Source organism: Klebsiella oxytoca NBRC 105695, from assembly GCF_001598695.1.
In the GTDB taxonomy this organism is placed as follows: domain Bacteria; phylum Pseudomonadota; class Gammaproteobacteria; order Enterobacterales; family Enterobacteriaceae; genus Klebsiella; species Klebsiella oxytoca.
The window spans coordinates 115,344-173,014 of record NZ_BCZK01000012.1 but is presented as its reverse complement, the minus strand read 5'-3'; the positions used below and the strand labels follow the sequence as shown (position 1 = coordinate 173,014).

Sequence of the window (57,671 nt, the reverse complement as noted above, 5' to 3'; positions counted from 1 at the left end):
GCTGCTGGGATGAGAGGATAAATCCCGACCTTGCGCTCGTTTCACGCCGGGCGGTACCCGGCATACAAACGGTGATTGCGCTCGCTGTACGCCGCCGGGCGATGATTCACGCCCTGGTTACGCCTGCTGCGGAAACTGAGCCAGCAGCTGATAATCATCCCCGGCCACGCGAAACAGAGCTTCCGTCTGGCCGGGGAGAATCCACCTCTGCTCTTCGCCCGGCTCACAGCTCAGATAGATGCAAAGCCCGCAGCCGCCGCGCAGCTGGCGCGGAATGTCCTTCACCCGGAAGGTCATGCCCGCCGCCTGCAGGGCTTTGCGCATTCGCACCACCCCCACCGTTGAGTGAAATAAAAACAGATATTCCGTCACCGGCGGCTCCTCTGACGTAAACCGATCAGCGCCGCGCCGATCGCCCCGGCAAACTGTGCGTCGGGATGCGTCTGTACCTCCATACCCACGTGCCCCTCCAGCCTCCGCGCGAAGGACGCGCAGTGGCTGACGCCGCCGGTAAACAGCAGCGGGCCCTGTGCCGACAGACGGCCGATAAAATTGGCGCTGCGTCGGGCCATGGCGTTGATCACCCCGGCGAGGATCGCCTCCGGCGGCACCCCGGCCGAACGCAGGCTAATGACCTCCGATTCGGCAAATACCGTACACATGCTGGTAATCGCATGGGGCTCAATACCATCGGTGATGCTGTCGAGCTGCTCGACGCTGGCCCCCAGCGTACGCGAAATCACCTCCAGGAAGCGCCCGGTGCCCGCCGCGCATTTATCATTCATCAGGAAATCAGTCAGATTACCCGCCTCGTCCAGCTGGATAACCTTACTGTCCTGGCCGCCGATATCGATGACCGTGCGAGTCTGCGGGGCCAGCAGGCGTGCGCCGAGTCCGTGGCACGAGATCTCGGTGACCTGCTTATCGGCGAAATCCACCAGCTGGCGTCCGTAGCCGGTTAAGGTTAAAAAGGGGGGCTCGCTTAGCCCAGCGCGGAGCGTTTCCCACGCCTCAACGATGGCGTCGGCGGGGCGAAACGGCGTCGGGCAGAGAAAGCGGCGCTGAATCACGCCGTCGTCGAGCAGGATGCCTTTGGTGGCGGTCGATCCGGAATCAATCCCTACGGTAACTGTCACGCGCGCTCCTAAAGCATCTCAATGAAGGCCGCCACGCGGGTGCTGAGCTGACCGATATCCGCCGTCGAATAGTCGGTCTCAATGGCGATGTAGGGGATGTTGTGCTGCTGGCGCACGTGGCGTTTTATCGCCAGCGATTCCACCGCATAGGTATGGCAGGCCTGCAAAATAACATCCACCACGCCGTCTGCCTGATACTCGTCCACCATCTGGCTGAGCAGATCCAGGCGCTGGTCGTTCGGCGAGATGCAGGAGCAGCCGATAGCGAGATACTTATCGGTCAGGGCGTCGTAAACGTCGCCAGTCTCCTCCACGCAGCGCTCGGTGGCTTTCGCGCCGGTGCAGTTTTCAAAACCGACCACCCAGCCGCCGTTGTCTTCAATGGCCTTCACCACTTTTTCCGCCGCCCCGCCGATTGGGCAGCCGGTGATCAGAATACGCGGCCGCGCCTCCAGCCGTTTCCCCTCTTGCCACTGCAGACGCACCCGATCGGCCATGCCGTTGAGTTCATCGATTAGCGCCGCTTTATCGAAGCGAAAGGTCGCACCGTAGACCACTTTTAAAATATCGCTACCGCTGAGCGCGGGCGGATTGAGCTGGCCGACGCGATAAAAGTTCGCCAGCGCCCGCCTTTCGCGGTTCTTGAGGATAATCGCGTCGCGCAGGGCGGCTTCGGTGATCGGCGTACCAAAGCGATCTTCCACCGCCTTTTGCAGGCGCAGGATTTCCGCTTTCCACAGCGCTCGCGAGGCATCATCGCTGGCGCTGTTCGGCAGCTGCATCACATGTACGGCTTTGAATTCAGCCATGTATTCATACATTTTCTTTTTGCCATCGCAGGTGGTTTCGCCCACCACGAGGTCGGAAAAGTAGAAGTAGGGGCATTTGTCGGTCTTGCCAAAACCGTAGCTGCTTTTTATCAGCGGACAGAGGTTGCGCGGCAGATCCTTTTCGGCCTCTTCAATCGTCTCGTCGGAGGTGGAACACAGCGACACCACCACCGCGCCCGCGGCCAACGGGATCTCCTGCGGCATAAAGGTGCAGTAGGTGCCAACCAGCGGAATATTTTGCTCTTTAAGCTCCATGACCGTGAGGAAACCCTGCTGGCGGGCTGAAGAGAAGTGGTCAAAAATGGCGGGTAGATCGGTGATAAGCGACATGATTTTCCTTCCCCGTACACGGGAGATGATGAAAGAGGTCGCATTATAGCCACATTTTGTATGGGTATTTATTGATCTTCCGCTAATAGACTTTTTTCAGATCCATCTCTTCCTGAATTCGATCGCTCCATGCAAGGTGGGTGGCGATGGCCGCATCAATCCCGGCGTTATAAAACATTGGACCCAGCTCTTTCGCGATAAAGTCGACAAAAAATTCCGCGTCAAATTGCTCCAGTTCCAGTTCAAAATTCTCCTGGCAGTATTTATACAGCTTTTCGCGTAGCAGATCGCGTTGCGGCGGGCTGAGATCTATATCGCTCATAGCGTTCCTTAATCAATATTGTTACGGTTAAACAGGGCTGCTGATTATATCCGATCGCGGGGAGTCAGTTGTGATATGGCGTGATGTTTTTGGCCATAACGAAGGAGGTTGATTAAATCGCTCAGGAGCTAATTGTGACTGAGATCACAGTATTCTCGTTAAAATGAAGACAATAAGAGCGATTCTCATAACTTCATGAATTTAAATGAGATAACATGTTTTTCATGGTGTGAATAACATTTAGTTGCGCTCGCCTTTTTTCAGCATGCGGTATCTGGATGAATAATCTATAGACCTGTTTTCAGGTTATCTGGCTTACGGATTTTTTCTATAAGTACATTCTGACGGCGATTCATTTATCAGGGGTGAAGGATGAAACGCGTAAAACTGGATATGAATGTTTTTGACGCTGCTCTGATGCGCCTGGATTGGGTATTTGATACCTTCGAGCAGGTCTGTTTATCTTTTTCCGGCGGTAAAGATTCGACGGTATTATTTCATCTGGCGGCAGCCGTTGCGCGTAAAAAAGGGAAAAAATTTGCGGTGCTGTTCGTGGACTGGGAGGCGCAGTATTTATTAACCATCCAGCACGTGCAAAATATGAAAGAGCGCTATCAGGATGTGGTGAGCCGCTTCTATTGGGTGGCGCTGCCGATGACGACGGTGAGCGGCGTATCGCAGCATGAGCCGGAATGGGTCGCCTGGCGGGCCGGGGTTGAATGGGTGAGGCAGCCGCCCGAGGATGCCATCACCGATGCCGGTTTTTTTCCTTTTTATCAGCCGGAAATGACCTTTGAAGCGTTTATTCCGGCCTTTTCCCACTGGCTGGCCGCGGGTAGAAGTCTTGCTTCGCTTATCGGCATCCGCACCGACGAGTCGCTGCATCGCTACATGGCGCTTACCTCGCAGACCAAACTGCGCTTTGAGGAAGATAAGCCGTGGACGACCGCCTCGCCGGAGGGATTTAGCTATACCTGCTATCCCCTTTATGACTGGCGGACCCGCGACATCTGGATCTTTAATCATAAGTCACGACTCCCCTACAACCCGCTTTATGACCTGATGTATCGCGCCGGGGTGCCGCTAAAAAATATGCGCGTCTGCGAACCCTTCGGCCCCGAGCAGCGGCGCGGGCTGTGGCTGTATCACATTCTTGAGCCGGAGACCTGGGAGCGGATGTGCCGACGCGTATGCGGCGCGCACAGCGGTGCGATTTATGCCAACGCCAGCGGCGACTACTTTGCGCTGAAGACCAAAATCCGCAAACCGGCGCATTTTAGCTGGCGCGAGTACGCGCTCTTTCTGCTCGACAGCATGCCGGAAAAAACCGCCGAGCATTACCGTAATAAAATCGCTATTTATCTGCACTGGTACCAGACCCGCGGGTTTCCCGACGATATCCCCGATGAGCAGGAAAAAGATCTCGGCTATCGCGATATCCCTTCATGGCGCCGCATCTGTAAGACGCTGCTGAAAAACGATTTCTGGTGCCGGATGCTGTCGTTCAGCCCGACGCAGCCTAAGCACTATGAGCGCTACTGTCGACTGATGAGTAACAAACGTAAAGAGTGGAGGACGCTCTGATGTCACCGGATGTGGCTAAGACAGTGATTGAATATCTCGAGTCGTTTGACGATGTTGACCTGAAAATCAAAGCGATTAACGAGCTGAAGAGCCTGATCCACCAGCACAGCCCGTTCTGCCGCGAGCCGGTGGACTGCGTGCTGTGGGTTGAAGCCAAAACGGTTGAGGCGAATGACTACAATCCGAACGTGATGGCGACGGTGGAAAAAAAGCTTCTGGAACGATCTATCGAACTGGATGGTTTTACCCAACCGGTAGTGGTGGCTCGCCAGCAGCGACGGCACCTGGTGGTGGATGGTTTTCATCGCCACCTGATTGGGAAGAGCCGCCCGGAGCTGAGCCGGCGTCTGCATGGTTATCTCCCGGTGACGCTTATCAATGCCGAGCGCGAGGGGCAGAAAGAGCGTATCGCCGCCACTATTCGCCATAATCGCGCCAGGGGTAAACACCAGATCGCGGCGATGTCCGATATCGTCCGCGATTTACATCGTCAGGGCTGGGACGATCGGCGCATCGGCGAAGAGCTCGGTATGGATGCTGATGAGGTGCTGCGTCTGAAACAGATCAGCGGCCTGACGGAGCTGTTCGCCGACGAGAGCTTCAGCGAAGCCTGGACCGTGGAGTAGCGCCTTTCGCTACTCCTGCTGTGCCAGCATGGCTTCGGGACGCTGGCGTATCCGGCTTAACAGCCCCGCCAGACAGCACGCGGCCGCGATCCCTGCCGTTACCCCCAGCAGATGGAACGGCAGCCTGCCGCCGTTAAACCACAGCCAGCGCGCCGCTTCGATAGAAAGTGCGCTGACGCTGAGGATCACGATATTCAGCGACGCGGAAACGGTGCCCTTTGGCAGATCGTTGGAAAACAGGGTAAAGCGGAACAGCGTCGGGAAGATCAGGCCAATGCCGAAAGCGTAAAAGCAGGTGCCGATCACCGACCACAGCCAGACGTGCGGCCACAGCAGGTTGCCGAGGATCAGGATCGCCAGCCCGGTCATCTGGATGGGCACCGCGCGCCAGATAAAGCGCGGGCGGGTAGGGTCTTTGACCCAGCGCGCTACCGACAGGTTGGCAATAATCACTGCGCTGAAGACCGGTACCTGGGTCCAGGCAAACTCGGCGGTGGTCAGTCCGCCGTCGTCAATCAGGATAACCGGCGAGACCGCAACCCAGCTCATTAGCGGTATATAGCTGAGCGAGAGCGTGGCGGCGCCGAACAGGAAAATGCGGTTGCGGAAGACATTGCGAAAATCGCGCAGTACGCCGCTGGCGCTGAAGGGAACGTCGCCGCGCCGGACGGTTTCCGGCATGTTCAGCAGCAGACCCAGCCAGGCAATAAACCCCATCGCCGCAATGATCCCGAACAGCACCTTCCAGTGCACGAAATGCATCAACGCGGCGCCGGAAAGCGGACCAATGATCGGCGCGATCAGCACGATCGAGGTAATAATCGCCATCAGCTTAATGGCTTTTGTCTGGCCGAATGCCTCCTGCACGGTGACGTAGCCGACCGTGGCGATAAAGCAGATGCTGGTGCCCTGAACAAAGCGCGCCGCGAGGAACTGCTCCATTGAGGTGGTGAACAGGGTCGCTACGCAGGCCAGGGTAAAGATCAGCGCGCCGGTGAGCAGCACCGGACGGCGGCCGATACGATCGGAGAGCGGCCCGAGCAGCCACTGTAGCGCCATGCCACCGGCCATATACAGACTGACCGAGGCGGGAGCCAGCGCCACGTCGGCGTCAAAATCGCGCACAACGTGGATAATCCCCGGTTGAATAAGGTCGGTGGTCAGATAGGCGGCAAAGTCATACAGGATCAGCGCCGCCGGGAAGAACAGCGTGGCGGAATGGCGGGCGAAAAAACGGGTCATCCATTGCAACATCGGTGGGCTCCTTGTTGAGTCTCTACGCAACGACGATCGGAAAGGGGCGAATCTATCCTGAGCTTGCGTGTTAAAACAGCGGTACGCGCTTAGCCGGTGCCCGCTGTTTCAGCACTTCACACTGCAATAAATTTAGGGTCAACTTAAAAATCCCTGTTTTTTTAGTGGTTAATATGTATTTATGGAAGAAATACTTTTAAAACAGAAAGTTGAATTAAATATGTAAATGCAGCAGCGACGGAATTTGTGAAAACAGCCACAGCAGCAGACCGATGGTGCCGCCAACCAGCGTGCCGTTAATACGGATAAACTGCAGATCCTTCCCGATATTCAGTTCGATTTGCCGCGACATATCGCGGGAATCCCAGCTTTTGACCGTATCGCTGATATGGCGTGTCAGGAAGGTGGCAAACTCCGGTGCCACCCGGTGCGCCGCCTGCTCGAGATGTTCGTTCAGCGATTCGCGCAGCGCCTCATCGTGGAGCAGCGTTTCGCCAAACCACTGCCCGGCTTCGGCAATGCGCTGTTTAATGCGTGAATCCTCGCTATTGACGTCGTTTTTGACCCAACCGCGCAGGTCGGCCCACACTTCGCCCAGATAGCGGTTAAACGTCTCATCATTTTTCAGATACGCTTTGATACTGTCCGCTTTTTCCGCCATCTGCGGATCGGACTTCAGGTTATCGATCAGCTTAAGCGCCGCGCGATCGAAGGCCTGACGGATCTGATGAGCGCGATCCTGACTGACTTCGTCGAGCAGCGTGTTAACCGCATCGGTAACCATTTCAGCGCTGTGCTCGCCCAGCCATTCGGTAGGCAGTAGCCTGGCTTTAAGCGGATGCTCGGTCTCCAGCCAGTGCACGATACCGCGGGCAATAAACGCCCGCGAGCTGTCGCGCTGGAGCAGGGCGATCAGCTGGCTAATCAGCGAATCCAGCAGCTTCTGATGGCGGTTATCGCGCGTCAATCCTTCCAGCATCATGGCGCTGGTTTGGGTTAAATCGACCTTATCAATCGCTTTATGCACCGCCCGACGCAGCAGGCGCTGAATGCGCGCGTCGTCGGTAAGCTCCAGAAAGCCGCTCATCACCTGCAGCAGATGCTGGCCGACCCGACGCGCGTTTTCCGGCTGGCTGAACCAGTTGCCGAGCATCAGCGCCGGTTCGTAGCGGCGGATCAGCGCGACCAGCGAGGGCGTATCGAGAAATTTTTCCTGCACGAAATAGCCGAGATTGTCGGCAATTCGGTCTTTATTACGCGGGATAATTGCCGTATGTCGCGACACGAACGGCAGGGGAATGCGGCGAAACAGCGCGACCACCGCGAACCAGTCCGCCAGCGCGCCCACCATCGCCGCTTCGGAAATAGCCTTTAGCGCACCGACCCATGGCGTCGGCGGCAGCACAAGGGTAGTGATAAAAATGGCGACTGCAATCAGCAGCAGCGAGAGCGCCAGCAGCTTGGCGCGTTTCAGTTCAGCGAGTTTTTCCATAGGTCTAAGCATATAGCCTGACGGCGAACTCGTGCAAAAACTGATTGAGCGGGAGGGGAGGGACTTTATTTGCCTGAGACTTATTTCCCGTGGCGCTTAGCTAGCTAAGAGTGGGCATCGTGAGCACCATTGATGATATGAAATGACGGTATAGCAATTTAACCGTCTGGATTTCACCAGAAATTAGTGATTCAATAGGAAATTAAATACGTTTTATATTTCAATGTGTATCAAAATCATTCCTGAAATTTCCTGGTGCTATATTTGATGAAAACGGATAAACATTCTGTTGATTTTAATAAAATTCTGTCTTTCGATTTAGAGCTTACGCGTGATGAAAAGTTAAGGCATATGGGGGCCGTGCTGGCGGAACGCACGTTGAGTTTGAAGATAAATCAGGATGAAGCGATTCATCAATTGGATGAAATGGCAGGCGATGCAGATTTAATCCTCGGTCATAACATACTGGATCATGATTTACCCTGGATTGCCAAACAACGCGTACGTGCTCAAATATTATTAGATAAACCAATCATTGATACCCTTTATTTATCACCGCTAGCTTTTCCCGCAAATCCATACCATCGGCTGATTAAAGACTATAAACTGGTAAGAGATAGCATTAACGATCCAGTGAATGACGCTAAATTATCGCTTCAGGTATTCACCGAGCAAATATGTGCGCTGCAAGAAAAGCCGCTGGCTCAGTTGCAGCTATATCAGTATCTTTTTGAGCACGGCGTTGCCAGCCATTTCAGTACACGTGGGATGGCCAGCATTTTTTCCGCACTGACGGGTCAGGCGTCCATATCCGCCGTAGTTTTACCTACGCTAGTTAAATCGGTTGCTCAGAATAAAGCATGCCCTAACCAGCTTAATCGGGTTATTGGCGATGCTCTTAAACAGCCTTTGCGCTTACTACCATTGGCTTTTGCCTGTGCCTGGCTCCCCGTATCGGGAGGGAATTCTGTTTTACCGCCCTGGATATGGCGCCGTTTTCCCGTCACCGCTGATATCATCCGCGAATTGCGTGAGCAAAAATGCCAGTCTGAAACTTGCCGCTACTGCTGTGAAAACCATGATGCTCGTCGGCATTTACAGAAAATTTTCGAGCTGAACGATTTTCGTAAACTTCCTGATGGCTCGCCGTTACAGCGCAATATCGTTGAGTACGGATTAGCTAGTCGTTCACTGCTTGGGATATTACCGACTAGCGGAGGGAAGTCTTTATGTTATCAACTTCCTGCGATTGTCAGGAATTTGCGAAATGGTTCTTTAACCATTGTTATTTCGCCTTTACAAGCGCTGATGAAAGATCAAGTGGATAATTTACGTCATAAGGCAGGTATTAAAGGCGTTGAGGCCATTTCAGGGATGCTAACTTTACCTGAGCGCGGCGCTATTCTTGAGCAGGTCCGTAAGGGGGATATTGCGATTCTTTACCTCTCTCCTGAGCAATTACGTAACCGCGCGGTAAAACAAGCTATCAAGCAACGTCAGATTAGTGGATGGGTTTTTGATGAGGCTCACTGTTTATCAAAGTGGGGCCATGATTTTCGTCCTGACTATCTGTATTGTGGCAAGGTTATTGAATCTTTGGCGCAGGAGCAGTCTGTGCAGATTCCTCCGGTATTTTGCTATACCGCAACGGCGAAGTTGGATGTGATTAATGATATTTGTCGGTATTTTGACAAAAAATTATCGCACCCATTAGCTCGTTTTTCAGGGGGAGTAGAAAGAATTAATCTTCACTATGAAATCATTGCAAGTAATGGCTTGAGCAAAATTAGTCAGATTTTGAATTTGCTCGATAAATTTTTTTCTAATGATGATGAAGGTGCATGCATTATCTATTGCGCGACCCGCCGTTCGGTAGATGAAATCAGCGATGTGTTGACCCAACAGCAACCTTTACCGGTTGCTCGTTTTTATGCCCGGCTTGAAAATAGTGAAAAGAAAGAAATCCTTGAAGGGTTTATTGCTAACCGTTATCGAGTTATTTGTGCTACTAATGCCTTTGGCATGGGAATAGACAAAGAAAATGTACGTTTAGTAATACATGCGGAGATCCCCGGTTCTCTGGAAAATTATCTCCAGGAGGCAGGGCGTGCTGGGCGGGATACGCTGGACGCGCATTGTGTGCTATTATTTGATGAGCAGGACATTGAAAAACAGTTTCGCCTTCAGGCTATTAGTGAAGTAAGCTTTAAAGATATTTATGCAATATTTAAGGGAATCAAAAAGAAAGTTAATGAAAATAATGAAGTCGTTGCCACAAGTATTGAGCTAATTAATCATCCTATGGTTAAAACCAGTTTCTCTATCGATGATAACAATGCGGATACTAAAGTTAAAACGGGGATAGCGTGGCTGGAACGTGTTGGTTATGTGGAGCGACTTGATAATATAACTCAGGTTTTTCAGGGAAAAGTGGCCTTTTCTTCTCTGGAAGAAGCGCAAAGTAAGATGGCAGCGCTGCACTTGAATCCTGCGGCGATGGTTCTCTGGAATGCTGTTTTACAGGCGCTATTAAATGCTAATGACGATGACGGACTTAGTGCCGACAGCATTGCTGATGAGGTTGCCCAATTTCTTCCGCATAAAGAAAATAATACGTCAGGAATTGAAGCAAAAGATGTTATGCGCGTATTGACACAGATGGCTGATGTTGGCCTGGTCACCAGGGGAATGCTGCTGACCGTACGTATGCGCCCCAAAGGGAAAGATAATGCGAGGATCACAACTGAGTTAATTCACAATATTGAAATCGCCATGTTAGGGCTGCTGCGCGAAGCTCATCCTGATATTGAACTGGGGATGCCATGGCCTCTCCAGATTGCGGTTATGAATCAAGAGATTATTCAGCAAGGCTATGATAGAAGTAATACCACGTTACTACAAAATATATTATTTAGCTGGTCTCAGGATGCTCGAGCAAACGGTCATAAAGGGCTTATTGATTTTCGTTATGGTACAAGGAACAGCTACCAGATTATTATGTATCGTGACTGGGCATATATCGAAAGAGCCATTTTACAACGTCATCGTGTGACAAGCTCCGTACTGAATTTTATTTATCAATTGGCATTGGATAGTGATGAAAGCAGTATCAAAAAAGTGATGCTTTCTTTCTCACTGGAACAGGTTATCGATTATTTAAGAAAAGATGTTGATATTATTCCAATGATCCAACAGAGACAGGGGGGGATGAGCAGCAGTGGCTGATGGCTGGTGCAGAACGTGCTCTACTTTATCTTCATGAACAACATGCCATTGTGCTGCAAAATGGGCTGGCTGTTTTCCGGACAGCGATGAGCTTGAAATTGCAGGCTGAAAAATCGCAACGGTATGTCAAAGCTGATTATGAACCACTGGCTCTCCATTATCAGCAAAAGACGCTTCAGATCCATGTGATGAATGAATACGCCAGGCTTGGTCTTGAAAAACCTAACTATGCCCAACGGCTCGTACAGGATTACTTTGCTATGGATGCCGAGTCATTTGTTCCACTTTATTTTAAAGGGCGGCGAAAAATTCTCGATCTGGCAACCAGCGAAAGCTCATGGAAACGCATTGTTGAAAATTTGCATAATCCCGATCAGGAGCAAATTGTGCAGGCGAGCCTTGAACAAAATACGTTAGTTCTTGCCGGACCAGGCTCAGGGAAAAGTAAAGTTATTATCCATCGATGCGCCTATCTTTTACGCGTGAAGCAGGTCGACCCGCGTAAAATCCTGTTGCTCTGCTATAACCGTAACGCAGCGATTTCCTTAAGACGCAGATTGAAGTCGTTGCTTGGTAAAGATGGCGCCAGCATAATGGTACAAACCTTCCACGGATTAGCATTGAGCCTTACGGGATACCAGATTGAGCGGAAAGATAATGACGAAATCGATTTTGATAACCTGCTCTGGAAAGCAATAGCTTTACTCAAAGGCGATGAAACGCAGCTCGGGTTAGAAGTTGAAGAACAACGTGAATACCTCCTCGGCGGGCTTGAGTATTTACTAGTGGATGAATATCAGGATATTGATGAGCCACAGTATCAGCTGATTGCCGCGCTGGCAGGTAAAAATGAAAGTGAAGATGATGCTCGTCTTAATCTCATGGCGGTGGGTGATGACGATCAATCTATTTATGGTTTCCGTGATGCCAGCGTGCGATTTATTCGTTTGTTTGAAAGCGATTACTCCGCCCGTACTCATTTTTTAACGTGGAATTACCGCTCTACGGCCAATATTATTGCATGTTCAAATTATCTTATCAGTCATAATCAGGGGAGAATGAAATGCGAGCATCCGATCGTAATCGATCGCGCTCGCCAGATGCTTCCGCCAGGCGGAGAGTGGAGCGCACTTGAACCTTCGGAAGGCAAAGTTGTTATCCAGCATTGTACCGGCGCGGCTCAGCAGGCGGCAGAAGTCGTGCGCCAAATTCAGTATATTCAACGGCTGCAGCCGGAATGCCCTCTTGAGAAAATTGCGGTTATTGCACGCAATGGGCTCGACAAAAAGGAGCTTATTTGGGTCCGTTCAGCCCTTGCGGATGCAGGTATTCCTTGCCGCTTTGCGCTGGAGAAAGATTATGGTTTCCCCATTCGCCACTGTCGGGAGATCGCCAATTATCTGCTATGGCTACGAGAAAGAGCGCTCGAGTCGCTGACGCCAGCAGAGCTGTGTCAGCAACTACCGGGGCGAGACCAGGCGAACCGTTGGCACGATATTATTTATGAATTAATTGAGCAATGGGAGCTAAGCCAGGGAGGCGAGCCATTACCTGCCGCTTATTTTGAACATTTCATACTGGAATATTTACATGCCCAGCACAGCCAGGTTCGCTTTGGCCTGGGGGTTTTGCTGAGCACCGTACATGGCGTAAAAGGTGAAGAGTTTGAGCATGTCATTATATTAGATGGAGGTTGGCGTAGTTCGCACTCTCTGCAACCTGAAAATAACGAAGAAGAACGAAGGCTCTTTTATGTTGGCATGACGCGAGCGATATCCCGACTTGTTATTATGCATGATGATCGTGCGCCAAATCCCTATATCGAACAGTTAGATCCAGCGGTCATCAGCCATACTGCTGCACAAGCCGTTGCGCCTGGGATCTTACGTCGTTTCTCGATCATCGGATTGCGCCAGCTCTATATCAGTTTTGCAGGTGGACATCCGGCTGGTCATCCCATTCATTCGTTACTTACCGATATGCAGGTTGGGGATAGCGTCCAACTGGTCTCTGTCGGGAATACCATCAAGGTGAATGCTAATCAATCGGCAATTGCGCAGCTTTCAAGTGCCGGAAAGAGCCAGTGGCAATTTTCTCTTTCCGGGATCCGCAAAATTGAAGTGCTTGCCATGCTACAGCGCAGCAAAACACTAACAGCAGAGGATTATCAAGTTGCGGTGAAAGTGGACAATTGGTATGTACCGATATTATTGGTTGAAACCCGTGAAGAAGCCGCTTATGACAATATTACTTGAAGCAGAATACTTACACGGCCTCGTGCAAAAATTGCCAGACAATCCAGCCGCCAAAAGCCATCAGTATGGCGCCGGCCGTGCGCTCGACTCGCCAGACGACGGCGGAAAGGCGGCGCTGCACCGACGGTAGCGCAATCAGCGTAACCAGCAACAGATCCCATATCAACACCACGCTGGTCATCCATGCCCCGCTGACGGCCTGCTGCACCAGCGTGACGTTCGGTCCCAACAGGGAGGTCATCAGCGCGAGGTAGAACAGGGCGTTTTTCGGATTGAGCAGTGAAGAACCCAGCCCGAGAAAAAGCTGTTTCACCAGCGACGGGCGCGAAGCCGAGGCGCCATCCAGCGCCAGCGTGGTCGGACGGCTTCTTAGCAGCAGGCTGCCAATCCACAGTAAATACGCCGCGCCCAGCAGCTCAATCACCGTAAACAGCAGCGGCGCGTGGCGCAGGATCCCCCAGCCGATTACCGCCAGAATAATATACAGACCGTTTCCGGCGGCAATGCCGATACACAGGCCGACGCTGCCGCGCAGGCGATAGCGGATGGCGTAGCCCACCAGCAGAAAAAAATCCGGCCCGGGGCTCAGCAGGGCGACAAAATGAGAAAGCGCCAGCGCGGGGAAGGCGGAGGGAAAGAGCGTAGCGAGTATGTCCATAGCAACCTCAGTAGTAACCTGAGGTCACCCTACGCCAGCGTGAACGCTAATTATTGTCTGTTATTGATCGGGACTGCGCATACTGGCGAGGCGTGGCGGCGGTATAGCTGACAAAGGTTTTATGAAAGTGACTCTGATCGGCAAACCCGGCCTGGTAGCCCACATCGGCAATATTATCCCCTGCGCGCAGGCGCGTTTTAGCGAATTCAATACGCGCGATATTGATAAAACTGGCGGGCGTCAGACCGGTCTCCTGCTTGAAGGTACGGATCAGCGTCTCTTTACGTAGAGCAAACTCGTCGGCGAGGCTATCCAGCGTCGGCGGAGCCTGCAGATCGGTTGCCAGGCGGCTGAAAAGACGGGCGCTGGTCTCGCTTAGCGCCTGAGGCGCATGCGGGCGCAGCGGTAGAGTATGAACCAGACGAGCGACGCTTGCAGGGAGCTGCATGGTCTGCTGCTGCCTCATCTGCTCCACGATCTGCAGATAATGCGCAAAGAGCCCGGCATCGCGAATGACGGGCGATGATGTGATCAACCTTGCCTGATGCACACCGTCTGTCAGCTGTTGCCAGCACCAGCTTAGCTCGAGATAGAGCATATGGTAGCTGCGCGGCTGGCCGTCGCGCGGATTACAGCTGTGGGGTGCCTGCGCGGGGATAATAATCAGGTCGCCAGGGCGCAGCAGATACTCCTGCCCGCTGCAGATACAGCGCGTTTCCCCCTCGATAATCGCCCCAATGGAGAGCTGCGGATGACGATGCCGTTTATAGGCCTGGCGGCTAAGCCATGTGCTGCGCAGCTCCAGCCAGGGAAGCTGTTCGTCACGCCAGAAAGTTTGCTGAATGTCGCGCGTATGGCTCACGGCTGGCTCCTGAGCTGAAGGGAATAGCTGTTTATAACATGCCATCAGCCGGTGGGAAAACTGCGAGTCGCGTTGGACAAAAATGTTTTGCTTGCAGCCGAAGAAAAATAGCTTTCGTCGCGGCTCGTAAAGACCAACAGCAGGGCGTGTGGTGAGAAACAGGGCGCAGTAGAGTGGCGGCAGGATTTCTTACGCAGGCGGATAGCCATGGAAAAGGGTACTACGTCCACGCCGCACGATGCGGTATTCAAACAGTTTCTACGTCATGCTGACACCGCGCGGGACTTCCTTGATATCCATCTGCCGCCAGCGCTACGAAAAATGTGCGACCTGGATACGTTAACGCTTGCGTCCGGTAGCTTTATTGAAGAGAACCTGCGGGCATACTACTCCGATGTTCTGTGGGCGCTGAAAACTGCCGCGGGAGAAGGCTATATCTATGTGGTCATCGAACATCAAAGCTCCCCGGATGCGTTTATGGCCTTCAGACTCATGCGTTATGCTATTGCCGCGATGCAGCGCCATCTGGATAACGGGCATAAAACGCTGCCGCTGGTGATCCCGATACTGTTTTATCATGGCGTCGCCACGCCATACCCCTGGTCGTTATCCTGGCTCGACATGTTCGCCGACCCAGCCCTGGCAAAACAGCTTTATACCGGACCATTTCCGCTGGTGGATATTACCGTCGTACCTGATGACGAAATTGTGCAGCATCGAAGAGTCGCCCTGCTGGAGCTGATGCAAAAACATATTCGTCAGCGCGATCTGCTGGGTATTGTGGAGCATCTGACGGCCATTTTGCTTAATGGATACGCTAATGACAGGCAGCTGAAAACGCTGTTTAATTATCTGATTCACTCGGGCAAAGCGCTTCGGTTAGGTAAGTTCATCCGCGAAGTGGCCCAGCGGGTACCGCAGCACAAGGAGAAGCTAATGACTATCGCCGAAAGGTTACGTGAAGTAGGGCGCAGGCAGGGGAAGCGGGAAGGCCTTGAGAAAGGTCGTCTGGAGGGGGTTGAAGAGGGGCAGCGCGCCGAAGCGCTGCGTATCGCCCAAACGATGCTCGCCGAAGGTATGGCGTTGGAGACGGTGCTAAGAATTACCGGTTTGCCGGAGGCGGCGCTTGCGGTCAGGCATCATTAGGCCCCTGATGCGCCGGGGGGCAGCTGGAGCCGTTTAGCCCTCCAGGCGTTCACCATTTCATTCCTGGAAAATTCCGTATCTACCTGATCCGGAGCGCATCCTCAGCTATCTCGACTACCCTTAATAACCTGTGCGGTATTTATGACTGCGTTAACAGCGATAACAAGGAGACATGCGATATGGCTTATCAGACGGTGAATCCTGCCAATAATCAGCTTATCAAAGCGTATCCGGCACACAGCGATGCTGACGTGGAAGCGGCGCTGCAAAAGGCGGATGCGCTTTATCATTCGCAGTGGGCCAAGGGAAATATTGACCAACGGCTACCGATCCTGCACAAGCTGGCGGACCTGATCGACAGCCGGGTTGAAGAGCTGGCCAAAATCGCCAGCCAGGAGATGGGTAAGCTTATCGAGCAAAGCCGCGGTGAGGTCAAACTGTGCGCGCAAATTGCCCGCTACTACGCCGATAACGCAAAACAGTTTCTGGCGCCGGTAAAATATCCGTCAGAACTGGGTGAAGCCTGGGTCGAACACCATCCCATCGGCGTACTGATGGCGGTAGAGCCGTGGAACTTCCCTTATTATCAGCTGATGCGCGTGCTGGCGCCGAATCTGGCGGCAGGAAACCCGGTGATCGCCAAACATGCCAGCATCGTCCCGCACTGTGCGGAAACCTTCGCTCAGCTGGTTCGTGAGGCCGGCGCGCCAGAGGGCGCATGGACTAACCTGTTCATTTCTCAGGATCAGGTAGCGAAGATTATCGCCGACGATCGCGTACAGGGTGCGGCCCTGACCGGCTCGGAAAAAGCCGGTGGCGTGGTAGCGGCGCAGGCGGCTAAACACATTAAGAAAGCGACGCTTGAACTGGGCGGCAACGATGTATTTGTCGTTCTCGACGATGCCGATCTGGAGAAAGCGGTGAAGACCGGCGTGCAGGCGCGGCTCAATAATGCCGGGCAGGTGTGCACCGCGGCGAAACGTTTTATCCTGCATGAAAAAATTGCCGACGCTTTCCTCAGCCAGTTTACGCAAGCCTTCCGCGAGGTGAAAATTGGCGATCCGCTGGACGAAAGTACCACGCTGGGCCCGCTCTCCTCAAAGGACGCGCTGGAAACGTTGACCAAACAGGTGGACGAGGCGGTGAAAAATGGCGCGAAACTGCATCTGGGCGGCAAACCTGCGCAGCGAGAAGGCAGCTTTTTCGAGCCCACCATACTGACCGGCATTACCCGCGATAATCCGGCTTATTTTGAAGAGTTCTTCGGTCCGGTCGCGCAAATCTACGTGGTGAAAGATGACGATGAGGCGGTGAAGCTGGCCAACGATTCGCATTACGGCCTCGGCGGAGCCGTGTTCAGCCAGGATATCGACAGGGCGAAACGCATGGCTTCGCGGATTGAAACCGGGATGGTCTATATCAACTGGTTAACCGATACCGCGCCGGAGCTGCCGTTTGGCGGCGTTAAGCGCTCCGGGTTCGGCCGCGAGCTTTCCGATCTTGGGATTAAAGAGTTTGTGAATCAGAAGCTGGTGGTGGTTCGCCGCTAAGCAACCGAGCGCGCAGATGCTCTGACTCCCCCACAGGACTAATGGCCCTCCCGGAAGACATCGATTGGCGAGGGTTTCTTCCTCAGGAAGAGGGAGGGGAAGGGTAATTTTGCGCCTCCTTCGCTCATCCTGACCCTCTCCCCCAAGGGGAGAGGGAACCGTCCATGCGGCTATTTGCGCAAGCTGGCAAACGCCGCGCGAATTTCTTTTTCCGGTAGATTGATGCCGATAAAGACGAGGGTACTGTGCGGCCGCTCATCGCCCCATGGTCGGTCCCAGTCGGCGCTGTAGAGGCGCTGAACGCCCTGAAACAGCAGGCGATTCGGTTCGCCGTCGATCCACAGCATCCCTTTATAGCGCATCAGCTGTTCGGCAAAAGTGAGCAGCAGATTTTCCATCACCCTGGAGACTTCGCTGATATCTACCGGATAATCCAGCTCCACTACGATTGACGATACGTCGTTCTGCTTGTCGGCCATAAAGTGGAAGCGCGGTTTGCTGCTAACCACGTTCTCCTCCAGCATAAAACCGCTGGTGTTAAACAGCAGATTCAGGTCGATATCGCCGTGGATGACGCGGTAAATGGGCGCGCGGACGTTGATGCGCGTCAGCCGCTCGCGGAGCTTGTCGCTGTCGCCCGCCACGTCGGTTTTGGTGAGCAGGATACGATCGGCGTACCCCACCTGCGACTGGGCAATGGTGAACTGGTTCATCTGCTGGTCAGCATGTGCCGCATCAACCAGCGCAATCACCCCATCCAGCAGGTAACGTTCGCACAGTACATCATGAGAGAAGAAGGTCTGAATAATCGGGCCGGGATCGGCCATGCCGGTACACTCAATCACCAGTCGGTCAAAATCAATTTCTCCGCGATCGCGGCTGTCGAGAAGATCGAGCAGAGCGTCTTCCAGTTCGTTGGAGCGGGTACAGCAGATACAGCCGTTGGTCAGGGTTTTAATCTGCGTCGCGCGGTCGCCGATAAGCTGGTCATCGACGGCGACTTCGCCAAATTCGTTTTCGATAACGGCAATTTTAAAGCCGTGCCGTTCGTTCAGGATATGGCGCAGTAGAGTGGTTTTACCGGCGCCAAGAAAACCGGTTAATAGGGTAACTGCAATCGGTGCCATATTTGCCTCCATTAGCAGCAGCGCACGCCGCCTTTGCCGTCGCCGCCGTAGCGGGCCTGCTGGCGTTCGCGAAAGAATTCATCATAGGTCATGTACGGCTGGTCCGGATGATTGGTCTGCATATGCTCGACGTAATTATCGTAATCCGGAATGCCAATCAGCATTTTCGCTGCCTGACCGAGATATTTTTTTGCCTGACCTAAGTTACCAAACATTATGCTTTCCAGAGAACGAATAAAGCCGGATGGCGGCTAGCGCCTTATCCGGCCTACAAACATTCGCTTGTGTAGGCCGGGTAAGCGTAGCGCCATCCGGCATTAGGGGTTAGTGATGTGAAGAGGTCTTCACGCCGCCTTCCGGTACCGGCACGTACGGTGTCTCTTTGTCGGTACGCACTTTATTGTTGCGTACGTTGAGCCAGGTTTTGATGCCGTAGAAAATGATGCTGTAGACCACGACAAGGAACAGAATGCTCAGACCGGCGTTGGTGTAGTTATTCACCACGATATGGTTCATATTGGCAATCTGCTGCGCGGTCAGTTCGCCGCCGGAAGCGATCTTCTCTTTGTACTGCTGAGCCATGAAGAAGAAGCCTTCCATCTGCGGGTTGGTGCTAAACAGTTTCAGACCCAACGCCCAGGTGGTGCACAGCAGCAGCCATGCAGCCGGGATCACGGTGACCCAGATATATTTGGTGCGCTGCATTTTGACCAGCACCACGGTACCGAGCACCAGCGCCACGGCGGCCAGCATCTGGTTAGAGATGCCGAACAGCGGCCACAGGCTCTTCACGCCGCCCAGCGGGTCGACCACGCCCTGATACAGCAGGTAGCCCCACAGACCAACGCAGCCCGCAGTACCGATAATGCCTGCTACCAGCGAGTCGGTTTTCTTGAGGAACGGTACAAAGTTGCCCAGCAGGTCCTGCAGCATAAAGCGGCCTGCGCGGGTACCGGCATCCAGTGCGGTGAGGATAAACAGCGCTTCAAACAGAATACCGAAGTGGTACCAGAAGCCCATATCCGCCATCGGGATGATTTTGTGGAACACGTGAGCGATACCCACGGCCAGCGTCGGCGCGCCGCCTGCGCGGTTCAGGACCGACGGTTCGCCGATATCTTTCGCGGTTTGCAGGATTTGTTCAGGAGAGATCACGAAGCCCCAGGAGCTGACGGTCGCTGCCGCGTGAGCGGTGACATCCCTCAGTTGGGCGGCAATCAGCGCGGCGTTTTCACCGCCCATTTCGTGCAGGTTCGGCATGGTGATGCCCAGACCCGCCGGCGGGGTGTTCATCGCGAAGTAGAGACCCGGTTCGATAATTGATGCCGCCACCAGCGCCATTACCGCCACGAAGGACTCCATCAGCATCGCGCCGTAGCCGATAAAACGGGCGTCGGTTTCGTTAGCCAGCAGCTTCGGCGTGGTGCCGGAAGCGATCAGGGCGTGGAAGCCGGAGACCGCGCCGCAGGCAATAGTGATAAACAGGAACGGGAACAGCGCGCCTTTCCACAGCGGACCGGTACCATCAATGTACTGGGTCACCGCCGGCATTTTCAGGTCCGGGTTAAGGATCACGATACCCAGCGCCAGGCCAACGATTACGCCGATTTTCAGGAAGGTCGCCAGGTAGTCGCGCGGCGCCAGAATCAACCATACCGGCAGCAGAGCCGAGATAAATGCGTAGCCAATCAGGGTAAAGGTAATAGTGGTGTCTTTAAAGGTCAGCGCCGGGCCCCAGTAAGGGTCGTGGGCAATCACGCCGCCGAAGTAAATAGACGCCACCAGCAGAACGATGCCGATAACCGACACTTCGCCTACCCGACCCGGGCGCAGGAAGCGCATGTAGATCCCCATAAACAGGGCAATTGGCACGGTCGAGCAGACGGTGAACACGCCCCATGGGCTTTCCGCCAGCGCTTTAACCACGATTAACGCCAGCACCGCGAGGATGATGATCATTATCAGGAAGCAGCCGAACAGCGCGATGGAGCCCGGTACTGGACCCATCTCCTGCTTGATCATCTCACCCAGCGAGGCGCCGTTACGACGCGAGGAGATAAACAGCACCATAAAGTCCTGTACCGCTCCTGCCAGCACGACGCCCGCCAGCAGCCACAGGGTACCCGGCAGATAGCCCATCTGCGCGGCGAGCACCGGGCCCACCAGCGGACCGGCGCCGGCAATCGCGGCAAAGTGGTGGCCAAACAGCACGTAGCGGTTGGTCGGAACGTAGTTCAGGCCATCGTTGTTAATTACCGCCGGCGTCGAACGCGTAGGATCGAGCTTCATCACCTTTTGCGCAATGTACAGGCTGTAATAACGGTAGGCGACGAGGTAGACGGAAACCGACGCCACCACGATCCACAGCGCACTGACGTGCTCACCGCGGCGCAGAGCGACGACCGAGAGGCAAAATGCCCCGATGATTCCAAGAATCACCCAGGGTATGTGCTTGAATAACTTTTTAGTATCCATAGTAAAACCTGGCGTTAATGAGATGAATAATGGGCCGAAGCCGTTTAGTTTTGAGTCAGGGTTGGTGGAGGTATTGATTAGCTATGCTGGAGACGATCTTGCCAGAACTTTGCGCGCGTAAAGTTGGGTAAATCTGTGAGTGGTTATATTCGGGGTTAAGCGGTCACTTGCCGGGGTAAGCGGTTGGGAGGGAAGTTAACAGGGGATAATTATGTGATTGAGATCACAGGGAGTTGTGGTGTGGCACGAGTCATACCAGCGGCAGATTATATCAATTCAAATTCATTATTCTCATTTCATAATGACTTCACATTTTACCTTTATTGTTGAAATATATTCAGCAGTCCAATAAAAATAGCCCCTCATTGATGAATTCGTCGTTAAGTTATTATTACGATGATTGCCTTATGAATATGAGTTGATATTTATGCACGTTTGAATGTATTTAATCGCCATTAAAGAGTGTTTGTCATCGACATGGATAGCCCTGGCTTAAAAAATAATGAATAAACGGAGTTTAATTCATAAGGCTTTTATTATCTCTGCGCTGCCAGTGTGGGGGTACGCCGCGCCTGCGGATACCGTACGTGAGCAGCAGTTCATCAACCAGCAGCAGCGCCAGCAAGCCCTGGAAAGTCAGCTCGCGCCGCCGTCACCGGATATTCATTTATCCGCGGAAGGAGTAAATATCGATGATGGGCTATTTCCCGTTGAACAACCTTGCTTTGCTATTTCTCGGGTTATTTTGCAGGGCGCCGAAGCCTTACCGCATTGGCTTCCGCTCCAGCGCCAGACAAATAAAGTGAATGGGCGTTGTCTGGGAGGAAAGGGAATAAATCTACTGATGGCCCAATTGCAGAATATATTAATCGACCGCGGTTATATCACCAGCCGGATCCTTGCTCCGCAGCAGGACTTAAAAAGCGGTGTTTTACGCCTGGTGGTGATGCCGGGTTATATCCGTGAAGCCAGGCTTACGGCGCAGAGCGATGATTATCTGTGGTTGGCGAGCGCATTTCCGGCGACTGACGGGAAACTGTTGGATTTGCGCGATATTGAACAGGGGCTGGAAAATCTGCAGCGCCTGCCGACGGTTCAGGCCAGCATGGAAATTGTTCCGGGCGAGACGCCGGGGCAAAGCGATATTGTCATTAACCGCCAACAGGAGCGCTTCTGGCGCATCGACGCCTCGCTCGATGATTCCGGCTCTAATGCCACCGGCCGTTACCAGGGGAACCTGACGCTGTCACTGGATAACCCACTATCCTTAAGCGATCTTTTTTACCTTTCCGGTTCACATAACCTCGATGGCAACGGCGGTAAATCCTCAAAGAACCTGACCGGCCACTATTCGGTCCCGCTGGGCTACTGGCAGTTCGTATTAACCGCCAGCCAGTACGATTACGTGCAAACCGTGGCGGGGGCTAACGGCGATTACCAGTACAGCGGTAAAAGCAAGAACGTTGATTTCCAGCTTAGCCGCGTACTGCACCGTAGCGGTAGTCAGAAGACCACTCTTAGCGCCGATGTGTTAGCCCGCGAGCAGCGTAACTTCATTAACGACACCGAGATTGCCGTCCAGCGGCGGCAAACGGCGGCCTGGAAGCTTGGTCTGCAGCATCGCCATTACCTTGGCAACGCCACTCTCGATAGCGGAGTGAGCTACCAGCGCGGTACCCGCTGGTTCGGCGCTCAACCTGCGCCAGAAGAGCAGTGGGGGGAAGCAACCGCCCTCAGCAAGATCCTGCAATTTAATGCTCAGCTCAATTTGCCTTTTGCCTTGGGCGGGCAACGTTTTCGCTTTACCAGTCGCTATCAGCGGCAGATGAGCAGCACGCCGCTGACTTCGCCGGATATGTTTTCCATCGGCAGCCGCTGGACGGTTCGCGGCTTTGACGGCGAGCGCACCCTGACCGCCAGCCACGGCTGGTACGTCCGTAACGATATCGCCTGGTCGACCCCGTTGCCGGGGCAGGAGTTTTATCTGGGAGCAGATTACGGCGAAGTCGGCGGCGCTGGCAGTGAAACGCTGGTGGGCAAACACCTCGCCGGAGGCGTGGCAGGGCTGCGCGGCCAGTACCTACGCGCCAGCTACGACCTGTTCGCCGGTATCCCTTTAGACAAACCCGATGATTTTAAAACCGAGCCAGCAACTTTTGGTTTCAGCGTCAGCTGGAGCTACTGACTTTTACTCACGCGCCGTCCGGCGGCGCGTGCTGCGCACAGGGATGATTTTCCGCGCCGCGGTGAACAACGGATGACGAGTAACGGCAATGAATAAACGCTTTTATCGAATCGTATTTAATAAGGCTCGCGGGATGCTGATAGTGGTGGCGGAAACGACCCGCTCTCATCGGGCGGGCGTGTCGCCGCAATCTGGCGCCGACGCGCGAACCGGGTCGACGCTGACGTCCATCCTGGCGCCGCTGGCCTTTGGGTTTCTGCTCGCGTTTTCCTGTCTCACCCCGGCTAAGGCAGCGATTGTCGCCGATAACCATGCGCCCGGCGGCCAGCAACCGCAGATCGCCAATAGCGCCAATGGCACTCCGCAGGTCAATATTCAGACACCGAGTGGCGCAGGCGTTTCGCGCAACGTCTACAGCCAGTTTGACGTCGATGGGCGCGGCGTGGTGCTGAATAACAGCCACGCCAGCACTTCAACCCAACTGGCCGGGATGGTCGCCGGTAACCCGAATCTGGCGAAAGGGGAAGCCAGAGTGATCCTCAACGAGGTGAATACCCGTGATCCGAGCCGGCTGAATGGCTATATCGAGGTTGCCGGGCAGAAAGCGCAGGTGGTGATAGCTAACCCTGGCGGAATTAGCTGCGACGGCTGCGGGTTTATCAATGCCAACCGCGCGACGCTGACGACAGGTCAGGTGCAGTACAGCAACGGGCAGATTAGCGGTTACGATGTCAATCGCGGCGAAATTATCGTACAGGGAGGCGGGCTTGATGCGAGCTCGGTAGACAGCACCGACCTGCTCGCCCGCGCGGTGAAAATCAACGCCGGGGTTTGGGCGCAGGAGCTAAAGGTTACTGCAGGGCGTAATCAGATCGATGCGGCGCACAGTCTGACGACGGCAAAATCATCCGACGGCAGTGCGGCGCCAGCGGTGGCGATAGACGTCAGCGCGCTAGGTGGGATGTACGCCCATAAAATTCGTCTTGTCGGTACCGAGCGAGGCGTAGGCGTTCACAATGCCGGCAATATCGGCGCGGCGGCGGGGGACGTAGCAATCAGCGCTGATGGCGCGCTCAGCAACAGCAGCGTGATTCAGTCCGCACAGAATCTGCAACTATCCGTTAAGGGCGATCTTCACAATCAGGGCCAGTTGTACGCCGGAAAAGATAGCCTGGTGACGGCCAGCGCGACGCTAACCAATGACGGCATTATCGCCGCGCAAGGTGATACGCGGATTGCCGCCAGCACTTTGCGTAGCGCGCAAAATAGCACGCTCGCCGCCGGATTAAATAGCGATGGTTCTTCCGCCAGCAGCGGCGCGCTGACGCTGAATAGCCAGACTTCGCTGGCGTTGAATGGCCGCAATATGGCGGCAGGGACGCTGACGGCGCAGGGCAGGGCAGTGGATCTTGATAACAGTCGAACCTCGGGGGCGCGGATTGTGGTCAGCGCCGCGTCCGGCGATATCACAACCCGAGATGCGGTGGTGGCGGCCAGCGAAAAACTCCAGTTGGCCGCCAGCGGCAAACTCAAAAACCACAGTGGCCTGTTGACGGCCAGCCAGCTTGAGCTGAAAGCAATGGCGCTGGATAACCAGCAGGGCGTAATCCAGCAGACGGGCGAGGACGATCTACGCCTTGATTTTTGCGCGGGATTGGATAACCACGGCGGTGAGATCGCCAGCAACAGCCATGCATTGACGCTCAGCACCAGCCAGTTGCTCAATCAAAACGGAACGCTGTTGCATACCGGCAGCGGCGGCATGTCGATTACCAGCGATGGCGTGCTGGACAACGGCGAAGGCACTATTGCCGCTAACGGCAATATCGTTTTGTACTCCGATAACATTAATAATCGCAGCGGTAAGATCAGCACGACGCAAGGCAATGCTCAGCTCACTACGCGTCATGAGCTGGAAAATTCACAAGGGAATATCGTTGCTGGCGGTAGCCTTTCTCTACAAGTAGCAAGCCTTCGGAACCAGCATGGGCAATTGATTGCGGCGCAGGGCGACCTGGCCATGAGCTCTGAAGGAGGGCTGGATAACCGCGAAGGCGTTCTTGCCGCAAATGGCAATATCAAGCTTGACGCCGACAATCTGATCAACCATGGCGGAAAAATCAGCGCGGCGCAGGGCGACGTTCAGCTCACTGCGCGCCATGGGGTGGATAACTCGCAGGGGAATATCATCGCCAGCGGCGACATCCGGCTACGGGCTCAAAATCTTAACAATCGTCACGGGCAGGTTGGCTCGGCGCAGCGGGGCAGCGTCAACCTGACGACGAGCGGTTTGCTGGATAATCAGCAGGGCACAATTACCGCCGTTGATGCCCTGCGTATTCAGAGCGCCGCTGTTGATAACCGTCAGGGAGAACTGCAGTCCGGCGGTAACCTGAACATCACCATCCACAATCGGGGGCTGGATAACCGGCAGGGGCAGATCGTCTCCGCCGCCGCTCTGGATATAGCAGGCGTCAACCTGGTGCTGGCTAATACGGGCGGGACGCTACTTGCCGCGAGCAAACTTATTCTCGATGCCGATTCCCTCAGCGGCGATGGCGAGGTGCTCTCTCAGGGCGATATGTCACTAACGTTGCGTCAGGCGTTTCATCACGCCGGGAGGATCATCGCCAACGGCAACCTGCAGTGGAATCTCTCCGGTTTGGGACTGATTAATCAGGGTGTTATCAGCGTTGGCCAGGTGCTCAATCTCTATGTGGCGAAGCTGGATAACCGTCAGGAAGGTGAAATCAGCGCTGGCGAGAACCATTTTACGGTCAACGGCGAGTTGGTCAATCGGGGACTGATTGACGGTGGTTTAACCCATATTGTCGCCACGACGTTAACCAATATCGGGAGCGGGCGCCTGTACGGCGACGCCGTCGCGCTGCAGGTGGCAACGCTGACTAACGCCGCGGAGAACGGCGTGGCGGCGACGATTGCTGCACGAGCATTGCTGGCAATGGGCGTCGGCACGCTCAATAACCAGGATCACGCGCTGATCTACAGCGACGGTACGCTTACCATTGGCGGCCAACTTGCCGAAGACGGTTCGCTCAGCGGCCGGGCGGGAGTCTTTAATAACCACAGCGCAACGCTTGAGTCCGCCGGTGATATGGCGATCGATATCCAACAAATCAATAACTACAACGACCATCTGGTGACGAAAGATGTGATGGTCGAGCAGTCATGGCGCCATGAAGCGGCGCTGAAAGGATCGGTACAGCGCTTCGACTGGTCGCTGGTCGATACCAGCTATAAAAACAAATACGGCGTTCACGACGCCATCATGCCGGACAGTAGCCGTGGCGATGAGTTCTATGAATATCAGTACCAGCGTACCGTTGTGGAAACGCAGGTGGTGGAAAGCGATCCCGGCAAAATCCTCTCCGGCGGCCGGCTCATCATCAACAGCGATAAGCTGAATAACTACGACAGCCAGATTATCGCCGGGGGAGCGCTCGGTGGCGTGATTAGCGAACTAAACAACGTCGCCACGACCGGTAAACGGGTGACCACCGACGTCGGTACCCAGACTCGTTGGTATGAGAAAAAGACCAGCCGCCCGTTTGGCGGCACCAAAACCAGCCAGGGGAAAAAAAGTAGCGAATATGAACCGACGCCCACGGTTCAGACTATCGATCTGCAAACCATAAAGTGGCAGGGCAATACCCAAATTGATGGCCATAGCAGTGTGATTACCCCGCGCGATCGCGCCGATGAGCCAGGTGAACTACCTGCCGGACGACTGGTGGAAGTGACGCCGGTTAACGCTGACGGAACGGTTATTCGCCTCGTCACGCCGGATACCCGTCTTCCTGTCAGCAGTCTGTATCAGATCGATCCACAGGCTAAAGCAGGCTATCTGGTGGAAACCGATCCGCGTTTTACCAACGGTAAAGCGTGGCTCGCCAGCGACTACATGCAAAATCAGCTGGGCGTTGATCAGGCGATGAAGCGGCTTGGCGACGGCTATTACGAACAGCGGCTGGTGCGTGAGCAGATCGTTAAACTGAGCGGCGAGCGCTACCTCCAGGGCTACAGTAACGATGAAGAGCAGTACCGGGCGCTGATGGACGCGGGCGTCGCCTTCGCCAAACAGTACAACCTGACGGTCGGGGTGGCGCTGACGCCAGCGCAGATGGCGCTGCTGACCAGCGATATGGTCTGGCTGGTCGCCAGAGAGGTCACGCTAGCGGATGGCTCTGTGCGGCATGTGCTGGTGCCGCAGGCTTATGCGCGGGTTAAAGCGGGCGATCTTGATGGCAGCGGCGCGTTGCTCGGCGGTGAAAACGTGGCGCTCAGTGTGAGCCGTGATGTGACCAACAGCGGGCACATCCACAGCCGCGGCGTGACGCAACTAACCGCGGAAAACATTCATAACAGCGGCTATATCGGCGGCAACCAGCTCACGCTAAACGCGCGTACTGATATCAACAATATTGGCGGAACGCTGCAGGGCGGCGATAGCCTGATCGCGCAAGCCGGGCGTGATCTCAACAGCGCCAGCACCCTCGGCGGCGGCCCAGGTAACATCAGCCTCGATCGGCCTGCGGGGATTTATGTCCAGAATGAAAACGGCCAGCTGGGGCTGCAGGCGTTACATAACATTAATCTGACGGCAAGCATGGTGAGTAACAGCGCGGCGGGCAGCCAGACGAAGATTATCGCCGGCAACGATCTCAACCTGCGGACGCTCGCCACTACCCACAGCGAAAGCGGAAATTGGGGGAAAGGCAACGATCGTTCTTTGACCCAGCGTAGCGATATCGGCACGCAAATTAATGGCGGCGCGGTTGCGCTGTCCGCCGTCCACGATATTCATGCCTGCGCCGCCAGCGTGACGGCAACCAGCAGCCTGACGGTTGCCGCCGGCAATGACATTAACCTCAGCAGCGGCGAGTCCTCATGGCATCTGACGGAAAACAACCATCAAAGCAGCAGCGGCCTGCTGGCTCACCGCTCGCTCACCACTCACGATGAAGTGTGGGCGCAGAACGCCATCGGCAGCAATTTTAGCGGTGACAGTATTGTGATGCAGGCCGGGCGCGACCTGCTGGTGTCCGGCAGCAGTGTTGCCGGCACCCAGGACGTCAACCTTGTGGCGGGGCGTAACCTGACCATCGCCACCGCCGAGGAGAGTCGCCAGGAAAACCATCTACGTAAAGAGAAACATAGCGGCTTTTCCGGCACTGGCGGTGTTGGCTTCAGCGTCGGCAGTTCGTCGCTGAAAGCCACCGACGTGACGACAACGCTGAGTAGCGCCGCCAGTACCGTCGGAAGCTCACAGGGCAACCTTAGCCTGAGCGCCGGTAATGTGTTGACGATTCAGGGATCTGACATGGTGGCCGGCAACAATATGGCGTTGACCGGTAAAACCGTGAATATTCTGGCAGCGGAAAACCAGAGCACCCAGACCCATACCGTGGAACAGAAAACCAGCGGCCTGACGCTGGCGTTATCCGGGATGGTGGGCAGCGCCATTAATACCGCGGTTTCCAGCGCTAACCAGGCCAGCACCGAGAGCAATGGCCGTCTCGCCGCGCTGAGCGGGCTGCAGTCGGCATTATCGGGCGTACAGGCGTATCAGGCATCGCAGATGCAGACTGCGGATTCCAGTCCGGAGAGCATGATAGGGGTCAACCTTTCCTGGGGTAGCCAGTCATCGAAATCCACTCAGCGACAAACGCAGAACACCAGCCGCGGCAGTAGCCTGATGGCCGGCACCAATCTCAGCATTATCGCCACTGAGGCGGATATCAACGTTGAGGGCAGCCAGCTGCAAGCCGGCGGCAGCGCGTTACTCAATGCCGCGCGCGATGTGAATTTATTCTCTGCGGAGAACGTCAGCACCCTGAGCGGTAAAAACGAGAGCCATGGGAGTTCGTTTGGCGTCGGTATTAACTTCGGTCAGGGCGCGAACGGGTTGACGGTCAGCGCCAGCGCCAATGCCGCGAAGGGCCACGAGAAGGGCAACAGCCTGATGCATAACGAAACGCCCCTCAGCGCCGGGGAACGGGTGACTATCGTCAGCGGTCGCGATATGACGCTGACCGGGGCGCAGGTGAGCGGCCATCAGGTGACAATGGACGTCGGGCGTAACCTGACGCTGAGTAGCGAACAGGACAGCGATAACTACGATTCGAAGCAGCGTAGCGGCAGCGTGGGGGCGAGCGGCAGCATGGGCGGCGGTTCGGGCTCTCTCAACCTGAGCCAGAGCAAAATGCACAGCACCTGGGCATCGGTGGAGGCGCAAACGGGGATTTTTGCCGGCGAGGGCGGTTTTGATGTGAAGGTGGGCGGGCATACGCAACTGAATGGCAGCGTGCTGGCGAGCACGGCGGCGGAGCTGAACCGCTTGGATACCGGGACGCTGGGTTTCCGGGATATTAAAAACTCTGCCGAGTACAGCGTGGAGCAGCAGAGCGTGGGGGCGAGCACGAGCGGTAGCGTGGCGGGGCAGTTCCTGGGGAATGCGGCCAGCGGTCTGCTGATGGGTGCGAACGGCAGCGGCAGCGACAGTTCGCTGACGCGGGCGGCGGTAAGCGAGGGCAGTATCGTTATCCGCGACGGCACGAGTCAGCAGCAAGACGTGACGAGGTTAAGCCGGGATGCGGCGCATGCGAACCAAACGTTGAGTCCGATATTTGATAAGGAGAAAGAGCAGAACCGGCTGGCGGTGGCGCAGAAGATAGGTGAAACAGGTCGCCAGGTGAGTGATGTGCTCGTGACGCAGGGCAAGCTGAACGCGCAGGCGGCGCAGAGCGACCCGGCTGCGCGGGCAGCGGCACGGGAGATGCTGGTAGCGGGAGGGAATGCCCATCCGAGCGAGGAACAAATCAGCGCGCAGGTGAGCCGGACGGCGACGGCGGACTACGATACGGGCGGAAAGTACCAGAAGGTGGCGCAGGCGATAACGGCGGCGATGGAGGGTCTGGCGGGCGGCAACCTGGCGCAGGCGGCGAGCGGCGCAGTGAGTCCGTATGTGGCGGAAATCATTCACAGCCAGACGACGGACAGCGCGACAGGCAAGGTGAATGTGGAAGCCAATGCGATGGCGCACGCGGTGTGGGGAGCGATAGCGGCGGCATCGGGAAATAACAGCGCGCTGGCGGGGGCGGCAGGCGCGGTGAGCGGCGAACTGCTGGGGCGCTGGATAGCGGCAGAATATTATCCGGATGTTAAGACAGAAGAGCTGTCGGATGAGCAGAAGTCGACGATAAGCGCGCTGAGTACGCTGGCGGCGGGACTGATGGGGGGGCTTAGCGGAGGCAGCAGCGGGGATGCGGTCGCGGGGGCGCAGGCCGGGAAGAACGCGGTTGAGAATAACTCGCTGAGCGGTGATAAGGCCCGAGAAGCGGCGAAACAGGCTGCTGAATCCCTGAAAAATCAGGTCAGGGAAAAGCTGGGTGAAGGCACCACTTCTGCCATCGCGAACGCCATTATCAATGGCCTTGCTGATACCGGCGATGCGGCATTAGGTTCTGTTGACTATGCTGCTGATGCGGCCATGGTGCTGGCTTCCTGTGCTGTGGGTGACAGTTACTGCAGTAAAGCGATGAGCGACCTGGCCGGGAAGAATCAGGCGCTGGCGGATACTGTTACCACGCTGATGCAGGGTGAAACCTGGTCTGCGGTTGCGGATACGGTTAAACAGGCGGCTGGCGGGAATCAAGCTGCACTGGAAGCAACGGGCGGGCTGCTGGCAGGCATTATGTTGCCAGGGAGGAAAGTACCAAGTCCAGCGACTCGAATTGAAACAATATTAAAATCTGAAAAAAACTGGGAAAATGCTCGAAATAAGGCGCTAAATATTGTGGGTAATTTGGGTGCTGACTCTAAGCCTGTAATTGGGCGACTAGAAGTGAGTGCTGGGAATGGAAAAATAATTGGACGGCAATCTAATGATGGTAAGGTTGGTTGGCGTGTTGATTATGATCCTGAAAAGGGAACGCACATCAACGTATGGGATTACTCTCAAGGGAAAGGGCCGGGCAAAGCAGTCAAGCAGGTTATACCATTTGAAGGTAATGAAAAAGCGTTTGAAACCATATTGAAACAGTTGAATAGGTAGAAAAATGAATTTATTTGATGAGTGTAAAGAGGCCCTTGGTGCTGATTTCGAAGTGCTTGAAGGACAGAGAGAGAAGGATGCGCTTAATATTTTGTATAAGTTCCCATTTATTAATGGGAACTTATTGTGGGATGATTTTAACTATTCAGATTATGAAGATATAAATCATCTCATATCCGATTGTTATAATAAAAAACATGATGTGTTTGTTTTTGTGGATAACATTAACATTCCTGTTTTTAGAACTAACCTAGTATTGGTTGCTGAAAATATTTATGACGTTACAGCTTTATCTCCTAAGCTGTTCATTTTTAACAATGAATTGATATTACAACCTCTATTTCCAACAGACATAATTCGTCTGGGTATAAAAAATTAGAGATATATAAAATTCCGGCGTTAAAGCCGAGATTTTTTACCCGTCAGCCCTTGACTGGTTCTGTCACCAGTCGTCCCTGGTCCACGCTGACCGTGACCGGCGTGTCGGTACTGAATCCCGCCTCAGCCAGTTTCCCTTCAGGCGTAGGTTCAGGCGCAATTACAAATGGTATTGGTGCTGGGTTTGGTTATGGTATAGGCAAAGGCATTTCTTGGGGTACAAATGCATGGGCAAACTAGGTGGAAAGCAGGTTGGGATCCGAAGTTTAATCCTATTATGCTAAAGTATACTGAGATTAAAGGTGACTTTGGTATCTCAAAAGAAGTTACACCGAGTAACATTCCAGGCAGTTTTGGCGACATAGGAGCATCTTTCTCTTCAGAATATGGCGGGAAAAACTCGAACCAATCATTGAGAAGAAATTGAAATGAAATCCTTCAATGAGAAAATATTAAACCTGCTGATTCTATTTATCGCCTGTATTCTTGGGGGTATTGTTAGTTTCCTGTGTATAACTTTGTCTATAGACGTTTTAGTTTGAATGCTAACAGGAACTTTTGATTTGAAAAAAGCCGATATACTCAAAACCATTAAAATTGGTTGTGTGATTGGAATCTTCACTGGTGCGGTTTTTATTATTGCCAGACTATTCAAACTAAAAGGATTTTAGAGCAAAGATAGGATAAAAATTCATCCACAGAGTTGGGATTAGTGTGGAGAATAACCTGATGGGTAGGAACGAATGGAGCCAGGGTGAGAAAGCCAGAGAGCATGGTGCAGTTAACCCCTCTGGTGAAGCCTGGCAGCGAGGAATTGCTGAGAATAAAGCTTATGCAGGTACGTTGGCTTCAGCGGGGGCTAATCTACCTGCCGGGTGGAATGCAGGTTACTGGCGCGATGGGCGGAACAGAAAATGCTGGTATTCAGTATCTTATTAATGGAGAAGTTAATCCAACGGATGTGCTCATTGCGACGTATGTTGGAGCTTTTACCAGAAATACAGGATTAAAGGGAAGAAGGGTGGAAAGAACAGAAGGTGGCGCAGGCGGTGCAGCGCTGACACAGTTTACACAGCAGGAACGCTAACGCGAATCTGTGTTGCCTCTCCCCGTTATCCGGGGAGAGGCTGGCGAGGCCATTACGCCACGACCTCCATCTCCATCATCACCGGATGGAAGCGGCGCTTAAAGTAGATCAGCCCGTGGCCCTGCTGGCTCAGGGTTATATTCCTGATTTCTACCAGATAGACCAGGTGGCTGCCGATGGTCTGTACCTGGCTAATCTCGCCTTCGAGACTCGCCAGCGAGCCTTTCAGCACCGGCTGGCCCAGCGCGCCTTTTTGCCAGCAGCTGAGGCCGAAACGGTCGTCCATCGTCATCCCGGTCATACCGGCGAAGTGGCGCGCCATCTCCTCTTGCTCGTGGTTCAGCACGTTGATGCATAGCTTGCCGTTGCCCTGAAACACCGGATTCATCGCGCTGTTAGCGTTGATGCAGACCATCACCGACGGCGGCGTATCGGTCACCGAACAGACCGCGGTGGCGGTGATACCGCAGCGGCCCGCCTCGCCTTCGGTGGTGATGACGTTAACGGCGGCCGACAGGCTGGCCATGGCATCGCGAAAACGCAGACGTTGTTCATCTAATTGCATTGTGACCTCCCGCTGCCGCTTACTTCAGCAGCTTATCCAGCATGTTGATATCGGTATTGTTGTGCAGATGCGGCACCGTCCAGCCGTTCTGGTCGTACTCGGACAGGCAGCGATCCACCATCGCCATCATTTTGTCCATGTTGCCGGAGCTCTGCGCCTGACGCAGGCACTGCAGGCGAATTTCATCCTGGCTACCTGAGTAGTTGATTTCGTACAGTTCGTGACGACCACCAAACTCGCTGCCGATGGCGTCCCACATCAGTTTGAGGATCTTGATACGCTCGACGTGATCCATGCCGTTCGATCCGCGCACGTATTTCGCCAGATATTCGTTGATCTGCGGATTGTTGAGATCGCGGGCGCTGGACGGCAGATAGATCAGGCCGCTGGTGACGTTGCGTTCAATAATGTTTTTGATTTTGGCGTAGGCCATCGGCGCCATCACGCGATAGGTTTGCAGCGCGGCGTGATCCGGCAGATACGCGCCGTTAACCCACGGCGTGGCTTCGGCGCACATCGAGTCGCTCAGCGCCCAGAACATATTGCGCCAGGCTACCACTTCGCCGAGATCCGCCTGTACGCCGCGGAACTCCAGGGTGCCGGTGCACTCCAGCGAGCGCTTGAGCAGGGCGGTGATAAAGTCGAGCTTCACGGCCAGACGCACGCAGGCCTGCAGCGGATACATGCGGGCGAAACCGCCTTCCATCGTCCAGCGGCGGCAGCGATCGAAGTCGCGATAGATCAGCACGTTTTCCCATGGGATCAGCACATTATCCATCACCAGGATCGCATCATTTTCGTCGAAGCGGCTGGAGAGCGGATAGTCGTAGGGCGATCCGGTTGCTCCGGCGACCAGTTCATAGGAGGCGCGGGAGATAAGCTTAACGCCTTCGGCATCCATCGGCGCGACAAACATCAGCGCGAAGTCCGGGTTTTCGCCCATCACCTGCGCCGAGCCGAAGCCAATCATATTGTAGTGGGTCAGCGCCGAGTTGGTGGCCACCACTTTCGCGCCGCTGACGATGATCCCGGCATCGGTCTCTTTCTCCAGTTTGATATAGACGTCTTTCACTTCGTCGGCTGGCTTATGGCGGTCGATCGGCGGGTTGACGATGGCGTGGTTAAAGTAGAGGCCGGTTTCCTGGATGCGGGTGTACCAGTTACGGGCGTTCTGTTCAAACTGACCATAAAATGCCGGGTTTGCGCCGAGCGCGCAGCCGAATGCGGCTTTGTAGTCCGGGGTACGGCCCATCCAGCCGTAGCTCAGGCGCGACCATTCAGCGATGGCGTCGCGCTGCTGGCGCAGATCGTCGGCGCTTTTCGCGACGCGGAAGAACTTGTGGGTATAGCCGCCGCTGCCGGTATCGGTGCCCCAGCACAGGGTATCCTGCAGCTCGGGTTTATGCAGCGCATCGTACATCTGGGCGACGGAGGCGGCGGCGTTGCGGAACGCCGGGTGGATGGTCACGTCCTTAACGCGTTCGCCGTATATATAGATTTCGCGGCCGTCCTGCAGGCTCTTCAGGTACTCTTCGCCAGTTAACGGGCGTTTAGCGTCTGCACGGAAATTTTCAGGTTTCATAGGTGACCTCTTCAGTATTAATCGGAATGCGATGTTAAATTTATGTTTTGTTTTTGTTGTTCAATTGAAGCGGTTAACGCGGCTTTCGTGAAGAGACTTTTAGGTCAATGGTCGGTACTTTTCAGGCGGGGTTGGGTTATGTGATCGGGGGTTGGTTTTTCTATTTTCCGGCCTGGCTCTCCGGTGAACCGACGACAAGCCACGGCGGGTTTTGAATTTGTAGCCCGGACAGATGCGCAGCATCGCCTCCGGGAAATTCAGATACTCTGCGCTCTGCTCCCGGGGGCGGCGCTTGACCCGCCTTGCCCGGGCTACCGCCTCTCAGACGGCTGCGAATTCGCCGCGCCGCCCCCGGAAAGATCTTACGACACCGGTACTTTCTGCGCCCGATAGGCACTCGGCGAGCAGCCGACTAAGCGGTTAAAAAAGCGGGCAAAATAGGCCGGATCTTTAAAGCCCAGCTGCCAGGCTATTTCGCTTACCGCGTTGTCGGAAAACAGCAGCAGCCGTTTGGCCTCGCGCAGCTGCCTGTCGAAAATCAGCCGCTTGGGCGGCCGGTTGGCGAAGCGGCGGCAGATATCGGTTAGCCTTGATTCGGTCAGATGCAGCTCGCTGGCGTAATCCGGCACCGTCCAGTGCTGGTGGTAGTGGCTATCGATCAACTGGTTAAACCGCTGGAACAGCTTGAGCTCGCCGCGTATCCCGCTGGCCGCATGATCGTCAAGTTTCGCGTTGCGCAGCAGCAGGGTGAACACCGCCTGCGCCAGCAGCGTCAGGGTATGTTCCCGCCCCGGCAGCTGCGACGTCGATTCCCGTTCAATCAGCCGCCAGTAATGCGCCAGCGCCGCCAACTCCTCGGGCTTATCGGCCAGCGACAGGCAGATGCCCGGCAGACCGAAAGCCTCCCGCGTGCCGGGATAGAGCACCTCCAGCAGCGGCCAGACCAGATCCTCGCGCACCGTCAGCACATGACCGTCGCTATCGGACTCGGTGATAAAAGCGTGCGGCACCGAGGGCGGCGTCAGGACAAACAGCGGCGCCTGCACCGAATAGCGATGATCGTCGAGCTGCAGCTCAATCTGCCCGGTATCGAGAAAGTGCATCTGAAAATACTGGTCGTGACGGTGCGCCTGCATATCGCGGCCAAAAAACTCCGCCATCCGGGCAAAGGATTGGTAATGTACCTCCTCCGTTCCCAGACTCTCATCGTACTCTTTATTAATATCGATATTGGCAACAGGACTCTGGCACATAGCGGCTCCTTACGGCGTCGCGCGCGGACGCGATCCTTTCATCGGAATCGCCCAGATAATGACTGCGCCAATGATCAGCAGGGCGGCGACGAACCAAAGACCGCTGCTGAAGCTGCCGGTAATATCCTTCAGCCAGCCGATCATAAAGGGGCTGAGCGCCGATCCGATATTGCCGGTCGCGTTGATCACCGCGATACCAATCGCTCTGGCGCGCAGGCTGATCGACTGATCCGGCGTGGTCCAGAAAATGGCCATCGCGCTAAACGATCCGGTCGAAGCCATCACGATCCCGAGCAACTGGATCAGGTTATGATCGGTCGCCGACGCCAGCAGCCAGCCTGCGGCGGCGAACAGGAACGGCAGGGCGGTGTGATGCTTACGCTCCTGGTGCTTATCGGAGTGCCGGCTCCAGTAGATCATTCCCAGAATGGTGCAAATCTGCGGGATCGCCGCCAGCAGGCCGATGGTGATATTGCTGCTGCTTTCGTTAAAGCTTTTGAGGATCTGCGGCGTCCAGATGCTGATCGCGCTGAGCGTATTGGTCAGGCAGAAGTAGGCCAGGGTGTACATCAGCACGATCGGCGTGAACACTTCCCGCCACAGGCTGCGCTGCTGCATGGCGTGATGGCTGATCGCCCCTTCCGGCTGGACCAGCGTCAGGCGGTCGTTGTCCATCATCTCCTGCAGGCATTTTTTATCTTCTGCGGTCAGCCATTTGGCCTTCGAGGGCGAATCATCCAGCCAGAACCAGACCATAATACCGAGCAGCACCGACGGGAAGCCTTCCAGCAGGAACAGCCACTGCCAGCCGTGCAGGTTCAACAGGCCGTCCATCGACAAGATATAGCCTGAAACAATCGACCCCAGCGCGGTGGTCACCGGCATCGCGATCATAAACAGCGCGTTGGCGCGGGCGCGGAAAAAGGCCGGGAACCAGTAGGTCAGATAGAGCAGAATGCCGGGCAGAAAACCGGCCTCGGTGATCCCCACCAGCATGCGCAGGATATAGAGGCTATTCGGCCCGGTCGCGAACATGGTGGCGGTGGAGGCGATGCCCCACAGCACCATGATGGTGGCGATCCAGCGGCGGGCGCCGACGATGCTGAGCATCACGTTGCTCGGAATGCCGAAAATGACGTAGGTCGCGTAAAACAGGGTGGTGGCAAGGCCGAACATGGTGGCGTTAAGGCCCAGATCCTGCCCCATGGTCAGCCCGGCAAAGCCGATATTGATGCGATCTAAAAACGAAAAGATAAACAGCACGAACAAAAACACGATCAGGCGACGAAAGAGCTTGTTGATAACCGACTGCTGCTGCGCCGTCAGCTGCTTGTGCTGATTAGCCGGATCGAACTTTTCCGGGATGGCAGATGATGTATCGCTCATTATCATTTTCCTCTAATGGGAATTTTGTAGGGTACTGCGGGTTGCCGGGTGGCGCTGCGCCACCTGGCGTTAATAGACGCCTGACGAACCCTCGGCGGTTTTTTCTGCGCCAAACCGTGCCGCCAGCGCTTCCGCACCGCGGGCCAGCAGGGTGGTATCGACCCCGACGGCGACAAACAGCGCGCCGAGCTGCAGGTAACGCTTCGCCAGCTGTTCGTTGGCCATCAGGATCCCCGGCGCTTTGCCCGCTGCGCGAATTTGCCCGATGGCGTGCTCAATGGCGGCCTGTACTTCCGGGTGCTGAGGGTTGCCGCTGAAGCCCATGTCGGCGCTCAGATCCGCCGGGCCGATAAACACGCCGTCCACGCCCTCGACATCGAGGATCTGCGGCAGATTGTTGAGCGCTTCGCGAGTTTCGATTTGCACCAGCACGCACATCGCGTCGTTAGCCTGATGGAGATAATCCGGGACGCGGTTCCAGCGCGAGGCCCGGGCGAGGGCGCTGCCGACGCCGCGAATACCCGCGGGCGGATAGCGGGTGGCTTTCACCGCCAGCCGCGCTTCGTCGGCGTTCTGCACCATGGGTACCAGCAGGGTTTGCGCGCCGATATCCAGCAGCTGTTTAATCTGCACCGGGTCGTTCCACGAGGGGCGCACCACCGGCTGGCTGGGATAAGGGGCGATCGCCTGCAGCTGGGTCAGTATCGTCTGCACGCTGTTTGGCGCGTGCTCGCCGTCGATCAGCAGCCAGTCGAACCCGGCCCCGGCCAGCAGCTCAGCGCTGTAGCTGCTGGTCAGTCCCAGCCACAGGCCAATCTGCGGTCGACCCGCTTTTATGGCGTCTTTAAAGGCGTTATTCATCATATTCCTCCTAGACGAACCGGCAGCTAATCGCGCCCATGGTGCCGTAATCAACGTGGAAGGTGTCGCCTTTGCGCGCCGGCACCGGGCGCGTAAAGGAGCCGCCGAGAATAATCTGCCCGGCTTCCAGCTGGACGTCGTAAGGCGCCAGCTTGTTCGCCAGCCAGGCCACGCCGTTGGCCGGGTGATTCAGCACCCCTGCGGCGACGCCGGTCTCTTCAATCACGCCGTTGCGATAGAGCAGGGCGGAGATCCAGCGCAGATCCAGCTCGTCGGGTTTAATCGGACGGCCGCCGAGGATCACCCCGGCGTTGGCGGCGTTATCGGAGATGGTGTCGAAGACTTTGCGCGGGCGCTGGGTTTCCGGGTCGATGTTGTGGCAGCGGGCGTCAATCAGCTCCAGCGCCGGGATCACGTAGTCGGTGGCGTTGTAGACGTCGAACAGGGTACAGTTGGGGCCGCGCAGCGGTTTGGCCAGCACGAAAGCCAGCTCTACTTCGATACGCGGGACGATAAAGCGGTCGGTAGGAATATCGCCGCCGTCGTGGAAAAACATATCGTCCAGCAGCGCGCCGTAGTCCGGTTCGCTGATTTGCGAACTGGCCTGCATCGCTTTCGAGGTCAGGCCGATTTTATGCCCTTTCAGCACGCGGCCTTCGGCGATCTTCATATTTACCCATTCGCGCTGTACCGCGTAGGCGTCTTCGATGGTGATCGTCGGGTGATCCAGCGAAATAGCGCGGATCTGTTCACGCTGTTTTTCCGCCTGGTTCAGCCGCTGGGCGATCAGGCTATGGGTATGTTTATCGAGCATAGTTGCTTCCTGTTACGTCATTCGGTGCTGCTGCGCCGGGTGGCGACGCGTAGGCGTCTTAGCCGGCCTGGGGTTTGTGGCAGTACTTGTTTTCACCCTCTCCCACCGGGAGAGGGGCGGGCCGCACCTATTTAAACAACGCGTGTACGTTGTTCTGCTTGTAGTTCAGCGTCGGGTGCAGTTCATCGATCTCAAACGACAGCGCCAGATAGCGGCTCTCCATCAGCGCGGCGAAATGGGCTTTGATCAGCGTGAACAGCATATCGCCCACGTCCTGACGGCTCTCCAGGCTGCGTCCGGTACCAATCTTTAGCGTCATATGCACGAAGGCGTAGTCATGCTGGCCATCGGCCATCTGCCAGGTATCCAGCCAGATGGCGCGACTGCGAATGCCGCCGATAGGAAAGATGCCGGTTGCCGCCAGCGCGGCGTTCACTTTGCTGAACAGACCCGGTAAATCAGCCTGCTCACGGATGTTGTTGGTACATTCAGCGATAAAATGCGGCATTCTGCGTGCTCCTTACGCCGTTTCCGGCAGCGGGAAGACGGCGTTGACCTGACCGGTGCCGGAGCTGGCAAAGAGTTCGGTAATAAACTCTACTTTGCCGTCATATTTGTCCCAGCCCAGCAGGCCCAGCAGCATCACCGTGTCGTGCATATTGCCTTCACCGAAGCAGTAGTCGGCGTACTCCGGCAGCATGGTGCAGAACTCTTTGAATTTGCCTTCGCGCCACAGCTTCACGACCCGTTCGTCCATCTGGTGATCGAACTCGCGGGTATAGCTGTTCATTCCCTCTTCGGCGCGCTGGTCGTCGATAAAACGGTGCGACAGCGAGCCGCTGGCAAAGACCGCCACGGTGCCGTTATATTTCTCAATCGCTTTAAGAATGGCTTCGCCCAGCTTGCGGCTATCGGCAAAATCATGGACGGTACAGAACGCCGAGATAGAGACCACTTTGAAATGCTTATCGCTGTTCATGTAGCGCATCGGCACCAGGGTGCCGTACTCCAGCTTCAGGCTTGGAATGTTGTGCGCTTTGGCACGGACCCCGAGTTTGACCGCTTCGTCGGCAATCAGGTGGCCGAGCTCCGGATTACCGTCATAGTCATAGGTCATGTCGCGAATAAAATGCGGCAGCTCGTTGCTGGTGTAGACGCCCTGGAAATGGTCGGCACAGTTGATGTGGTAGGCGCTGTTGACCAGCCAGTGGGTATCAAAGACGATGATGGTATCCACACCCAGCTCGCGACACCGCTTGCCGATTTCTTTATGCCCATCGATGGCTCCCTGGCGGCAGCCGTGGTTTTTACCCGGCAGTTCAGAGAGATACATCGACGGTACGTGAGTAATTTTTGCTGCTAACGCTAACTTTCCCATATCAGACTCCCCATTTTGGGATCGGATGGTCGCCCATCGAGATGCAGACGTTTTTCATTTCAGCGAACACTTCAAAGCTGTATTCGCCGCCTTCACGGCCGGTACCGGAGGCCTTCACGCCGCCGAACGGCTGACGCAGGTCGCGGACGTTCTGGGTGTTGACGAACACCATTCCGGCTTCGATGCCGCGCGCCAGGCGCAGCACTTTGCTGACGTCCTGGGTCCAGATATAAGAGGCGAGGCCGTACTCCACATCGTTGGCCAGGCGCAGACCTTCCGCCTCGTCTTTAAACGGCAGCAGACAGGCTACCGGGCCAAAAATCTCTTCCTGCGCCACGCGCATGCGGTTATCGACGTCCGCCAGCACCGTTGGCCGCAGGAAGTTGCCGTTTCTCAGATGGGCAGGCAGATCGGCGGGCTTATCCGCGCCGCCGGCCAGCAGGGTCGCTCCTTCTTCAATGCCGAGGCGGATATAGCCGGAGACTTTCTCCCAGTGCTGCTGGCTAATCAGCGCACCCACCTGAGTGTTCGGGTCGGTAGGGTCGCCGACGCGCAGGCGATTCGCGCGTTCGGCAAAGCGTTTAACGAACTCGGGGTAGATGCTCTGCTGAATGAAGATGCGCGAGCCGGCGGTGCAGCGTTCGCCGTTGATCGAGAAAATGGTGAACAGCGCGGCGTCGAGAGCGCGCTCAATATCGGCGTCTTCGAAAATCAACACCGGCGATTTGCCGCCCAGCTCCATGGAGTACTTTTTCAGCCCGGCGTTTTTCATGATGTTGCGCCCGGTGGCGGTACCGCCGGTAAACGATACCGCGCGTACGTCATGGTGGCGTACCAGCGCATCGCCCGCCGTCGCGCCGTAGCCCTGAACCACGTTCAGTACGCCCGCCGGAATACCCGCTTCCAGCGCCAGCTCGCCAAGACGGTCAGCGGTTAGCGGCGACAGTTCGGACATTTTCAGCACCGCGGTATTCCCCAGCGCCAGGCACGGCGCCACCTTCCAGGTCGCGGTCATAAACGGCACGTTCCACGGCGACACCAGCGCGCAGACGCCGACCGGCTGCACGAGGGTGTAGTTGAGCATCTTGTCATCAACCGGATAGGTCTTACCGTTCATTTGCTGGCACACTTCGGCGAAGAATTCGAAGTTGTGCGAAGCGCGCGGGATCAGCACGTTTTTGGTCTGGTGGATCGGCAGGCCGGTGTCGGCGGTCTCCATGGCGGCGATCTCCGGGACGTTCTGGTCGATCAGATCGCCCAGCCGGCGCATCAGACGCGCGCGCTCTTTCATCGGCAGATTGGCCCATTTCGGAAACGCCTCTTTTGCCGCCGCCACCGCCTGATTCACCTCGTCAGCCCCGCCGGAGGCGACCTCCGCCAGCACTTCGCCGGTGGCCGGGTTAGTGGTATGGAAATACTCCGCGGCGGCGACGTTTTTGCCGTTGATCCAGTGGTTAATTTTTTTCATGACAGCTTTTCCTCATATGCCTGCTGGCTAATGATGTGGTTGACCAGACGGCCGACGCCTTCCACTTCGACGATCACTTCATCGCCCGGCACCACGTCCGACAGCCCCTTCGGCGTGCCGGTGGCGATCATGTCGCCCGGCTGCAGGGTCATAAATTCGCTGAGGTAAGCGATCAGGAACGGAATGCTGAAGATCAGATCGGCGGTAGTGCCCTGCTGGCGCAGCTCGCCGTTGACCCAGGTGCACAGCGCCAGGTTGTGCGGATCGGGGATCGCCTCTTTGCTGACGATCCACGGGCCTATCGGCGTCAGGGTGTCGCGGCTTTTGACCCGCAGGTTGGGGCGATAGTAGTTTTCCAGGTAGTCGCGGATGGCGTAGTCGTTGCAGACGGTGTACCCGGCTACGTACTCCATGGCGTCGGCTTCGGCGACCTTACGCGCGGTTTTGCCGATCACCACCACCAGTTCAGCCTCGTAGTGCATGTACTCGACGTTATCCGGGCGCACCGACTCTTGCCTATGGCCGATAAAGGTGTTGGGCGCTTTGATAAACACCAGCGGTTCGGTTGGCGGCGTAAACGCCAGCTCGCTGGCGTGATCGGCGTAGTTCAGGCCCAGCGCGAACAGGGTGCCGTCGGCGGGCGGCAGCCAACGAAACTCGCCTTCCTTAAGCAGACTGCCGTTGGCGAGCTGGACCTGACCACGTTCATTCACCTGGACATCGTGCCGCTGTCCCTGCCACTCAATACGTGCTTGCCTCATGCCAGCTCTCCTTCATCAATCACCGGGTTTTCCAGCGCCGGGAAGCCCTCGGCGAGAATACGTACGCGATCGCCGGGGCGCAGCGTAACGCGGGAGTGGGGCGTACCGATCAGAATCGCATCGCCGGGATTGAGGGTGGCGAATTCGCTCAGGGCGCTCAGCAGCTCGGCGGCGGAGCGCTGGAGATCGGCGGTAGTCCAGCTGTCCGCCTCGCGACCGTTGATTTCGGTGATGATGGTCAGGTTATCGACATCGCTGAGCGGCGCGAGTGCGCCAAGCGGACAGAAGCCGTCGCGGCATTTGGCTTTGATGGCCGGACGATAGAAGCTCTCTTCCGGCAGGCTGACGTCGTTCGCCAGCGCGTACCCGGCGATATAAGCCGCGGCGTCTTCTGCAGCGACTTTGCGCGCGGTTTTACCGACGATCAGCGCCACGGTGGCGCCACTCTGCACGGTTTCGCCTTGCGGGTAGGGAATGCTCTCGCCATCGCCGATAACGGTGTTGCGCGGTTTGATAAACCAGACCGCGGTCTTCGGCGGCGTTTTATAGGGGGCCTGTTGAAACGCTTCGCGCCAGGCGTCGAGCTGGCTGCGGTGGTTAAGCGCCACGGCGAAGATGGTACCTTTCATTTACCACTCCTCTGCTACGGATTTGGGAAGTCAGTTAATTCATTAATATGTTAATGATCATCTTTTATGCTTTGCGGGAATGTTTGGCAAACAGAAGTGAATGTTTTGTGATCGGATTAACAATAAATTTACAGATTTGTATTTTAATTATTATTAATCAATTAGATAACAAAAGCAGTTGTACCATCTGGTACTTTTCAGAGGCAGAAACCGGTTGCCTTCGGAGGGAATTAGCGCTAATTATTAACTTATTAACAGATTGGGGATTTACTTCAGAGGTATGTGATGCATGATTCGTTAACTATCGCGCTGCTGCAGGCGCGGGAAGCGGCGATGGCCCACTTTCGGCCCATCGTTAAACGCCACAATCTGACCGAGCAGCAGTGGCGTATCGTGCGTATCCTCGCCGAACATCCGTCGATGGATTTTCACGATCTGGCCTTTCGCGCCTGTATTTTACGTCCGAGCCTGACCGGCATCCTGACCCGTATGGAACGCGACGGCCTGGTGCTGCGTTTAAAACCGGTAAATGACCAGCGCAAGCTCTACGTTTCGCTGACGCCGGCGGGTTCGACGCTTTATGAAAGCGCCCAGGCCCAGGTGGAAGAGGCCTATCGTCAGATCGAAGCCCAATTTACCGTCGAAAAAATGCGTCAGCTTACCGCGCTGCTGGAGGAGTTTATCGCCCTGGGGAATGGAGCGCAGGGAGAGGAATAATACATTGTCCGCGCGAAAAACATCCCGGAGGCGGTGCTGGCGCACCTGTCCGGGCTACGGGTTCACAGCACGGTAGCCCGGACAGGCGCAGCGCGCCGCCTCCGGGAGAAAGCGTCCTTCAGAACAAGGTATCGAGCTCTTCCAGCACGTTATACTGCTCGTCCACCAGCAGCAGGGTTTTCCATTTATCAAACGTCAGGCACGGATGCGAGGTACCGAACACCAGAATATCGCCGACCTGCACGTCGCTGCCGGGCGCGAGGCGCAGCATACAGTGCTGGTCCATAATCCCCACGCTCTCGATCCCCTCCGCGGATAGCTGCGCGCCGTTGCGATAGCGGGCCACAGGCTGCGGCAGGCCGGCGTCAAAGGCGCAGTCGCGCTTGCCGAAGTTCACCACCGCGCGATCGGCTTCTGGCACCGACTGGACCATCGCCATCAGCTCCAGCGCTGAGGTTAAATCACCGCCCAGATCGCAGGCGATCGGATCGCGGGCCACCAGTGCTTTCTGCGCGATATCGTAGATCCCGCGGTCGTGGGTGATATAGCACCCGGGGCGGATAACGATTCGGCAGCGCGCCGGTTTCTTCGCCGCCAGCCAGATATTGCACACCACGTCGTACCAGACGGTACCGGCTCCGGTCAGCACAAACTCCCCCTCAACCAGATGTTCCATCCGGCAGGCCAAACCGGCGGCCTGGCGCAGCAGAGCCTCCACCTGCGGCTGCGGATCGTCGCCGTGTAACACCCCTTCATACAGTTCGAGACCGCGCAGCCTGAGGCCCGGAAGTTCCGCCGCAGCCTGCGCCAGCGCCAGCGCATCCTCAACGCTGCGGCAGCCGCAGCGCCCACCGGCCACGCCCAGTTCAATCAGCACGTCCAGCGTTTGCCGCCGTTCGTCGAAGAAAGTCGACAGCGCGCGGGCGTTGGCAAGGCTATCGATGCAGCAGATAAACTCCGCCGTACGGTAATGCGCTTTCAGGCGCGATACCGCCTGCATATTCGCCCTGCCGACCAGCTGATTGACCATCAGGACGCGCTCAACGCCGCTGGCCATCGCCGCGCTGGCCTGCCAGGCGCTGCCCACGCCGATTCCCCATGCGCCCGCCCGCTGCTGCGCCTGAAAAATCCACGGCGTCATCGTTGTTTTACCGTGCGGGGCCAGCGAGACGCCGCGCGCGTCGGCGTAACGCTGCATCCAGGCGATGTTATTTTCCAGCGCCGTTTTTTTCAGCAGCGCGGCCGGAAGGCAAACCTCCTCCGCCAGCAGATTGGCCGGTGCGGACATTATGGCGGCTTTGTGCGGAATAAGCGTATCGGAATGGTATTTCATAACACTATCCTTTTAGGGTTTAAGATCGGATTAAAGCTAAGTATCAAATTTAATTAATTGAAATATATAGAATATATAATTTGTTTATGTCGTTTGTGAATAAAAGTATCACAATTTGATCTGGTTTTTGCGTAGTTTTCCACTGTTTTTCCGCCTTGTAAATGGTTTACTTGTCGGCAGAGTTGAAAGGGAGTAATTGCGATGAAAGTTAACTGGCTTTTCAAAAACGTCACGGTCATTGACGGCAGCGGCGGACCACAGTTTCGCGGCGACGTGGCGGTGAAGGGCGATCGAATTGTGGATATGGCCCCGGCGCTGAACCTGGCGGCGGAGCAGGTGATTGACGGGCAGGGGCGCGTGCTGGCTCCCGGATTTATCGATGTGCATACCCATGATGATATCAACGTCATCCGTATGCCGGAGTATTTACCGAAGCTGAGCCAGGGGGTGACGACGGTGATTGTCGGCAACTGCGGGATCAGCGCGGCGACGGCGACCATGCGCGACGGCGTACCGGACCCGATGAATCTTCTGGGTGAGGCGGAGCACTTTGTTTATCCCACTGTTGACGCTTATGCCCACGCGGTGGCGGCGGCGAAGCCGTCATTAAACGTCGGCACGCTGATTGGCCATACCGCGCTGCGTAATAACCATATGGACGATCTGTTCCGCCCGGCGACGGAGATCGAGATTGCCGGAATGCGGGTGCAGCTGCGCGACGCGCTGCGTCAGGGCGCGCTGGGGCTGAGTAGCGGGCTGGCCTACGCCAGCGCGTTTCAGTCCACTACTGAAGAGGTGATGGCGCTGGCCGAGGAGCTGGCGGCAGAAGGGGGAATTTATACTACCCACCTGCGTTCGGAGTTCGAACCGATTCTGGAGGCGCTCGACGAGGCGTTCCGCATTGGCCGCCACGGTAACGTACCGGTGGTGGTATCGCACCATAAGTGCGCCGGCGCGAAAAACTGGGGTCGCACGAAGGAGACGCTGGCTTTCTTCGATGAGATGCGCCAGCGCCAGGAGATCGCCTGCGACTGCTACCCCTATTCTGCCAGCTCGTCGACGCTGGATATGAAGCAGGTCACCGATGAGTTCGATATCGTCATTACCTGGTCGGAGGCGCAGCCCGAGCAGGCCGGAAAAACCCTGCAGCAGATTGCTGACGGCTGGCAGGTTAGCCTGCACGAGGCGGCGGCGCGGCTGATGCCTGCAGGCGCCATCTACTACAACATGGACGAGCAGGACGTGCGGCGGGTACTGCGTTATCCGGTGACCATGATCGGCTCAGACGGTCTGCCGAACGACCCGATGCCGCACCCGCGGCTATGGGGCGCGTTTCCGCGGGTCCTGGGCCACTACTGCCGAGATGAACGGCTGTTTCCGCTGACCACCGCTATCCACAAAATGACCGGTCTGTCGGCGGCGCGTTTCCAGCTGGCAGAGCGTGGGCTGGTGAAAGTGGGCTATTTTGCCGATCTGGTGCTGTTTGATCCGCAGACGGTGCGCGATGTCGCCAGCTTCTCCGATCCGAAACAACCGGCGGACGGTATCGAGGCAGTGATGGTTAACGGCGTGATGAGCTACGGCAGCGATAAAAAGATTACCGGGCGCGCAGGGCGTTTCCTGCGCCGCCGAATGAACTAAGGAGAGAAAAATGAGCATTAAACGTTATGGCGTTGAGGGCGGTACCGGGACCGGTGGGCAGCATCTGCCGTTCGCGCGCGCGGTGGAGGCGGGGGGCTGGCTGTACGTTTCCGGCCAGACGCCGATGAAGGAGGGTGAAGTGGTGGAAGGGGGCATCGTTGACCAGGCGCGTCTGGCGATTCAGAACTGTGTGGATATCATGACCGAAGCGGGCTACACCCTGGCCGACGTGGTGCACGTCAAGGTGATCCTCACCGATGCGCGCTATTTTCAGTCTTTCAATAAAGTATTCCGCGAGTTCTTTGGCGACAATCCGCCTGCCCGTATCTGCTGCGTAGCGGACCTGGTAGTGGATTGTAAAGTTGAAGTGGATGTGACCTGTTATAACGCGGCTCGCGTATAAAAATTTATTAACCAGAAATATAAACAGGATTTTTGAGCGCTGAATTCATTCAGCGCTTCGTAGCCTTTTACCTTTTACCTACTCAACTGGCAGGATGTGAATTATGAATAGTCATATCTTTTTAGTCGGCTTTATTATTTACGCGCTGGCCATGATTTGGCTTGGCTGGTACGTGTCGCGTAATCAAAAAAGCGGAGAAGATTTTTTACTCGGTGGCCGTTCCTTACCGCTGTTTCTGACCCTGGGCTCTACCGTGGCGACCATGGTGGGCACCGGTTCAAGCATGGGCGCTGTTGGCTTCGGCTACAGCAACGGCTGGGCCGGGATGCTGTACGGCGTGGGCGGGGCCATCGGTATTTTGCTGGTGGCCTGGCTGTTCGCCCCGGTGCGCAAGCTGCGCTTTATGACCATGAGCGAAGAGCTCTCTTATTATACCGGCGGTAGTCATTTAATTAAAAATATCGTCGGCATAATGATATTTGTGGCCTCTATTGGCTGGCTGGGGGCGCATATTCTTGGCGGCAGCATGTATTTATCCTGGGCGACGGGAATAAATCTGACGCTAGCGAAAATTATTATCGCTCTGGCCTTTGCGATTTACGTCATCATCGGCGGTTATTCTGCGGTGGTGTGGACGGATACCATTCAGGCATTAATTCTGTTTTTCGGTTTTATCCTGATGGCTATTCTGGCGGTGGTTCACGTCGGGGGATGGGATGCCATCGTCCAGGCGATGGATCCCAAGGCGATGAGCCTGTTTGCGGTCGATAAGCTGGGGGCCATTCCGGCGCTATCGCTGGCGATGGTCATCGGCGTCGGCGTGCTGGCGACCCCTTCCTATCGCCAGCGTATTTACTCGGGGAAAGATGTCTCTTCGGTGCGCCGCTCGTTTGTCTATACCGGCGTGCTGTATCTGTTTTTCTCGGTGCTGCCGGCGATTATCGGCATGGCGGCATGGACCATGAACCCCAATCTCGAGAACAGTAATTACGCCTTCCTGTTCGCCACCAGCTTCTTACCGGCGATCCTCGGGCTGGTGGTGCTGATTGCCGGGCTTTCGGCCACCATGTCCTCGGCCAGCTCTGACGCGATAGCCGCCGTGGCCATCATGATGCGTGATGTTTATACCCTCATCACCGGGAAAATGCCCCCGGCGGATAAAGCGATAACGCTCTCCCGCTGGATGCTGGCGTTCGTTATCGGCCTGGCGATGATTTTCGCCCTGACCTCGAACGATATCATCAGCTATATCACCAAAATGATCTCCATGCTGATGTCCGGTCTGTTCGTCTGTTCGATTCTCGGCCGCTTCTGGCTGCGCTTCAACTGGCAGGGCGCGTTTACCGCGCTGCTGAGCGGCATGCTGGTTTCTCTTGTGGTTCTGATGAAAGCCGACTGGCTGGCTTACTGGGGGAACCCGTGCATTCCGTCGGTCGTCGGCAGCTTTGTTTTCGCGATTTTTGTCACCCTATTGACGCCAGCCAGCAAAGTTAGCCGTGAGCAGGCGCTGGAAATGATCACGCAGGAGCGTGAAGGGCAGGCGATGCCGGCGAAGACGACGGTGCAGGTCTCAGGAGAAGCACAATGAAGGACTATATTGCCGTCGACTGGGGCTCTACCCAGCTGCGCGGCTGGCTGATTCGCAATGGCCAGTGCGTCGAAACAAAGCAGCTGCCGCTGGGTATCACCCGCCTGAACGGACGAGCGCCTGCCGACGTATTCGCGGAGCATTTGGCCCCCTGGCGCGGCGCGGAGGCGCTGCCGGTGCTGATGGCCGGGATGATCGGCAGCGATGCGGGCTGGCAAGCGGTGCCGTATCTGGACTGTCCGGCAGCGATCGACGCGCCAGGGCAGCAGCTATGCGCCGTTGCTGAAGGCGTGTGGATTATTCCCGGCCTCAAGATTGAACAGGACGGGGATTTCAACGTGATGCGCGGCGAAGAGACGCAGCTGCTGGGGGCCTGGCAGCTGGCGCCGGCGGAGTGTTACGTGCTGCCGGGCACCCACTGCAAATGGGTACAGGTGGCGAACGGCGCGGTGCGTCATTTTGCCACGGCGATGACCGGTGAACTGCATCATCTGCTGATGACGCAATCGCTGATCGGCAAAGGGCTGCCGGTCCAGCAGCCGGACGAGACGGCGTTTGAACGGGGGCTGGAAAAAGGACTGGCGCAGCCGTCGCTGATTAGCGAACTGTTTGTCGCCAGGGCCGCCCGGGTGCTGGGAGGCCTGGCCGCGACCTCGGTCAGCGACTATCTCTCCGGGCTGCTGATTGGCGCGGAAGTGGCGACCCTGGGGGAGCGTTACCGTACCTCTGGCGTCACGCTGGTTGGCGACCCGGCGCTGAATGCCCGCTACAGTCGGGCGATGAAGGCGCGCGGAATGACGGTTAACAGCTGCAGCGGCGATGAGGCGCTGCTGAGCGGCATGGCGAGGATAATGCATGGACAAGATTAAACTGGTGGCGATTTTACGCGGTATTCGCCCCGCTGAGGCAGCGGAGCATATTGAGACGCTGATAGAGGCAGGATTTCGCTATATCGAAATTCCGCTCAATTCGCCGGACTGGCAGCAGAGTATTCCGCAGATGGTCGCGCGCTTTGGCGAGCAGGCGGTGATTGGCGCGGGAACGGTACTTAAGGTGGAACAGGTCGATTTTCTGGCCGATACCGGAGCGAAGCTTATCGTGACGCCGAATACTGAGCCGACGACGATCCGCCGGGCGGTGGCGCGCGGAATGCGGGTTTGCGCCGGGTGCGCCACCGCGACCGAGGCGTTTAACGCGCTGGATGCCGGGGCGCAGTGGTTGAAAATTTTCCCGTCTTCCACTTTTGGCCCGGACTACATTCGGGCGCTGAAAGCGGTGCTGCCGTCGGAGGTGCCGGTGCTGGCGGTCGGCGGCGTGACGCCGGAGAATCTGGCAAGCTGGGTAGAGGCCGGGTGCGCCGGCGCTGGCCTGGGAAGCGATCTGTATCGCGCCGGGCAGGCCGTGGAACGTACCCGTCAGCAGGCGGAGAGGTTTATCGCCGCCGCCCGCTGCGGTTAATCGCCCAGCGGCTGGCGATCGACGCCGCCGCGGTGGCTGTCGAGCGCCAGCTTAATCCGGCGCAATCTGCCTTTTGCCTGAGTTTTGTTGGCCATCGCCAGTTCGGTGGCCAGCACGTCAACCATCGCCAGCATCGCATAGCGTGAAGTGCTGGGCTTGAAAATGTAGTCGTTTTCGCGCACCAGCAGCGGCAGCACCAGATCCGCCTGCTCCGCCAGCGGCGTTCCGCCGGGGGTGATGGCAATGACCTTTGCGCCGTACTGCCTGGCAATCGCCGCGCTCTCGATGATTTCCTGGGTATAGCCGCCCAACGACAGCACGATAACCACATCCTTTGGCGTCACCGCCGAGCTCATCATGCGCACCAGCAGACCGTCGTTCTGGCTGACAACCGGGAGGCCGAGGCGAAACAGGCGATACTGGATCTCCTGAGCGCAGATGGTAGAGCCGCCGCCCATCCCGAGCGCCAGGATCTGCCGCGCGTCGCTCAGCCAGCTCACCGCACGCTTCAGCGCTTCAATGTCCAGCGCCCGGCGGTTGGTTTCCAGCACGCCGATGATCGACTCGTAGATCCCCTGTACGCCCTCAAGGTCCGGGACATCGAGGATAAATCGCTGTCCGACCGCCAGAGATTGCGCGAGCCTCATCTTCAGCTCGCGGACGTCTTTACAGCCGAGCGCCCGGGCAAAGCGGGTAACGGAGGCCTGGCTGGTGTGGGTCAGACGCGCCATCTCCGCGATGGGCAGCTCCGCCGCCGCCGCGACATCATCGAGAATGAACTGCGCGATGCGCTTTTCGGTCGCCGTGAGTTCCACAAAGCGATCGGTTATGCAGGAAATGATATCGATTGACCAGGACATACGGGTATCAACAGGTAAGTTATCAATGATACTTTGTACCATATTCCGCCGCTGAAATCAGCGCCGGAGGCTACAGCGTTAGGCGCATGGCGCAGCGCGTCTCCGGCGGCAGACCGTGTTCCGTTTCCAGCTCCCTTTTCGCCGCCAGTCCCGCCAGTAGTCTTCGCTCACTTAACATTGAAAACCCCAGTCGCGTGTAAAACGGCGCGTTCCAGGGCACATCGCGGAAGGTGGTGAGCGTGACCGCCGGATAAGCCGCCTGGCGGGCTGTCTCAATGACCTGCTCCAGCATCATGCGGCCAATGCCTCGCCCCTGCCATGCCTGATGAACGGCGATCTCGACGATAAACAGCGCATCATCCAGCGGTTCGCTCAGCAGGAAGCCTATCGGTTGGTCATCGGCCACGGCCAGCAGGCTGTGGTCAGTTTCAAGGAACAGGCGGTGGCGCTCGGGGCTTATCACTTCGCTTTCCGCCAGCCAGGCCAGCGCCGGAATCTGGCGAAAAGCCTGGGCCGCCGAGCGCTCAATGGCGGGCAGAAGAGGGATGTCTCTCTCCTCAGTCAGGCGTAACGTCGCGGCGGCGGTTATAGTGTTAGTTTTCATCACCTCAGCATAGCAGCCTCCGGGAGAAATGTATGGAGCTTACCGCCGTTTCCGCCACTCAGTTTAGCGTCGCGCAGCTGACGACGATCCTTTGCGACTGTTTCGAAGATTACCTGGTTCCCGTCACGCTGTCGGTAGAGGTTTTTGTCGAGCGTTTTAGCGCCGAAGGGCTGAGCCTGCTGGATTCCTGCGTCTGGCTGGATGGTGATGTCCCTGCGGCGATGGCCGTTGTCGCCCGGCGCGGCGATGAAGCCAGGCTGGCGGCATTTGCGATGCGACCCGCGTATCGCGGAAAGGGCGTCGGACGCCGGCTGATGGGGTCGCTGCTGGATGCATTGCGCGAGCAGGGCGTACGGCGGATGTGGCTGGAGGTTATTCGCGATAACCACGCGGCGGTAGCGCTGTATCACTCGCTGGGCTTCGAGGTGCGGCACGGGCTGTGCGGCTATCTGAGCGCGCAGACCGCGAGCGAGGAGTCATCCGTATTGCAGGAGTATGACGTGCTGGCGCTGACGCGCAGGGCCGGCGCCGAGCTTAATGGCCAGCTGCCGTGGCTGATGGACCCGCTCACCTTCAGCACCCTGCCGTGCCGGGCGCTGAGCCTCCATCAGCAGGCTTTCGCCGTGCTGGCGACCTTATCCAGCAGGCCGCAGCTGCAGTTTTTATGGGTCGAGCCCGCCGCACGCGGGCGCGGGCTAGGGCGGGAAATGCTGATGGCGCTTGCCCGACAGTTTCCAGGGCTCGGGACCTCGGTGACCATCCCGGAACGCTTTACGCCCCTGTTCCAGACCGCCGGCTATACGCCTGGGGTATTAAAACAGTATGAAATGAGCGCAACGCTGAGCGCCCTGCCATCAGCAGGGCGTTAAGATTCAGCCGTTACGCGGGTCGCTAATCGGCTGACGGACCAGGAAGATATAGGCCAGCGCGCCGAGGGCGGTGACGCAGCCGCAGATCACCAGCGCCAGCTGGAATGAGTGGGTGGTATCGACAATAAACCCGGTCACTACCGGCGCGAAGGAGGCGCAGATAAAGCTGGCGAAGTTCTGGATGCTGCCGACGGACGCGGTCATTCTTGATGCCACCGCGACGTGAATCAATCCCCAGCAGGAAGTACCGGCAAAGTGGATGCAGAACAGCGCCATGCCAATTAACAGCACTGCAGCGATAGAGGTGGTGGCATGCGGCACGATCAGCGTAAACGCGGCGGAGCAGAACATCCCGGCAATAATACAAATTTTACGGCTTTTGATCGGCGCCATGCCGCCTTTAACCAGCCAGTCGGTAACGTAACCGTTGATGAGCATACCGGCGGCGCCGAACAGAAAAGGAATGGCGGCCATAAACCCGGTACTTTTCAGATCGAGGTTATACGCCGTTTGCAGGTAGCCCGGCAGCCAGGCCAGATACAGCCAGGCGGTATAGTTGATGCCGCTGAAGCCCAGCATCATTCCCCACATGGTTTTGTTTTTAAACAGGCTGCGCCATTCGGCAAAGCTCAGCGGGTCGCGGCGAACGTTGACGCTTCCGGCATTAAGGTAGGCCTGCTCATCGGCGGTGAGGGGGACATCCTCCCGGTTGCGATAGAGCATATACCAGCCGATAGCGACGAAGATCCCCAGCACGCCGATGGTAATGAACATCCAGCGCCAGCCCATCATCAGCATCATCGCGGCAAGGATCGGCGGGCTGATCGCGACGCCAATCGTCGAGGCGGCGTTAAAGAAGCCCATCGGGCGGCCGCGCTCTTTAATATTAAACCAGTCGTTGATCACCTTGACGCCGCACGGGTTCATCGGCGCTTCGCCGATCCCCATGCCGATACGCACCAGCACGAACTGGGTAAAGCTATGCACCATCCCGGAGACCGCCTGGAACAGCGACCAGAAAAACATGCCCAGCCCCAGCATGATGCGCGGGCCTTTACGGTCCAGCAGCGGCCCGCAGGGGAGCTGGGCGATGCCGTAGGCCAACGAGAAAACGGACAGCAATGCGCCGATTTCGGTGGCGCTGAGCCCCAGCTCTTCGCGAATCGTTAAGTTCGCGACGGACAATGAACTTCTGTCGAGGTAGTTAATCACCGCCGCCAGAAATAACAGGATCATTGCCGTTGTCTGAATTTTTTTAATGCGCGCGCTGCGCGTTAACGTATTATTTAACGGAACGCTGGCAGTCTCCGCCTTTCCTTTATCAAAGGTTGTCTGCGGGTCGATAGTTATATTTCGTGATTCCACGCCTGACTCCTGGTTATTCTATTTGAACGACAAGTGACATCGAATGGTTTAAACCCACCCACCTATTTCACAGTAAAGTAAGTCGACTTGTTTTCAGCATAAATAACCTTTTTTCTGGCACTGGATTATGTTTTGAGAACTGTGCTGCTGATAATCATTTTCTGTTTTTAATCGGTACTTAATGAGCCAGGGATTCGCTCTGCCTGAGCGAGTTAATCATCGATTGCTTCGCCGAGTTCAGGTGGTTACGCAGCGCCAGATTGGCGTCCAGATCGCTGCGGCAGATAAGCGCGCTCAGGATGGTCATATGTTCATCAATGGCGATGATATTACGCTGTTTAAGGTCACTCTCATCCCACTGATAGTGAAAGTGGAAAATCACGGAAATAATCTCAAGCGATTGATTGAAAAATATATTCTCAGCCGCGGACAGGAGCAGCGAGTGAAAGTCGCGATCGAGCTGGGAAAACATACGAAAGCTGTCGCCGATGCTGTCACGCAGTGCGCGATGGCGCTCAAGCAGAGTTTTCGCCTGCAGCCAGCGGGCGTCGTTGTCCGGGAGATTGAGAAAATGCTGAAGCGCGTGGGTTTCCAGCATTTCCCGCAGCTCGAACAGCTGCTCAGCCCAGGATTGCTCAAATTTCTTCATGTTCCACTGGCCGCGCTTTTCGCTTTCAATCAGGTTGTAGCGGCTGAATTTCAACAGAAATTCCCTCACTACGACCGGACTGACGCCGGCAGCACGCGCCAGCTGCAGCTCGGAAAACATCTCTCCGGCGCGCAGCTGGCGCTGGTTAATCATGGTGAAAAACGCCTGCTCAAAGAGACGGTTCTGCTCGGCCAGCGAGGCGCTGGAGCCATCGAAGCCGTCCTGCATCTCCGGCTGGCGAAGGATCTGATAATCCCGAGCGTTCTGACGCAATACGCCCCGCTCGCACAGGTGGCTGAGGATATGGCGCACGGTGGTGCGGCTGATGTTGTACATCTCCGCCAGCGCACTTTGTGAGGGCAGCGGCGACGGAAGAAAGCCGCGCGCCATATCGTTAATGACCTGGTTAATGACGTTGTGACGAAGGTTTTGCGAGCGGCTCATTATACATCTCCATTTTTTTAGCTATTAAAGCCGGATTTAAAACAGTTTTGTGCGTGAGATTTCACAATTTTTGCAATGAATTTATTCTCACCTCTGTTTTTCATCGATATCTAAGCCAACAAATACGGAGGCAATTATTATGACGTCGATGAATACATTAGTTTGTCAGGAACCTAAAATATTGCGCTGGGAAAAACGCCAGATTCCCATTCCCGGTGATGATGAAGTGCTCATTAAAATAAAAACGGTGGGGATTTGTGGTACGGATATTCACGCCTGGGGAGGGAATCAACCTTTTTTTAGTTATCCACGCGTGCTCGGACATGAAATATGCGGCGAGATTATCGGTCTCGGTAAAAATATTCTTAACTTGAAAAGCGGACAGCAGGTAGTCGTCATACCTTACGTTGCCTGCCGTCAGTGTCCGGCCTGTTTGAGCGGCAGGACTAATTGCTGCGAGAAAATTTCGGTGATCGGCGTGCATCGGGACGGCGGGTTTAGCGAGTACCTCTGCGTGCCGGTAAAAAATCTGCTGGTGGTGGATGACGTCGAGCCGGAAGCCGCAGCGCTGATTGAGCCTTTCGCCATCAGCGCCCACGCGGTGCGTCGCGCCGCTATCCAGCCGGGAGAGCAGGTGCTGGTGGTCGGTGCGGGACCCATTGGTCTCGGGGCGGCGGCTATCGCTAAAGCCGACGGGGCGCAGGTGGTGGTGGCGGATACCAGCCCGGCGCGGCGCGACCATGTGGCGCAGCACCTTGGTCTGGCCACGCTCGACCCTTCTGACCCGCAATTCACCGAGCAGCTGTGTGACATGTTTGGTGGTTCGCTGGCGCAGAAGGTGATCGATGCCACGGGGAATCAGCAGGCGATGAACAACACGGTGAATTTAATCCGTCACGGCGGCAGCATCATTTTTGTTGGCCTGTTTAAAGGTGAACTGCAGTTCCCGGACCCGGAGTTTCATAAGAAAGAGACAACCATGATGGGCAGCCGTAATGCGACGGAAGAGGATTTCGCCAAAGTCGGACGTCTAATGGCTGAGGGAAAAGTGACCGCCAGAATGATGCTGACCCACCGTTACGATTTCAGGTCGCTGGCCGAGATTTACGAAAGCGAAGTGATTAACAATCGCCAGCTTATTAAAGGCGTCATTCATTTTTAGCAGGAAAGGCTATGAAATCGTTAAACAGACAAGATTTTCCCGGGCCGCACTACCCGACGCGCGTGATTCAGTTCGGCGAGGGCAACTTCCTGCGGGCGTTTATCGACTGGCAGCTGGATCGGCTGAATGAGCAAACCGATCTGGCGGCAGGGGTGACCATTATTCGCCCGATTAACACCGAGTTTCCGCCGTCGCTCAATACCCAGGATGGACTTTACACCACGGTGATCCGCGGGCTGGACGAACGTGGCGAGGCGGTGAGCGAAGCGCGGATTATTCGCTCCGTTAATAACGAGATCAACCCCTGGCAGGATTTTGCTGGCTATCTGGCGCTGGCTCGTAATCCGGCGATTGAGTTCGTATTTTCAAATACCACTGAAGCGGGTATTAGCTATCATGCCGGGGACCGGCCTGACGATAAGCCGCCGGTCAGCTTTCCGGCGAAGATGACCCAGCTGCTGCTCGAACGTTTCCGCCATTTCAACGGCGCAGCGGATAAGGGGTGGACGATTATCCCCTGTGAGCTGATCGACTACAACGGCGAAGCCCTGAAGGCGCTGGTGCTACGCTACGCCGATGAGTGGCAACTGCCCGCGGCTTTTCGCGTCTGGGTTGAGACCGCCAATACATTTTGTTCAACGCTGGTTGACCGTATCGTCACCGGCTATCCGCGCGAGGAAGCGGCAAAGCTGGAGGCGGAACTGGGCTACCATGATGCTTTCCTGGATACCGCCGAATACTATTGGTTATTCGTCATCCAGGGATCGCAGGCGCTGGCGGAGACGCTGCGGCTAGATCGCTACCCGCTCAATATCCGTATCGTAGAGGATATCCGGCCCTACAAAGAGCGCAAGGTTGCCATTCTTAACGGCGCGCATACCGCGCTGGTGCCGGTGGCGTGGCTGTGCGGTGTCGATACTGTTGGCGAAGCGATGCATGATCAGGCCATACGCCATTATGTGCAGCAAACTATCGACGAGGAGATTATCCCGGCGCTGGATTTACCCGCCGATGAGCTACGGCAGTTTGCCGATGCCGTGACCGGGCGCTTTCTTAATCCCTGGATTCGCCATCAGCTGCTCTCCATCGCCCTGAACGGCATGACTAAGTTTCGTACCCGGATCCTGCCGCAGCTGCTGACGAATATTCGCCGGCACGGCGCGATCCCGCCGCGGCTAACGTTTGCCCTGGCGGCGCTCATCGCCTTCTATCGCGGCCAGCGCGAGGGACAGACCTATCCGCTGCAGGATGATGACGTCTGGCTAACCCGTTTTGCCGAAGGATG

General features: G+C 56.2%; 47 protein-coding genes (2 of these 47 cut by a window edge). 20 read left to right on the top strand and 27 right to left on the bottom strand.

Features of this window, described 5'->3' with window-relative positions; translation table 11 throughout:
• Positions 1–13, top strand: the end of a protein-coding gene (locus tag KO1_RS20240) for a M20 peptidase aminoacylase family protein (RefSeq protein ID WP_023320282.1). It extends 1,091 nt beyond the left edge of the window; the window shows 13 of its 1,104 coding nt (coding positions 1,092–1,104); the start codon falls outside the window, past its left edge; its stop codon occupies positions 11–13.
• A gap of 104 nt (positions 14–117) precedes the next feature.
• Here the strand turns inward: KO1_RS20240 and KO1_RS20235 are convergent, their stop codons facing one another.
• From KO1_RS20235 to KO1_RS20220, 4 genes are all read right to left on the bottom strand, one after another.
• Entirely contained in the window at positions 118–372 is a 255-nt protein-coding gene (locus tag KO1_RS20235; protein ID WP_004108608.1) for a putative Se/S carrier protein, read from the bottom strand.
• Positions 369–1,136, bottom strand: a complete 768-nt coding sequence (gene yjiL, locus KO1_RS20230) for a putative 2-hydroxyacyl-CoA dehydratase activator YjiL (protein ID WP_004108606.1) — start codon at positions 1,134–1,136, stop codon at positions 369–371. Before yjiL ends, KO1_RS20235 begins: the two co-directional genes overlap by 4 nt.
• 8 nt (positions 1,137–1,144) lie before the next feature.
• Positions 1,145–2,296, bottom strand: a complete 1,152-nt coding sequence (locus tag KO1_RS20225) for a double-cubane-cluster-containing anaerobic reductase (protein ID WP_004108604.1) — start codon at positions 2,294–2,296, stop codon at positions 1,145–1,147.
• Positions 2,297–2,378: 82 nt separating this feature from the next.
• On the bottom strand, positions 2,379–2,618 hold the full coding sequence (locus KO1_RS20220; protein ID WP_004108602.1) for a DUF2164 domain-containing protein: 240 nt from the start codon (positions 2,616–2,618) through the stop codon (positions 2,379–2,381).
• Positions 2,619–2,990: 372 nt separating this feature from the next.
• On the opposite strand from KO1_RS20220, the gene KO1_RS20215 reads away from it, so the two are divergent.
• Both KO1_RS20215 and KO1_RS20210 read left to right on the top strand, forming a co-directional pair.
• Positions 2,991–4,202 (top strand): phosphoadenosine phosphosulfate reductase, encoded by a 1,212-nt coding sequence (locus tag KO1_RS20215; RefSeq protein WP_017145056.1) that lies wholly within the window; start codon positions 2,991–2,993, stop codon positions 4,200–4,202.
• Positions 4,202–4,828, top strand: a complete 627-nt coding sequence (locus KO1_RS20210; protein ID WP_004108598.1) for an IbrB-like domain-containing protein — start codon at positions 4,202–4,204, stop codon at positions 4,826–4,828. Before KO1_RS20215 ends, KO1_RS20210 begins: the two co-directional genes overlap by 1 nt.
• 9 nt (positions 4,829–4,837) lie before the next feature.
• On the opposite strand, the gene mdtM is transcribed toward KO1_RS20210, so the two are convergent.
• Together mdtM and KO1_RS20200 are read right to left on the bottom strand one after the other, a co-directional pair.
• Positions 4,838–6,082, bottom strand: coding sequence for a multidrug efflux MFS transporter MdtM (mdtM, locus tag KO1_RS20205; protein WP_064407093.1), 1,245 nt, complete (start codon positions 6,080–6,082; stop codon positions 4,838–4,840).
• Positions 6,083–6,296: 214 nt separating this feature from the next.
• On the bottom strand, positions 6,297–7,586 hold the full coding sequence (locus KO1_RS20200) for a DUF445 domain-containing protein (RefSeq protein WP_004108595.1): 1,290 nt from the start codon (positions 7,584–7,586) through the stop codon (positions 6,297–6,299).
• Positions 7,587–7,841: 255 nt separating this feature from the next.
• Between KO1_RS20200 and KO1_RS28805 the strand changes: the two genes are divergently transcribed.
• Together KO1_RS28805 and KO1_RS28800 are read left to right on the top strand one after the other, a co-directional pair.
• Positions 7,842–10,799, top strand: a complete 2,958-nt coding sequence (locus KO1_RS28805) for a RecQ family ATP-dependent DNA helicase (RefSeq protein ID WP_224227108.1) — start codon at positions 7,842–7,844, stop codon at positions 10,797–10,799.
• Positions 10,799–13,054: an ATP-dependent helicase gene (locus tag KO1_RS28800; protein ID WP_224227107.1), complete on the top strand. Its 2,256-nt coding sequence runs from the start codon at positions 10,799–10,801 to the stop codon at positions 13,052–13,054. Before KO1_RS28805 ends, KO1_RS28800 begins: the two co-directional genes overlap by 1 nt.
• Positions 13,055–13,064: 10 nt before the next feature.
• Here KO1_RS28800 and KO1_RS20190 read toward each other — a convergent pair whose 3' ends face one another.
• A complete protein-coding gene (locus tag KO1_RS20190; protein ID WP_004108590.1) occupies positions 13,065–13,712 on the bottom strand; it encodes a LysE family translocator in 648 nt (215 codons plus the stop codon).
• A gap of 46 nt (positions 13,713–13,758) precedes the next feature.
• The gene (locus KO1_RS20185) at positions 13,759–14,574 is read right to left on the bottom strand and encodes an AraC family transcriptional regulator (protein ID WP_023320287.1); all 816 of its coding nucleotides are present in this window, start codon (positions 14,572–14,574) and stop codon (positions 13,759–13,761) included.
• A gap of 207 nt (positions 14,575–14,781) precedes the next feature.
• Here KO1_RS20185 and KO1_RS20180 point away from each other — a divergent pair, with 207 nt between their 5' ends.
• Both KO1_RS20180 and KO1_RS20175 read left to right on the top strand, forming a co-directional pair.
• Positions 14,782–15,720 carry an Rpn family recombination-promoting nuclease/putative transposase gene (locus KO1_RS20180; protein ID WP_004108583.1) on the top strand — a complete coding sequence of 313 codons (939 nt, stop codon included), beginning with the start codon at positions 14,782–14,784 and terminating at the stop codon, positions 15,718–15,720.
• 179 nt (positions 15,721–15,899) lie between these two features.
• Positions 15,900–17,270, top strand: coding sequence for an NAD-dependent succinate-semialdehyde dehydrogenase (locus KO1_RS20175; protein ID WP_004108581.1), 1,371 nt, complete (start codon positions 15,900–15,902; stop codon positions 17,268–17,270).
• A gap of 170 nt (positions 17,271–17,440) precedes the next feature.
• Here KO1_RS20175 and yjiA read toward each other — a convergent pair whose 3' ends face one another.
• The 3 genes from yjiA to btsT all read right to left on the bottom strand — a co-directional run bounded on the left by yjiA (position 17,441) and on the right by btsT (position 20,872).
• Complete coding sequence (yjiA, locus tag KO1_RS20170; RefSeq protein ID WP_004108579.1) at positions 17,441–18,397, bottom strand: GTPase; 957 nt, start codon at positions 18,395–18,397, stop codon at positions 17,441–17,443.
• An 11-nt stretch (positions 18,398–18,408) separates the two neighbouring features.
• On the bottom strand, positions 18,409–18,612 hold the full coding sequence (locus KO1_RS20165) for a YbdD/YjiX family protein (RefSeq protein ID WP_004108577.1): 204 nt from the start codon (positions 18,610–18,612) through the stop codon (positions 18,409–18,411).
• 109 nt (positions 18,613–18,721) lie between these two features.
• A complete protein-coding gene (gene btsT, locus KO1_RS20160; RefSeq protein ID WP_004108575.1) occupies positions 18,722–20,872 on the bottom strand; it encodes a pyruvate/proton symporter BtsT in 2,151 nt (716 codons plus the stop codon).
• A gap of 502 nt (positions 20,873–21,374) precedes the next feature.
• On the opposite strand from btsT, the gene KO1_RS20155 reads away from it, so the two are divergent.
• From KO1_RS20155 to KO1_RS28795, 4 genes are all read left to right on the top strand, one after another.
• Positions 21,375–23,057, top strand: a complete 1,683-nt coding sequence (locus KO1_RS20155; RefSeq protein WP_049101527.1) for a ShlB/FhaC/HecB family hemolysin secretion/activation protein — start codon at positions 21,375–21,377, stop codon at positions 23,055–23,057.
• Between the two features lie 88 nt (positions 23,058–23,145).
• Positions 23,146–31,131, top strand: coding sequence for a two-partner secretion domain-containing protein (locus KO1_RS20150; protein ID WP_071991995.1), 7,986 nt, complete (start codon positions 23,146–23,148; stop codon positions 31,129–31,131).
• A 4-nt stretch (positions 31,132–31,135) separates the two neighbouring features.
• Complete coding sequence (locus KO1_RS20145; RefSeq protein ID WP_004108566.1) at positions 31,136–31,510, top strand: CDI toxin immunity protein; 375 nt, start codon at positions 31,136–31,138, stop codon at positions 31,508–31,510.
• A 771-nt stretch (positions 31,511–32,281) separates the two neighbouring features.
• Positions 32,282–32,596, top strand: coding sequence for a hypothetical protein (locus KO1_RS28795; RefSeq protein ID WP_032728857.1), 315 nt, complete (start codon positions 32,282–32,284; stop codon positions 32,594–32,596).
• Positions 32,597–32,648: 52 nt separating this feature from the next.
• Here the strand turns inward: KO1_RS28795 and KO1_RS20135 are convergent, their stop codons facing one another.
• From KO1_RS20135 to KO1_RS20085, 11 genes are all read right to left on the bottom strand, one after another.
• Positions 32,649–33,161: a 4-hydroxyphenylacetate 3-monooxygenase reductase subunit gene (locus tag KO1_RS20135; protein WP_004108563.1), complete on the bottom strand. Its 513-nt coding sequence runs from the start codon at positions 33,159–33,161 to the stop codon at positions 32,649–32,651.
• Positions 33,162–33,180: 19 nt separating this feature from the next.
• Positions 33,181–34,743: a 4-hydroxyphenylacetate 3-monooxygenase, oxygenase component gene (gene hpaB / locus KO1_RS20130; RefSeq protein ID WP_004108559.1), complete on the bottom strand. Its 1,563-nt coding sequence runs from the start codon at positions 34,741–34,743 to the stop codon at positions 33,181–33,183.
• Positions 34,744–35,105: 362 nt separating this feature from the next.
• Complete coding sequence (gene hpaA, locus KO1_RS20125) at positions 35,106–35,996, bottom strand: 4-hydroxyphenylacetate catabolism regulatory protein HpaA (RefSeq protein WP_004108556.1); 891 nt, start codon at positions 35,994–35,996, stop codon at positions 35,106–35,108.
• Between the two features lie 9 nt (positions 35,997–36,005).
• Positions 36,006–37,382, bottom strand: coding sequence for a 4-hydroxyphenylacetate permease (gene hpaX / locus KO1_RS20120; protein ID WP_004108554.1), 1,377 nt, complete (start codon positions 37,380–37,382; stop codon positions 36,006–36,008).
• Positions 37,383–37,451: 69 nt separating this feature from the next.
• Complete coding sequence (hpaI, locus tag KO1_RS20115) at positions 37,452–38,243, bottom strand: 4-hydroxy-2-oxoheptanedioate aldolase (protein WP_016809283.1); 792 nt, start codon at positions 38,241–38,243, stop codon at positions 37,452–37,454.
• A gap of 10 nt (positions 38,244–38,253) precedes the next feature.
• A complete protein-coding gene (gene hpaH / locus KO1_RS20110; protein WP_004110326.1) occupies positions 38,254–39,057 on the bottom strand; it encodes a 2-oxo-hept-4-ene-1,7-dioate hydratase in 804 nt (267 codons plus the stop codon).
• A 127-nt stretch (positions 39,058–39,184) separates the two neighbouring features.
• Positions 39,185–39,565, bottom strand: a complete 381-nt coding sequence (locus KO1_RS20105; RefSeq protein ID WP_016809284.1) for a 5-carboxymethyl-2-hydroxymuconate Delta-isomerase — start codon at positions 39,563–39,565, stop codon at positions 39,185–39,187.
• Positions 39,566–39,577: 12 nt separating this feature from the next.
• Positions 39,578–40,435 (bottom strand): 3,4-dihydroxyphenylacetate 2,3-dioxygenase, encoded by an 858-nt coding sequence (gene hpaD, locus KO1_RS20100; protein ID WP_004108548.1) that lies wholly within the window; start codon positions 40,433–40,435, stop codon positions 39,578–39,580.
• 1 nt (position 40,436) lies between these two features.
• A complete protein-coding gene (gene hpaE / locus KO1_RS20095) occupies positions 40,437–41,903 on the bottom strand; it encodes a 5-carboxymethyl-2-hydroxymuconate semialdehyde dehydrogenase (RefSeq protein ID WP_004108546.1) in 1,467 nt (488 codons plus the stop codon).
• Complete coding sequence (locus KO1_RS20090) at positions 41,900–42,664, bottom strand: fumarylacetoacetate hydrolase family protein (protein WP_004108544.1); 765 nt, start codon at positions 42,662–42,664, stop codon at positions 41,900–41,902. The genes hpaE and KO1_RS20090 overlap by 4 nt, the downstream gene beginning before the upstream one ends.
• Positions 42,661–43,293 carry a fumarylacetoacetate hydrolase family protein gene (locus KO1_RS20085; RefSeq protein WP_004108542.1) on the bottom strand — a complete coding sequence of 211 codons (633 nt, stop codon included), beginning with the start codon at positions 43,291–43,293 and terminating at the stop codon, positions 42,661–42,663. The genes KO1_RS20090 and KO1_RS20085 overlap by 4 nt, the downstream gene beginning before the upstream one ends.
• A gap of 285 nt (positions 43,294–43,578) precedes the next feature.
• On the opposite strand from KO1_RS20085, the gene hpaR reads away from it, so the two are divergent.
• Positions 43,579–44,010 carry a homoprotocatechuate degradation operon regulator HpaR gene (gene hpaR, locus KO1_RS20080; RefSeq protein WP_004108539.1) on the top strand — a complete coding sequence of 144 codons (432 nt, stop codon included), beginning with the start codon at positions 43,579–43,581 and terminating at the stop codon, positions 44,008–44,010.
• 118 nt (positions 44,011–44,128) lie between these two features.
• Here the strand turns inward: hpaR and KO1_RS20075 are convergent, their stop codons facing one another.
• The gene (locus tag KO1_RS20075; protein WP_004108538.1) at positions 44,129–45,343 is read right to left on the bottom strand and encodes an amino acid deaminase; all 1,215 of its coding nucleotides are present in this window, start codon (positions 45,341–45,343) and stop codon (positions 44,129–44,131) included.
• A gap of 201 nt (positions 45,344–45,544) precedes the next feature.
• Here KO1_RS20075 and KO1_RS20070 point away from each other — a divergent pair, with 201 nt between their 5' ends.
• The 5 genes from KO1_RS20070 (at position 45,545) to KO1_RS20050 (ending at position 50,433) form a co-directional block, all read left to right on the top strand.
• Positions 45,545–46,984, top strand: a complete 1,440-nt coding sequence (locus KO1_RS20070) for an N-acyl-D-amino-acid deacylase family protein (protein ID WP_004108536.1) — start codon at positions 45,545–45,547, stop codon at positions 46,982–46,984.
• 10 nt (positions 46,985–46,994) lie between these two features.
• Positions 46,995–47,387, top strand: a complete 393-nt coding sequence (locus KO1_RS20065) for a RidA family protein (protein WP_004108533.1) — start codon at positions 46,995–46,997, stop codon at positions 47,385–47,387.
• A gap of 103 nt (positions 47,388–47,490) precedes the next feature.
• Complete coding sequence (locus tag KO1_RS20060; RefSeq protein ID WP_016809286.1) at positions 47,491–48,975, top strand: sodium:solute symporter family protein; 1,485 nt, start codon at positions 47,491–47,493, stop codon at positions 48,973–48,975.
• Complete coding sequence (locus KO1_RS20055; protein WP_047720382.1) at positions 48,972–49,844, top strand: 2-dehydro-3-deoxygalactonokinase; 873 nt, start codon at positions 48,972–48,974, stop codon at positions 49,842–49,844. Before KO1_RS20060 ends, KO1_RS20055 begins: the two co-directional genes overlap by 4 nt.
• Positions 49,831–50,433 (top strand): 2-dehydro-3-deoxy-6-phosphogalactonate aldolase, encoded by a 603-nt coding sequence (locus tag KO1_RS20050; RefSeq protein ID WP_024273689.1) that lies wholly within the window; start codon positions 49,831–49,833, stop codon positions 50,431–50,433. Before KO1_RS20055 ends, KO1_RS20050 begins: the two co-directional genes overlap by 14 nt.
• Here KO1_RS20050 and KO1_RS20045 read toward each other — a convergent pair.
• Together KO1_RS20045 and KO1_RS20040 are read right to left on the bottom strand one after the other, a co-directional pair.
• Positions 50,430–51,293 (bottom strand): MurR/RpiR family transcriptional regulator, encoded by an 864-nt coding sequence (locus KO1_RS20045; protein ID WP_024273690.1) that lies wholly within the window; start codon positions 51,291–51,293, stop codon positions 50,430–50,432. The two genes, KO1_RS20050 and KO1_RS20045, sit on opposite strands and share 4 nt — an antisense overlap.
• 70 nt (positions 51,294–51,363) lie before the next feature.
• A complete protein-coding gene (locus KO1_RS20040; RefSeq protein ID WP_004110351.1) occupies positions 51,364–51,897 on the bottom strand; it encodes a GNAT family N-acetyltransferase in 534 nt (177 codons plus the stop codon).
• A gap of 32 nt (positions 51,898–51,929) precedes the next feature.
• Here KO1_RS20040 and KO1_RS20035 point away from each other — a divergent pair, with 32 nt between their 5' ends.
• Complete coding sequence (locus KO1_RS20035) at positions 51,930–52,766, top strand: GNAT family N-acetyltransferase (protein ID WP_064407092.1); 837 nt, start codon at positions 51,930–51,932, stop codon at positions 52,764–52,766.
• A gap of 3 nt (positions 52,767–52,769) precedes the next feature.
• Here the strand turns inward: KO1_RS20035 and KO1_RS20030 are convergent, their stop codons facing one another.
• Positions 52,770–54,131, bottom strand: coding sequence for an MFS transporter (locus KO1_RS20030; RefSeq protein WP_004108520.1), 1,362 nt, complete (start codon positions 54,129–54,131; stop codon positions 52,770–52,772).
• Between the two features lie 178 nt (positions 54,132–54,309).
• Positions 54,310–55,224, bottom strand: coding sequence for a GntR family transcriptional regulator (locus tag KO1_RS20025; protein ID WP_004108518.1), 915 nt, complete (start codon positions 55,222–55,224; stop codon positions 54,310–54,312).
• Between the two features lie 139 nt (positions 55,225–55,363).
• Here KO1_RS20025 and KO1_RS20020 point away from each other — a divergent pair, with 139 nt between their 5' ends.
• Both KO1_RS20020 and KO1_RS20015 read left to right on the top strand, forming a co-directional pair.
• A complete protein-coding gene (locus KO1_RS20020) occupies positions 55,364–56,386 on the top strand; it encodes a zinc-binding alcohol dehydrogenase family protein (protein WP_004110354.1) in 1,023 nt (340 codons plus the stop codon).
• A gap of 11 nt (positions 56,387–56,397) precedes the next feature.
• Positions 56,398–57,671, top strand: partial view of a tagaturonate reductase gene (locus KO1_RS20015; RefSeq protein ID WP_024273693.1) — the 5' portion only. It continues 172 nt past the right edge of the window; 1,274 of the gene's 1,446 nt are visible here — the first part of the coding sequence; it begins with the start codon at positions 56,398–56,400; its stop codon lies beyond the right edge, outside the window.

Coding starts and splice junctions, on each gene's coding strand:
- KO1_RS20225 (WP_004108604.1), bottom strand. CDS start 2,296: ATGTCGCTTATCACCGATCTACCCGCCATTTTTGACCACTTCTCTTCA.
- KO1_RS20220 (WP_004108602.1), bottom strand. CDS start 2,618: ATGAGCGATATAGATCTCAGCCCGCCGCAACGCGATCTGCTACGCGAA.
- KO1_RS20215 (WP_017145056.1), top strand. CDS start 2,991: ATGAAACGCGTAAAACTGGATATGAATGTTTTTGACGCTGCTCTGATG.
- KO1_RS20210 (WP_004108598.1), top strand. CDS start 4,202: ATGTCACCGGATGTGGCTAAGACAGTGATTGAATATCTCGAGTCGTTT.
- mdtM (WP_064407093.1), bottom strand. CDS start 6,082: ATGTTGCAATGGATGACCCGTTTTTTCGCCCGCCATTCCGCCACGCTG.
- KO1_RS20200 (WP_004108595.1), bottom strand. CDS start 7,586: ATGCTTAGACCTATGGAAAAACTCGCTGAACTGAAACGCGCCAAGCTG.
- KO1_RS28805 (WP_224227108.1), top strand. CDS start 7,842: ATGAAAACGGATAAACATTCTGTTGATTTTAATAAAATTCTGTCTTTC.
- KO1_RS28800 (WP_224227107.1), top strand. CDS start 10,799: ATGGCTGGTGCAGAACGTGCTCTACTTTATCTTCATGAACAACATGCC.
- KO1_RS20190 (WP_004108590.1), bottom strand. CDS start 13,712: ATGGACATACTCGCTACGCTCTTTCCCTCCGCCTTCCCCGCGCTGGCG.
- KO1_RS20180 (WP_004108583.1), top strand. CDS start 14,782: ATGGAAAAGGGTACTACGTCCACGCCGCACGATGCGGTATTCAAACAG.
- KO1_RS20175 (WP_004108581.1), top strand. CDS start 15,900: ATGGCTTATCAGACGGTGAATCCTGCCAATAATCAGCTTATCAAAGCG.
- yjiA (WP_004108579.1), bottom strand. CDS start 18,397: ATGGCACCGATTGCAGTTACCCTATTAACCGGTTTTCTTGGCGCCGGT.
- KO1_RS20165 (WP_004108577.1), bottom strand. CDS start 18,612: ATGTTTGGTAACTTAGGTCAGGCAAAAAAATATCTCGGTCAGGCAGCG.
- btsT (WP_004108575.1), bottom strand. CDS start 20,872: ATGGATACTAAAAAGTTATTCAAGCACATACCCTGGGTGATTCTTGGA.
- KO1_RS20155 (WP_049101527.1), top strand. CDS start 21,375: ATGAATAAACGGAGTTTAATTCATAAGGCTTTTATTATCTCTGCGCTG.
- KO1_RS20150 (WP_071991995.1), top strand. CDS start 23,146: ATGAATAAACGCTTTTATCGAATCGTATTTAATAAGGCTCGCGGGATG.
- KO1_RS20145 (WP_004108566.1), top strand. CDS start 31,136: ATGAATTTATTTGATGAGTGTAAAGAGGCCCTTGGTGCTGATTTCGAA.
- KO1_RS28795 (WP_032728857.1), top strand. CDS start 32,282: ATGGTGCAGTTAACCCCTCTGGTGAAGCCTGGCAGCGAGGAATTGCTG.
- KO1_RS20135 (WP_004108563.1), bottom strand. CDS start 33,161: ATGCAATTAGATGAACAACGTCTGCGTTTTCGCGATGCCATGGCCAGC.
- hpaB (WP_004108559.1), bottom strand. CDS start 34,743: ATGAAACCTGAAAATTTCCGTGCAGACGCTAAACGCCCGTTAACTGGC.
- hpaA (WP_004108556.1), bottom strand. CDS start 35,996: ATGTGCCAGAGTCCTGTTGCCAATATCGATATTAATAAAGAGTACGAT.
- hpaX (WP_004108554.1), bottom strand. CDS start 37,382: ATGAGCGATACATCATCTGCCATCCCGGAAAAGTTCGATCCGGCTAAT.
- hpaI (WP_016809283.1), bottom strand. CDS start 38,243: ATGAATAACGCCTTTAAAGACGCCATAAAAGCGGGTCGACCGCAGATT.
- hpaH (WP_004110326.1), bottom strand. CDS start 39,057: ATGCTCGATAAACATACCCATAGCCTGATCGCCCAGCGGCTGAACCAG.
- KO1_RS20105 (WP_016809284.1), bottom strand. CDS start 39,565: ATGCCGCATTTTATCGCTGAATGTACCAACAACATCCGTGAGCAGGCT.
- hpaD (WP_004108548.1), bottom strand. CDS start 40,435: ATGGGAAAGTTAGCGTTAGCAGCAAAAATTACTCACGTACCGTCGATG.
- hpaE (WP_004108546.1), bottom strand. CDS start 41,903: ATGAAAAAAATTAACCACTGGATCAACGGCAAAAACGTCGCCGCCGCG.
- KO1_RS20090 (WP_004108544.1), bottom strand. CDS start 42,664: ATGAGGCAAGCACGTATTGAGTGGCAGGGACAGCGGCACGATGTCCAG.
- KO1_RS20085 (WP_004108542.1), bottom strand. CDS start 43,293: ATGAAAGGTACCATCTTCGCCGTGGCGCTTAACCACCGCAGCCAGCTC.
- hpaR (WP_004108539.1), top strand. CDS start 43,579: ATGCATGATTCGTTAACTATCGCGCTGCTGCAGGCGCGGGAAGCGGCG.
- KO1_RS20075 (WP_004108538.1), bottom strand. CDS start 45,343: ATGAAATACCATTCCGATACGCTTATTCCGCACAAAGCCGCCATAATG.
- KO1_RS20070 (WP_004108536.1), top strand. CDS start 45,545: ATGAAAGTTAACTGGCTTTTCAAAAACGTCACGGTCATTGACGGCAGC.
- KO1_RS20065 (WP_004108533.1), top strand. CDS start 46,995: ATGAGCATTAAACGTTATGGCGTTGAGGGCGGTACCGGGACCGGTGGG.
- KO1_RS20060 (WP_016809286.1), top strand. CDS start 47,491: ATGAATAGTCATATCTTTTTAGTCGGCTTTATTATTTACGCGCTGGCC.
- KO1_RS20055 (WP_047720382.1), top strand. CDS start 48,972: ATGAAGGACTATATTGCCGTCGACTGGGGCTCTACCCAGCTGCGCGGC.
- KO1_RS20050 (WP_024273689.1), top strand. CDS start 49,831: ATGGACAAGATTAAACTGGTGGCGATTTTACGCGGTATTCGCCCCGCT.
- KO1_RS20045 (WP_024273690.1), bottom strand. CDS start 51,293: ATGTCCTGGTCAATCGATATCATTTCCTGCATAACCGATCGCTTTGTG.
- KO1_RS20040 (WP_004110351.1), bottom strand. CDS start 51,897: ATGAAAACTAACACTATAACCGCCGCCGCGACGTTACGCCTGACTGAG.
- KO1_RS20035 (WP_064407092.1), top strand. CDS start 51,930: ATGGAGCTTACCGCCGTTTCCGCCACTCAGTTTAGCGTCGCGCAGCTG.
- KO1_RS20025 (WP_004108518.1), bottom strand. CDS start 55,224: ATGAGCCGCTCGCAAAACCTTCGTCACAACGTCATTAACCAGGTCATT.
- KO1_RS20020 (WP_004110354.1), top strand. CDS start 55,364: ATGACGTCGATGAATACATTAGTTTGTCAGGAACCTAAAATATTGCGC.